Below are 57,671 nucleotides of genomic sequence, written 5' to 3' on the forward strand. Positions count from 1 at the left end.
ATCAAGGAATCCTATTAATGTTCTGATAGGGTTATTTATGATTGAAAGCGTTTTAAATTTGGTGTTCTTCAAGGTAGGAAGTCTGACCTATTTGGATTAAAAATTATGTATGTAGTTTTAAATAGGAAGAAAAATAATAAAGAATCACTTTATATTGTGGGGAGGTTAAAAGTGTGAAAGGGAAAGACTTTCACACGAATACATATGGGTTACGTAGGATTATTACTTTCGGGTGCAGCTTTATTTTTAAATAGTCTTGTTATATTAGGAAAAGCAGAGATGAAAAGTGCAGGTGTTTTTAATTTATTTGTGGGTGCACTACAAATTATTATCCCGTTCTATTTAATCATGATTTCTGATCAAAGTAATTGGACGGTATATTCATATGCAGCTACTTTCTTATTCGGATTAACCTATTTATATGTAGGTGTTACTTTTATAAAAGGAATGGATAGTAGCGGTTTAGGTTGGTTCTGCATTTGGGTAGCAATTATTGCTTTATTCTATATGGTTGTTTCATTTGTTCAATTCCACGATGTTGTGAATGCGTTAACGTGGTTTATGTGGGCATTACTTTGGTATTTATTCTTTGTATTAAATACACAAAAAAAGAACATCAATCAATATCTTGGAAGGATTGCCTTCGTACAATCATGGGTAACATTGACGTTACCTTCACTCTTTTATTTTATGGGAGTATGGGGAGAGGGATTCGTATATGAATTATGGGTTTATGTATCTGTAATTTCTATTTTATACTTCTGTTATTGTATTTATAAATATCGAGTACGTTAATATATTTTTTGTAGAAAAGCATGGAATCGTTAAACGAGTTCCATGCTTTTTATATGTTAGCATTTATAATAGAGAGGTAGTATTTTACAATTTATCGAAATGGGGATGATAAAGTTGAAAAAAGTATTAGTGCTAGGGGGAACTAGATTTTTTGGTAAACATTTAGTAAAAGCACTTTTGCAAGATGGGCACGATGTAACGATTGCGACGAGAGGAATTACGGGAGATTTTTTGGGGAGTAGAGTAAAAAGACTTATTGTAGATAGAGAAGATGAAAAACAACTAACAGAGCGTCTAGCAGATAAAAGTTATGATATTGTATACGATAATTTATGCTATAGCTCGAATGCAGCGAAGATAATATGTGAAGTGTTACGAGGGAAAACGAAGAAATACGTTATGACATCTTCAATGGCTGTCTATGAACCAACACTAAGTTTATCAGAAGAGAACTTCAATCCGTACGAGTATGCAATTGCGTATGGAGATAGGAATGACTTCAATTATGGTGAAGGAAAGAGATTAGCCGAAGCAGTTGTATTTCAACAAGCAACATTTCCAGTTGTTGCAGTTCGTTTTCCAGTTGTTATTGGAGAAAACGATTATACGAAAAGGTTACAATTTTACGTTGAACATATTGTGAGAGAAGAACCTGTCGCAGTGAATGATCTAGATGGAAAATTGTCGTTTATACATGAAGAAGAAGCCGGGGAATTTTTAGCTTGGTGTGGGATGAAAGACATAGAAGGGCCAATTAATGCTTGTAGCAACGGGGTAGTTTCTACTCGGGAAATTATTCATTTTATAGAAGAAAATACGGGAATAAAATCACTCATTCAAGAAGTAGGAGATCATGTAGCACCTTATAATGAATTGACTAATTGTACATTACATAATGGAAAAGCTAATGAATTAGGATTCCCGTTCCGAGGGTTGAAAATAGAAATAGAAAAAGTATTATGTTATTACATACATGCAATGAAATGATCATAAATCCCCCGGTGGCAATCCGGGGGATTCTGGAGGATTTCGACAATACTAATTTTACATTACCAAATTTACCTTATACGCACGACTAATGTTTTTGTGATTGAATTGCTTGTAAATATTTTTCATTTACCCGGTCCCAGTTCACTGTATGCCACCAGTTGGTAACAAATTCTGGGCGACGATTTTGGTACTTTAAATAATAGGCATGTTCCCATACATCAATGACAAGTAATGGAATTTTGCCTTCTTGCAAAGGTGTATCTTGATTAGGTGTACTCATTACAGTAAGTTCTTCACCATCAAGGACAAGCCATCCATAACCACTTCCAAAACGGCTAATTGCTGCTTTAGACAGTTGATCTTTTAAGTTGTCAAAGGTATTGAAATAATAGTCAATTACTTTTGCAACGTCTCCATTAGGCTCGCCGCCACCCCGTGGGCTCATTACTTCCCAAAAAAGACTATGACAATAATGTCCACCACCGTTATTTCTGACAGCTGTAACAATTTCCTTTGGTAAAGCTTCTAAATTACATAGTAACTCTTCTAAAGATTTATTGTGTAATTCCGAATAGTTTTCTAATGCGGCATTCAAATTATTTACGTATGTCGCATGGTGCTTTCCATGATGAATAGAAAGTGTATTGCTATCGATATATGGCTCTAGTTCATCATAGTCATATGAAAGCTTTGGCAATTGAAATGAAGACATGACATTTCCTCCTTTCTCTCTAAAAGTTGGTCTGGGTAAAAATAATTTACCTGAGTAAAAAATACACCTATTTTTCATGAAAGTCAATAGTAATCTCTTAATTTTCTGAAAGATAGTACAATAAAAGTAACACTTCGACTTTCGTTTGTGACTCTTATTCTTTTTGCTTATACTGTAAAGTAGTAACGTTTTGTTGAAATAGAAGGAGATCGCTTATGAGTAAAACGAAGCAATTAATAGAGGAAGCGAGTCATTTTATTACGATTTGCTATAAAGAGCTTAATAAAGAACAATTCATAGAAGAACGCATGAAAGAAATTCGAGTTGAAATAGAGAAGACGGGGACGTATGAACATACATTTGAAGAACTTGTTCACGGATCGCGAATGGCATGGCGCAATAGTAATCGATGTATCGGAAGACTATTTTGGAGTAAGATGCACATATTAGATGCACGTGAAGTAAATGATGAGGAAGGTGTATATAATGCATTAATTCATCATATTCAATATGCAACGAACAACGGAAAAGTGAAACCGACCATTACAATTTTTAAGCAATATCAAGGTGAAGAAAATAATATACGAATTTATAATCACCAATTGATTCGGTATGCAGGATATAAAACAGAAATGGGAGTGATTGGTGACTCTCATTCCGCTGTGTTTACAGATTTTTGTCAAGAACTTGGCTGGCAAGGAGAAGGTACGAATTTCGATGTATTGCCACTTGTGTTTTCTATAGATGGAAAAGCGCCGATATATAAAGAAATTCCGAAAGAAGAAGTAAAAGAGGTGCCAATTGAACACCCAGAATACCCAATTTCGTCACTTGGAGTAAAATGGTACGGGGTTCCAATGATTTCAGATATGCGCTTAGAAATTGGCGGTATTTCCTATACAGCAGCTCCGTTTAATGGATGGTATATGGGAACAGAGATTGGGGCACGTAACTTAGCGGATCATGATCGCTATAATTTACTTCCAGCAGTTGCGGAAATGATGGATTTGGATACATCAAGAAACGGTACGTTATGGAAAGATAAGGCATTAGTTGAATTAAACGTGGCTGTTTTACATTCCTTTAAAAAACAAGGAGTCAGTATTGTTGATCATCATACTGCGGCGCAACAATTTCAGCAATTTGAGAAGCAAGAAGCTGCTTCCGGTCGTGTTGTAACGGGCAATTGGGTGTGGCTCATTCCGCCGTTATCTCCAGCTACCACTCATATTTATCATAAACCGTATCCGAATGAAATTTTGAAGCCGAATTTTTTTCATAAATAGTTTGTAGTATAGGGCATTTTCTGTAAAAATATAATTTTTTTAACTACTGTTACGTAGCAAATGGAAGCCTTTACCCTCGGTTATTTTTGGAAGGAGCTTTTTGAACCAAGGAGTTCCTTATGTTATAATCAAATTTCTGTTTCGAAGACCTTATAGAAATATAAGGTCTTTTATTTTGCTTTTTTATGTAAGAGGAATAGAAATTTTCTTTTAAATAAGGGATTTAGCATATTTTTAGGGACAACATAAGTGTGTAGGAAATAGATAAATTATTATGCTTATATAATCATTGTGTTTTGGGTGTAAACAATAAAACATAATAAAGTTGTTTTTTTAGATTGCTGAGGAAGGAGTGAATCGGCTACACTAAGTTGGACAGATACTATAAGGGCTAGTAGACTTAACATACTAACCTAAGGGAGCGTGCTACTATGTCACGTCAACGTCGAACTTTTACACCAGAATTTAAACTTCAATTAGTAAAGCTATATGGAAATGGAAAGTCCCGTGCAGATATCTGTCGAGAATATGAAATAACGCCTTCTGCGTTGGATCGCTGGATTAAGAATCATCAAGAAACTGGGACATTTACTGCTAAAGAAAATCGGACAGAAGAAGAAAATGAGTTAATCAGATTACGTAAAGAAAATCAACGTTTAATGATGGAGAATGACATTTTAAAGCAAGCAGCGCTGATCATGGGACGAAAATAGATGTGATCCGAAATAACACTCACAAATATTCAGTATCAGCAATGTGTAACGTCCTTAACATCGCCAAAAGTACCTACTACTATCACGCCAAGCCGCGTGAACAAGACGCACATGAAAAAGAAGACGTTGAGCTTTCCAACGAAATAGAACGACTCTTTAAAGAAAGCCGTAGTAACTATGGTACTCGTAAACTCAAAGTAGAATTAAAGAAACAGAAGATGGTCGTTTCTAGACGTCGAATCGGTCGAATTATGAAACAATTAGGACTTGTATCAAATTATACGGTGTCACAATACAAGCCGTATAAACAAACCTGTAATGAAGCACCAATCAAAAATGAGTTACAACGTCAGTTTAAACAAGAAGAGCAATTAGCTGTAGTTGTCAGTGATTTAACATACGTCCGTGTTGAAAAAAAATGGCACTATGTATGCTTATTTGTGGACCTTTTCAACCGAGAAATTATAGGTTACAGTGCTGGTCCAAATAAGACAGCAGACCTTGTGTATAAAGCATTAGCGAGTATTAAAGGAAATTTACATAACATCAAGATGTTTCATACAGACCGAGGAAAAGAGTTTGATAATAAACTGATTTCAGAGGCTTTAGAAACATTCAGAATTCAACGATCATTAAGTATGAAGGGCTGCCCCTACGATAACGCTGTGGCCGAAGCGATGTTCAAAGTGTTTAAAACAGAATTCGCAAACGGAGCACACTTCGCTTCTCTTGAACAGCTCGCTCTTGAACTTGATGATTATGTTCATTGGTTTAACAACATTCGAATTCACGGAACACTAGGCTATTTAACGCCAGTGGAATATAAGAAACAGACCTTATAAAAATTGTCCAGTCTAGTGTTGACATTCCATCTTAAATAAAAATTATGTAGAGGGAGTCATTAATAGCAGTTTTGCAACTTCAATTAAATATTTTGGTGCCTTCTGGCAAGTTTTATTAATTGGTACATTTATTGTTGCAATGTGTATGGCATTCTCGAAATATGGAAGAGTTAAACTTGGGGGATTAGAAAAACCTGAGATTAGTACGGCAAAGTGGCTTGCTATTATTATGTCGACATTACTTGCCGGAGGTGGCGTTTTTTGGGCAGCTGCAGAGCCAATGTACCACTTGATGACGGTGCCGCCGATACATGAAGGTATTTCTGCTGGAACGAAAGAAGCAGTAATGCCTGCTTTAGCACAAAGTTATATGCATTGGGGTTTCTTGGCTTGGACGATTTTAGGTACAATCAGTGCGGTAGTTATGATGTATGGGCATTATCATAAAGGTATGCCGTTAAAACCTCGAACGCTTTTATATCCTATTTTTGGTGAGAAATTGCGAAAGAGTTTGCTTGGAACAATGATTGATGCATTTGCCATTATTGCGGTAGCTGCAGGGACGATTGGACCAATCGGATTTTTAGGCTTACAAGCAAGTTATGGCCTACAAGCATTGTTTAATATTCCTGATGTTTTTACTACTCAATTAGCAATTATTATTTGTGTAGTTGCGGTTTCTACTATATCTGCAGTAACAGGAATTAATAAAGGGATTCAAATTATAAGCGATTTAAATGTTAAATTAGCGATTTTATTAATGGTATTTGTATTATTATGTGGACCAGGTGGATTTATTATTGATTCGTTTGTATCTTCGTTTGGATTTTATATAAATGAATTTATTCCAATGAGCACATACCGCGGTGATACAGGTTGGTTAGGATCGTGGACAATCTTTTTCTGGGGATGGTTTATTGGATATGGACCGATGATGGCAATTTTAGTGAGCCGCATTTCAAGAGGAAGAACAATTCGAGAAATCATCGTTGCAATTGGAATTATTGCACCTATTATTACAACGTTTTGGTTTACTATACTAGGGGGATCAGGTGTGTTTTATGAGTTAATGAATCCTGGTTCTATATCGACCGCATTAAGTGCATCTGGTATGCCAGCTGCTATGATTGCAATTACAGACCAACTGCCACTCTCTCATATTATTGGACCGGCATTTCTTTTATTAACAATTTTATTTGTAGTGACAACAGGAGATTCAATGGCCTATTCGATTTCGATGGCAGTGACTGGAGACGGAGATCCTAGAATTAGCTTACGAATTTTTTGGTCGCTTATTATGGGAGCAGTTGCGGCAATTCTTTTATACATGGGTGAGGGAAGTATTAATGCATTGCAATCATTCATCGTAGTAACAGCTGTCCCAGTATCCGTTCTGTTGTTCCCAATGCTATGGCTAGCGCCTAAAGTGGCAGGGGAACTAGCATTAAAACAAGGTATTGTAAAAGAAGAAGAGCAAACTTCTTTCTTGTTCCAAAAAGCTAGTAGATCAAAATAAATAATTGTATATTTTATATTAAAAGAGGAAGCATTTCATTAGAGATGCTTCCTCTTTGCTATTTATATAACTATCTTTCTTGAAGGAAGATCGTACACTGTGTAGTTTCAATCTATTCTAATACTTTATCCTTCGTCTCTGGGACAAATAATAGCATTGTAACTAAACCGATTGGATAGATAATGAAGATAAGAGATAATGCTCCCATTACATTACCACCTGCAGCAAGTAATCCGATAATAACAGGTCCAAAGCCAGCTAAACCACGTCCAGTACCGAAAATAAAGTTTTCTGCTGTAGAACGAGCCTCAGCGGGATAGTTTTCAGCTAAAATTGCTCCGAATCCTCCCATCATGCCATTTGCAAAGAATCCAAGCAATGCACTTCCCCATAGCAATAATGTTGAATCTGTGAATAAGAAGAAGTAAATGAGACAGTATATAGTACCACCAACATAATAGATTGTAAAAGTTTTACGGCGACCAATTTTATCGGCTAGAATACCAAAAGTTGCAATTCCAATGAGCATGCCAATCGTAGAGATGAACATCCAACCGCTCGCTTTTGCTAATGTGTAGTTATATTTATTCGCCAAAATAGTTGGCATCCATGTAAAGATTCCATAGTATCCGAAGTTCTGGATGAATGACATAATAATAAGACCAATTGTTGTTAGCGTTACTTTTTTATTTGCAAATAGCTTTCGAAGTGGGAACTTTTTCATTTGCTTTAATTGCTCTGCCTCAGTAGTTGTTAAATTACCTTCAGCTTCTTTTTGTAACAATTCTTTTTTGTATCGTTGTTTTTGTTCCCATATTTTCGGTTCACTTAAACTTTTTCGGACATAGACAGCTAGTAGTGCGGGAATGAGTCCAAATAAGAAAACGGCTCTCCATCCAAAGTGTGGAACGATAAATGCTGGTAGGAGTGAAGCGACTAGTACGCCGAATTGCCATCCAAGTGCCACAACGGATGTTGCCTTTGCGCGCATTTCTTTCGACCATGTTTCAGTTACGATGGCCATCCCAATTCCGAATTCACCACCAACTCCCATTCCTACTAAAAAGCGAAGAATTAATAATTGCCAATAATCTGTTGCGAAATAAATAAGTGCTGTCGCGAGTGAAAATAGTAAGATTGTGAAGGCCATCGTACGGATACGCCCAAATAAATCAGCAATAAATCCAAATAAATAAGACCCAATTAGCATTCCTATTGTAGTAGCTAAAGTTAAGTTCCCACCTTCAACAGGGCTTAAATGAAATTCTTTTAAAATGTAGACGAGTACGAAAGATAAGAGCAACATATCTAAGCCTTCTGCTGCATATCCTAGCGCAGCCCCAAATAGTGTTTTATATCTTTTCTCTTTCGTCTCCTCTGTTGTTGATTGTACATCAGTAGTGACGTTCATCATTATTCCTCCTTATTTTCTTCTACAGTCGCTATGGAAGAATAACAAAAGGCCTTCTCACCTGATATGATGAGAAGGCCAAAAAAGCATACGTATTCCTAGAAAAGAACATACGTATATTGTATTCCGACTTCCTTCTCAACCTCACGGGGTTGGGTTAAAGGACTGTATTATATTACTTTATTTTTAGCACTCTTCTATTAGATTGTCAAATAAAGAGGGAATTGTTATGTGTAAAATATTGCAAAAGATATTTCGTTCTTCTTGACGCCCACTTCACTATTTTCCGATAATAAAACTAACTACTATAAAAGGGAATGAATCACAGATGCTAAATTTAGTACTTATGATGATTGAACGCGTCGGACTTATTGTTATTTTAGGATTTTTACTTTCGCATATTAAAACATTCAGGCGTCTTCTTCATAAGCAAGATGGTTATGTAGATAAGCTTAAGCTTATTTGTATTTTTTCGGTGTTTACAATTGTAAGCAATTACACTGGGATTGAAATAGCGGGTAATACGATTATGAATGAAAATTGGCTACAGGGTGTTTCTTCATCGAGCACAATCGCGAATACACGTATTATGGGTGTTGGAATTAGTGGATTGCTTGGCGGACCTATCGTTGGAATTGGAGTAGGATCGATTGCTGGTATTCACCGTTATATGCTTGGCGGGACGACTGCACTAAGTTGTGCAATCTCTTCAATTTTAGCGGGGGTTATAACAGGTTATATTGGATACATTTTCAAAAAGTATAATCGTACAATTACGCCTAAATTTTCAGCGGTTTTAAGTGTGTTTATCGTTTCTTTAGAAATGATTATGATCTTATTAATTGTAGAGGATGGAATGAGTATTGTGAAAACAATTGCGATACCAATGATCCTTGTAAATAGCTTTGGAAGTTTTATTTTACTTTCTATGATACAAGCTATTTTGCGCCAGGAAGAGAATGCAAAGGCACTTCAGACTCATAAGGTATTACGTATTGCAGATAAAACGTTACCGTATTTTCGCCAAGGCTTAACAGAAGAATCGTGTAAGCATGTGGCACAAATTATTCACCGTTTTACAGGAACTGATGCGGTATCCTTAACAGATACAGAGAAAATATTAGCTCATGTTGGATTAGCATCAGATCACCATATTCCTTCACATAGTTTAATAACTGGTTTGTCGAAAGAAGTGTTACACACAGGAAAAATAATGAAAGCAAAATCACGTGAGGTCATTAATTGTCAACATGAAGGATGCCCTTTGCAAGCGGCGATTGTTATTCCACTCACTTCACATGGAAATACGATAGGGACATTAAAACTGTATTTCAAAAATCCTAACCAGTTAAGTCGTGTGGAAGAGGAATTAGCAGAAGGGTTAGCAAAAATATTCTCTACACAACTTGAATTAGGGGAAGCTGAGTTGCAAAGTAAATTATTGCAAGATGCGGAAATAAAGGCATTACAAGCACAAATTAACCCACACTTTTTATTTAATGCGATTAATACAGTATCAGCTTTATGCCGAACAGATGTAGAAAAAGCAAGGAAGTTATTATTACAGCTTAGTGTGTATTTCCGTTGTAATTTACAAGGGGCACGTCAGTTATTGATTCCACTAGAACAAGAATTAAACCATGTACAGGCATACTTATCGCTAGAACAAGCAAGGTTTCCAAATAAGTATGAAGTAAAGGTGTATATTGAGGATGAGCTAAAGACAACTTTAGTACCACCATTTGTTCTTCAACTATTGGTTGAAAATGCGTTGCGACACGCTTTCCCGAAGAAGCAACCAGTATGCGAAGTGGAAGTGCATGTTTTTGAAAAAGAGGGTATGGTTCATTTTGAAGTAAAAGATAATGGGCAAGGAATTGAGGAAGAACGTTTAGAACAATTAGGAAAGATGGTAGTTTCGTCCAAGAAAGGGACTGGAACAGCTTTATATAATATTAATGAACGTCTTATTGGGCTATTTGGAAAAGAAACGATGCTTCATATCGAAAGTAAATTAAACGAGGGGACAGAGATTACTTTTGTTATTCCAAAAAAAGTAGGGGAGGAAGAGCAGATTGTTAAAAGTACTAGTAGTTGATGATGAAATGTTAGCACGCGATGAACTAAAGTATTTATTAGAAAGAACGAAGGAAGTTGAGATAATTGGTGAGGCTGATTGTGTAGAGGACGCATTAGAAGAGCTAATGAAAAACAAACCAGATATTGTTTTCCTAGACATTCAGTTATCTGATGATAACGGATTTGAAATCGCGAATATATTAAAGAAGATGAAAAATCCACCTGCCATTGTATTTGCTACTGCATACGATCAGTATGCGCTGCAAGCATTTGAAGTAGATGCGTTAGACTATATTTTAAAGCCATTTGATGAAGAACGTATTGTACAAACATTAAAGAAGTATAAAAAACAAAAGCAGTCGCAAATAGAAACGAAGCAAGAAATAAAAGGGGCAGATGTAACGGCAGATATGCATAAATTAGCATTACCAATTGAAGAATCAATCGTACTTGTGAATATTGAAGATATTATATATGTAGGACTTGTGGATGGAAAAGTAACAGTAAAAACAATGAGGGACACATATATAACACACGATACACTTGTGATTTTGGAAAAGAAGTTGCCGCAAGCAAGTTTTATGCGTGTACATCGTAGCTTCATTGCAAATATTAATCATATTACTGAAATCCAGCCGTGGTTCAATTCTACTTATAATTTAATTATGAAAGAAGGATCAAAAGTACCTGTTAGTCGTACATATGCAAAAGAACTCAAGAAGCTGCTTCGTATTTAAGAAGCAGCTTTTGTATTTCATCCTTTTATATTTGTAACTGATTCTGTATATTTGACATTCTGTTATGTAAACGCTTACTAAGGCGATTATATCCTATACAATAAAGGTACCAAATCGAAAGAGGTGGCCAAAATGAGTACGAAAAAAGTATATAGTTTCTTATCACAAGCATTCATATTCTCAGCTATTATGTTAATTTCTAATATTATTGCAACACATTTACCAATTCCGATGCCTTCATCGGTAATCGGGTTAGTCATTTTATTTAGTCTATTATGTTTAAAGGTTATTAAATTGGAACAAGTTGAATCACTTGGAACAGCTTTAACAGGTATTATCGGATTCCTTTTCGTCCCATCAGGTATTTCGGTTATTAATTCTCTTGGTGTAATGGGACAATATTTTGTACAAATTTTAACTGTAATTGTTGTCGCAACAGTTATTTTACTCGCTGTAACAGGATTATTTGCACAATTTATTTTAGGAAAAGATAAAAAAGAAACAGAAGATACAAAAGAATTGAAAGTAGTAAATAAAGGACGCAAGCACGGAAAAGTTGCGTAACCATTTTAGTATATATTGTTAGGAGGGAATGAACATGGCAAGCACAATGACTCCATATTTCGGAATCGTCGTTTCATTAATCGCATACGGAATCGGAACATTATTATTCAAGCATTCAAAAGGGTTCTTCTTATTCACACCATTATTCGTAGCGATGGTATTAGGGATTGTCTTTTTAAAAGTAGGTAACTTTACATTCGAAGAATATAATACTGGTGGAAAAATGATTAGCTTTTTCTTAGAGCCAGCAACAATCGCGTTTGCAATTCCATTATATAAACAAGTGGATAAGTTGAAAAAATATTGGTGGCAAATTTTATCAGCTATCGTGGTTGGATCTATTTGTTCAGTAATTGTCGTGTTCATTGTTGCAAAAGCAATTGGCCTAGATACAGCAGTAATGAATTCAATGTTACCACAAGCGGCAACAACAGCAATTGCATTACCAATCTCTGAAAGTATTGGTGGTATACCAGCAATTACATCATTTGCAGTAATCTTTAACGCAGTCATCGTATACGCATTAGGAGCGTTATTCTTAAAAACATTTAGAGTGAAACATCCAATTGCAAAAGGTTTAGCACTTGGAACAGCAGGTCATGCATTAGGAGTGGCAGTAGGAATTGAAATGGGTGAAGTAGAGGCAGCTATGGCAAGTATTGCTGTAACAGTAGTTGGAGTTGTAACGGTAGTTGTCATACCGATGTTCATGCCATTCATTGGATAGTAAAACTTACTTAAAAAATGAGAAAAGCAAGCTATTTGTAGGACAGATTTCTACTGATAGCTTGCTTTTTATGTTACAGTAGTGGTAAGACCTATTGTGACAAAATGTAAGTTTCCTTAAATCTTCATTAATACTGTGTAGAATACGTTTTGAATTAGGTCATTGTATTGTAAAATAAGAAGTAAGCTACTATAGATCTGCTAAGGTAGGCGTATAATGAGCTTATAAAAATCTTAATATGAATGAATAATTAAAAGTAGAAAAGAGAGAAAAATCTACTTATTAACGTTTTACTTTATAGGACAGGAGAGAGTACTCGTCGATTATGCAAATAAAAAACCTGTTTCAAAGCAAAGGATTTCAGAGGTTACTCGTATTAGTAATACTTGCTCTCGTGTTATACGGGCTGCAAAGTATGTTGAATTTAATTTTAATTACGTTTATTCTTACGTATTTAATGGATCGATTCCAAAAGTTTATTTCCCGCAAATTAGATCATTTCATGCCCATTAATCGAAAACTCATTATAGCATTTCTATATGTCATGTTAATTGGTGGAATTGCTATTACGCTATTTAAATATTTACCAGTATTAACGATACAAATTTCACAATTGATTTATCAATTTAACGTATTTTTAAGAAACCCACCGGACAGTGAATTAATTAAGTATGCAGTTAATGCTGTTAATCATATGGAACTTTCGAAGTATGTAGGACAAGGCGTTGACATTTTGTATAAATCGATTACGAATGTTGGGAAATTTGGCCTTCAAGTGTTACTTTCTTTAATTTTAAGTTTATTTTTCTTATTGGAGAAAGCTCGTATCGTTGCTTTTACTGCAAAATTTAAAGAGAGCAGACTTGCAATTTTCTATACTGAAATCGAGTACTTCGGTAAGAAATTTGCACGTTCATTCGGAAAAGTAATTGAGGCACAATTTTTAATTGCAGTTGTTAACTGCGTTTTATCCGTTATTGCATTATGGATATTAGGATTCCCACAATTATTAGGTTTAGCGTTAATGATCTTCTTACTTGGTTTAATTCCAGTAGCTGGGGTTATCATTTCGTTATTCCCGCTTTGTATGATTGCTTACAATATCGGCGGTATTATGTACGTTGTTTATATTTTAGTTATCGTAACAGTCATTCATGCGCTTGAAAGTTACGTGTTAAATCCGAAGTTTATGTCGCAAAAAACAAACTTACCAATTTTCTATACGTTTATGGTATTAATCTTCTCGGAACACTTCTTAGGTGTATGGGGATTAATTATCGGTATTCCAATCTTCATTTTCTTATTAGATGTCTTAGATGTGACAAGTGATGAAATGGAGAAGGACGCTGGAAAAAAATAAAGTGAAGAGAAAAAAGCATCGATGTTCGATGCTTTTTCTTTTATAACATGATGTTTCTTATGCCATACTGTAAGGAGAAGATAGAATAGGGGTGAAAGAATGGCTGTAAATGAAAAGGTAGAATTAGCTACATTTGCTGGAGGGTGCTTCTGGTGTATGGTTTCGCCATTTGAAGAGATGGAAGGAATTATAAAGGTTGTTTCTGGCTATACAGGTGGTCATAAAGAGAATCCAACATATAAAGAAGTATGTTCAGAAACGACGGGACATTATGAGGCAGTACAAATTACATTTGATGCAAATAAAATGCCGTATGAGGAGTTATTAAATATATATTGGAGACAAATTGATCCGACTGATGTAGGTGGGCAATTCCACGATCGCGGACAGTCTTACGAAACAGTGATTTTTTATCATAATGAAGAACAACATAAAAAAGCAGAGGCTTCAAAAGAAGAGCTTGCAAGGAGTGGACGCTTTTCAAAGCCGATTGCGACAAAAATATTGCCAGCTGCTACGTTTTATCCCGCAGAGGAATATCACCAAGGATATCATAAGAAAAATGAATTCCGCTACGAGTTATACCGTAAGGGCTCAGGGCGAGATGCGTTTATTAAGCAACATTGGCCAAAAGATAATGCTCATTTAAAGGAAAAACTCAGTGAGATGCAATTTTATGTAACACAGGAAAATGGTACAGAACCACCATTTCGAAATGAGTATTGGAATCATAAAGAAGAAGGTCTTTATGTAGATATCGTTTCAGGTGAACCTTTGTTTACTTCTCTAGATAAATTTGATAGTGGATGTGGATGGCCTAGTTTTACGAAGCCAGTTATGTCAGCTAGTGTGAAGGAAAAAATGGATGTGAGTCATAATATGACGCGTACAGAAGTGAGAAGTAAGGAAGGAGATTCACATCTCGGCCACGTATTTCCAGATGGTCCAGGACCAAATGGACTTCGCTATTGTATAAATTCAGCAGCTCTTCGATTTATTCCAACAGAGGAATTAGAAAAAGAAGGCTATGGTGATTTCCTAATCTTGTTTGGAAATAAAAAATAACCTCGCAGTTAGCGAGGTTATTTTTTTGTTACTTTACTTTTTTCTTTTTAAACTTGCTTAATACTTCATAAACGATTGGAACAATAAGAAGTGTTAATAATGTTGAACTTGTTAATCCACCAATTACTGTTACACCAAGTCCTTTAGAAATTAAGCCGCTACCTTCAAATCCTAATGCGAGCGGGATAAGAGCACCGATTGTTGCAATTGCAGTCATTAAAATCGGGCGAAGGCGTGTTGCACCAGCTTCTAATAAAGCTTCACGTGTTGATAGACCTTCATTTTCTTTATGAATAACGCGGTCGATAAGCACGATTGCGTTTGTTACAACGATACCGATTAACATAAGGGCACCGATCATTGCAGAGACACTTAACGTTTCACCAGAGATTAATAAGGCAACAAGGGCTCCAATGATTGTAAATGGTAGCGAGAATAAAATTGCGAATGGTGCAAGAGCACCGCCAAATGTAACGACAAGAACGAAGTATACAATAGCAATCGCAGCTAACATCGCTAAGCCAAGTTGCTTGAATGATTCTTCAATATCTTTTGTAACGCCTCCCATAGAAACATCTACGCCAGAAGGAAGATCCATTTTATCTACTTCTTTTTGAACCGCGGCGGATGCTTTTGAAACGTCATCGGATGTTAGTTTTGCACTTACTTCCGCATAAACACGGCCATCGCGGTGTTTCACTGTATTCGAAGTTTCTCCTTCTTTTACAGTCATCACATCTTTTACAGCCACTTCATTACCAAGCGGCGTTGTAATTTTACGATTTGTTAAGTCATCGATTGTTTCATAATTTTGTTTTTCAGCTTCTACATATACATTGATATCTTTACCGTCTTTTTTAATTGTTGTCAGAACAGGGCGATCATGTTGATTAGAAAGTCCCATTCCAATTTGTGCAGCCGTTAGACCCATTTTACTTAGCTTTTCCTGATCTGCGACTAAAGTGTATTCTGCGTATGTTTTTGCAATACTAGAGTCTATATCTTTTAAGTCTTTGTTTTTCTTCATTATGTTTTGAATATCTTTTACGACAGGCTTAATGTCTTCTGAGCTATCTCCGTAAACGTATAACTTGATTTCGTTACTACCGCCACTTGCTCCGAAGTCTTGGTTTTTCCATTCGCCTTTTCCAGACATTTTCTGTAAATCTTTAACGACTTGTTCTTTCTCTTTTTCGAAGTTTTTCGTGTCGTTATCATATTGTACGAAGAACATTGCCTGATTTGATTGACCAGGACTCATTGGGTTTTCGCCACCTAATGAGAATTGAATTGTTTTGACGTCTTTATTATCTTGAAAGTGCTTCTCAGCTTTCGTTGCAATTTTTTCAACGTCTTCTAACGTTTGACCTGGTTCAGGGTTGTACGTTGCAATAATCATTTTTTCTTCTTCAGATGGTAAGAAACTTACACCGATAATTGGAACAAGTGCAAGACTACCAGCTAATAGAAGGACAGCAATACTTGATGTGATGATTTTATGATTTAAAGCCCATGCAAGTATACGTTTATAACCGTTTGCTAATTTACTTGGTTTTTCTTCATGATGTACTTCTTTTTCTCTCATGCTCTCTTTTTTAAATAAAGAATGAGCTAGCATCGGTACGATTGTAACTGCTACTAGTAACGATGCTAATAAAGCGAAGACGATAGTTAAGGCGAATGGTAAGAACATTTCACCAATCATACCTTTTACTAGTCCAAGCGGTAAAAATACAGCAATTGTTACAATGGTAGAAGACATAATCGGAATAAACATTTCTTTCGTAGCTTCACGAATTAAATCTTTCCCGCGTAGTTTCTCTCCTGATAACGACATACGTCGGTAAATATTTTCAATAACAACAATGGAGTCATCCACAACGCGCCCGATAGCGACTGTCATTGCTCCAAGCGTCATAATGTTAAGTGTAATATCCATTTGCTTTATGACTAATACAGCAATTAATAAAGAAAGTGGTATGGAAACGACAGAGATTAATGTTGTTCGGATATTTCGTAGGAACAGCATAATAATAACAATCGCAAAAATAGCACCAAAAATGGCTTTGCTCAGCATTGTTTCTACTGATTTCTCAATAGGTGCACCTTGGTCGAATGTTGAAATAATCTCTAAGTCTTTATATTTTTTCTCAAGTTCTTTTACTTTATCTTTCACTGCATTTACAACATCAACTGTGTTGGCGTCAGCAGCTTTGACAATTTGAATTCCAATTGCTTCTTTTCCATTTGTTCGAGAAATAGATTCTGCTTTTCCGACTTCCTTAATGTCAGCAATTTCGTCTAATGTAACTGTCGGAATCCCGTTCATAGCAGCTGGATTCATTTGTGGCATTTGTGCACCAGCTCCAGCAGTTTGACTACCTTGACCGCTTGCTGATGAAGGAACAGCAGGGATTTTTAATTCTTTTAATGCTTTCATTGTTGTAATATTTCCATCTACAACAACTGATTTTTCTGTGTCTTTAAATGTATATAGGCCAAGTGGTAAAGATACGTCCGATCCTTTAATTACATTTTTTACAGTATCTTCACTTAAACCTAATTCTTTCATCTTATCTTTTTTAAAGACAAGTTGTACTTCATCTACTTGTTGACCTGAAATTTGAACAGATGCGACTCCATCAAGTCCTTTTAATCCTGGCACAACATTTTTTTCTACATTTTCAGTTAAGGTAGCTAAAGATTCATTTTTACTTGCTACGCTTAATGAAATAACAGGAAAGGCATTGAAGTTTACACGTGAAACTTTCGGGTCCTTTACGCCTTCTGGCAGTTTCACATTTGCGAGAGCTTCTTTTATTTCTGTTTCAGCCTTTTCCATATTTTTATCAAAATCATATTCTACCTGAATAGAAGATGCATTTTGAAAAGATGATGAACTAACAACGTTTACACCACTTAAATTTTGCAGTTGCTCTTCCATCGGTTTTGAAACTTTATCAGCTACTTCTTCTGGTGTAGCACCAGGATAAACCGTGGTTACTGTTACAACAGGTGTTGTAATATCAGGGATTGTTTCCAGCTTCATATTCAGCCCAGAATAAATACCTGCAATGGTAACGATAATGGTTAGTAGCCAAACTGCGAACTTATTTTTTAACGAAAAATTAATAATTTTGTTCATGTTTGCGCTCCCTTTGTATTATATTGACCAACTGGTCAGTCTAATACATAATATAACTGACTGATTGGTCAGCTGTCAATGAAAAGGGATGGTATAATACATTCATAATAAGATGCGAGATTAAATTTAGGAGAGACATGATATGAAAGAAAAAGAGCGCTTAATTATAGAGATGGCTATGAAGTTATTTGCGACTAAGGGTGTAAATGCGACATCGGTGCAGGAAATTGTGACAGCTTGTGGCATATCTAAGGGAGCCTTTTATTTATACTTTAAATCAAAAGAGGAACTTTTATTAGCGACACTTCGATATTACTATGACAAGATTCAAAACAAAATGATGGATATTGAAAAAGAGTCGTTATTGCCACGTGAAAAATTTGCAAAACAATTGCATTGCCAGTTTAATGATATACAAAAGCATAAAGAATTTATTATTATGCATGCAAGGGAAAATGCGATTCCTTTTAATAAAGAAGTAGAAGAATTTATGATGCGGATGAAGTTAGAGTCTCACGCATTTTATCGGAATAGTTTACTGTCTATTTATGGTGATAAGGTTATGCCATATTTATTAGATTTAGTCATTATGGTAGAAGGTATATGCCGTGGATATTTAGAACTAATTATTTTACAAGCGCCAGAAATAGACTTATCTTACGTCTCTGCTTTTATTTTGAAAAGAGTGGATCATTTAGTAGATGGATTGGTAGAATCTTCAGAAGAACCTGTATTACATGAAGAAAAGCTTGGAGAATTTCTTTGTAAATCAGAGCTTATTAAAGAGCAGGTTAAGGAACATTTTTTAAAAGAAATTATTGTGTTTAAACGTACTTTAGCGGATCAATTAGAAGATGAGGAATTGCTTGTTACATTAGATGTTTTGGAGGCAGAAATGAGGATGAAAAATCCAAGAATTCCGGTTATCCAAGGGATGTTGTTTAATTTAGAGGCATATCCAACTTTAAAAGAATTTCGTTTGAGGCTTATGGGCTATTACAATATAAAAAGGTAACAATGATAGTTTTCATTGTTACCTTTTTATTATGCATTCACTTTTTCTTTTTGCAGTGCTGTCTCTTCTTCATCAATGTTAATTGTTTCTTTTACGATATAAATCGGACGGTTTTTACTTTCGTCATAAATACGAGCAATATACTGGCCAACGATTCCAAGACCAAGTAATTGAATACCACTAAAGAATGTAATAGCAACCATAATGGACGCCCAACCTGTTTGCGTGCCATGTCCAAAGACCTTCACAGTAATTGTATATAGTAAGACAATTATAGAAATAAGAACTGATAATAAACCTAAAGACATAACGATGCGTAATGGCTTTGTCGAAAATGCAATAATGCCGTCAGATGCAAATTTAATCATTTTCTTTAATGGATATTTTGTTTCACCAGCAAAGCGCTCATCACGTTCATATTCAACATATGTTTGGCGGAAGCCAACCCAAGACATCATACCGCGGATGAAGCGATTTCGCTCAGTCATTTGATTGAAAACATCAGCTATTTTACGGTCGATGATTCGGAAATCACCAGTATCTTTTGGGATATCGATATCAGACATATAGTTTAAGAATTTATAGAAATACTTAGCTGTTAAAAGTTTGAACCAAGTTTCACCTTTACGTTGCTTACGTTTTGCATAAACAACTTCATATCCTTCTTCCCATTTTGCAATAAGTTCAGGAATAACTTCAGGTGGATCTTGTAAGTCTGCATCTATAATTACAATAGCGTCACCTTTTGCGGCAGCAATACCAGCTGTAACAGCTACTTGGTGACCAAAGTTACGTGCGAAATTAACAATTTTTGTACGGTAATCATTTGCTGCAATTTCAGATAAGATTTCCATTGTGCGATCTGTACTACCGTCGTTTACAAAGACAAACTCGTAATTAATGTTATTTTGAAGCATAACGGACTTTAAACGGTTATAACATTCTTGTGCTACTTCTTCCTCGAAGTACATAGGAACTACAACCGAAATTAATTTTTGCATGTTGCATCCTCCGTATTTTTAATAAGTTGTTCAAATTTAATTAGTCACCTTTTCAGTTTGGTTGAATGTCCAAATTTTATTAAGGACAAAATTTATAACCATTCCGAAACCAATTGCGAAGATCTGTGCAATTAATGCATTAAAGGTAAGTTTATTTACTAATATAAATAAACATAATGTATTAAAAGCATATACAATTAAATTTACAGTTAGAAATTTAAAGAACATTGACGAGCCTTTATTATTAGGTTTAAATACCCAATTTTTATTCCAATAGTAGCTATTGGCAACACCAATTGAATAGGCAATGGTATTCGCAATAAGGTAGTTCATACCGAATTTTAATAATATCCAAAAGCTAATAATTGTAATGAGTGTATTAAAGATCCCTACTAAGCCAAACTTTAAGAGTTTTTCCATAATAATATCCTCATGTTTATAATAATATATAAGTAAAACAAAAAATATAGAAGTGTTATTCATATACAACAAATAAAAATTATACCATATTTTCAAGTTTCAAATGAAATTAATCATAAAAAATTGCCCTCAAAATGTAAATTATAAGTAAAATTGAGGGCAATTATAAATATTTTGAAAGGTAGTTTCTTATTTTCTTTTTATGACAATTTCTTTTTCGATATTAGACTATAAAAAATATATATTCCGTAGCCTTGAATTATTGTAAAGCTAGGGATAATGAAGTATCGGTACCTTGTTTGGTATTCGATTAAGAAATGAATAGCTACGTAACCAATTATTAGTAATAAAAATAGAGTGTAATGTGTTTTATTTTGTTTAGTTAGGATGAGATAAAGGAGTGATAATGTGCCAAATATCATAGCCGCAGTATACATATACTTTTCATATTTTGTAAGATCCTCTTTTAATGACACCATATCCTTATCTGTCTTTTCCAATGTTACTAGGCTCCATAATGGTGCGGAGTCATAATCTGCCCACATGAGTACAAATTTATCCCCAAATAAAGATAAAACTTTCTGTGGATCAGATAGTCGCTCTTGAATTAGCTTTTTTTGGGCCGCAGTTCGTTCTTCGCCAAGTTTAAGGGACATAATATATTCCGCATCTGCACCAGAATAGCTACCTTTTGTTTCATGATTAAATCCTAACGTGAATTTCCAAAGTGGATCACGATTAGAGAGAGGATATTGTGTAATTCCGGAATATATAAATGAGTAACTTACAATTTGATGTAAAAGAAAAAATACAATCAAAATGCCACTAAGTTTTTTTACAGAAGTAAAAATCTCTTTTCTTGATTTTCCTAATATACCTTGCAAAAAGACATATATAGTTATTGCAATTAAGATTATAGCACCAAGTGGACGCATGATGTCTCCTAAAGCTAGGATAGCCCCTATAAAAATCCACGTATATTTATTGCTTAGGCCTTTTGTAATTAATAAATAGAAGCCTAGATAAAATAAAAATACAGCAAGGTGTTGATTTGTTAGTACAGAACTCAATACAATACTTGGGATATAAAATGCATATAGTAATCCAGCTATTCGTCCAGACCATTCATTAAATATATAAGAAGTTATTTTATAAATTAGTAATGTTGTTCCTGTACAATAGATTATATTTAAAAATTTTAAGAGAAACGTTCCTTCGCCAAATAACTTAATAATAAAGGCTTGGTACATTGTAAAGCCAAGTTGGTAAACCCATGAAGTATAATAAGTATTTTGTGCGAAACTAAAGTCTCCTTTAGCAGCTTGTATAGCGCTATGGTACATCATTGAAAAGTCTGTTTCTACAGGAGTTTGAATATTGAGCATCCAAATTAATCGAATAGAAAAAGCCAAAATGATTAGTGAGATAGAAAATGTCAATTTTGACATATATTTATTAGAAATATAGCCAAAAAGTAAAAATACAAGACCTATTAGAATAAGGACTGGTATTAAAACTAAGAGGCTAGTCTCATCATGTTCTTTAATCACTGCTACCGAATGCCATGTGATAGCACCAGAAATGATTAGACATAGTAATAATAAAATTTTTACAAAAAACGTATTAAGTTTGAGAGAGAACGTACTTTCCATTATATTTCAAAACCCCTTATCAAAATTTATTACGGATGTAACTTAACTGCCCTTTGTACGTTAAGTTACAGTATAAAGGGCAGGTTAGGTAATTAAGAGTTTTGTTGTGCCCATTCTTCTATGTTCCAAACCTTTGTAACCCAATCTTCATAAAAGTCCGGTTCGTGACATACAAGAAGAATTGTTCCTTTATATGCTTTCATAGCCTTCTTAAGTTCCGCTTTTGCTGTAACATCAAGATGGTTTGTCGGCTCATCAAATAGTAGCCAGTTACTTTCTTCACCCATTAGCTTACATAAACGAACCTTTGCTTGTTCTCCACCACTTAATTGACTTAATGGGCGAGAAATATGTTCATTTTTTAATCCGCATTTTGCTAACATCGCACGAATTTGATGCTGGTCTAGGCCAGGGAATGTATTCCATACATCATCAATTGGTGTTATATTATCAGCTTTAACTTCTTGCTCAAAGTATGCTGGCTCTAAGAAGTCACCAAGACTTGTTTTACCACTTAAAGGTTTAATTTTACCTAAAATTGTTTTTAGTAACGTTGATTTACCAACACCATTACATCCAACGATAGCAATTTTTTCACCGCGTTCAATTGTCATTGATAGCTTTGGTAGTAGCGGATGTGTATATCCAATTTCTACATTTTCACCTTCAAAGACGAAGCGACTACTTGCACGACTTTCTTTAAATGAGAATTCAGGTTTAATTGCTGTTTCTGGGCGATCAATAAGTTCCATGCGATCAAGTTGTTTTTGACGACTCTTTGCACGACCTGTTGTTGAATAACGGGCTTTGTTTTTTGCAATGAAATCTTCTTGCTTTTTGATAAACTCGCGCTGCTTTTCATAAGCGTTTATATGTTGATTTTTATTGATTTCTGCTAGTTCTAGGAATTTTTCATATGTCGCTGTATAGCGTGTCATTTTTGTGAATTCTAGATGGAAAATAACATCAACACATTTGTTCATAAATTCCGTATCATGAGAAATTAATAAGAATGCATGTGGGTATTCTTTTAAATAATTTGTTAACCAATGAATATGTTCAACGTCTAAATAGTTAGTAGGTTCATCAAGTAATAACACTTCTGGTTGTTCAAGTAATAGCTTTGCAAGCAATACTTTTGTACGTTGTCCACCGCTTAGTGCTGAAACATCACGATCTAAACCAATTGCATCAATTCCAAGACCACGTGCAGCCTCTTCAATTTTCATATCTAGTAAATAGAAACCACCTGCTTCAAGTGCATCTTGTATTTCTGCCATTTGCTCAAGAAGTTCTTCTAGCTCTTCTGGTGTAGCAGTTCCCATTTTTTCTGTAACTTCATTTAAAGCTTTTTCCTTTTCGAATAACGGTAAAAATGCATCCGCTAGTACGTCACGAATTGTACGTCCAGGCGTTAAAACAGTATGCTGATCTAAGTAGCCATAATGTGTGCCCGGTGTCCATTCTACACGACCTTGGTCATGAATAAGTTGACCAGTAATGATATTCATAAATGTTGATTTACCAACTCCGTTTGCACCAACTAATCCAACGTGTTCACCTGCTAGTAATCGCATAGATACATCTTTAAATAATGTACGATCGCCAAATGTATGTCCTAATTTTTCAACTGTTAATAAGCTCATAGTATCCTCCGTCCAACTTGAAATAGTACCTTGAATCATGATACTAAATTCTTTCATATAATGCCATCATTTCAAAATGTATATATTTTCAAAATAAGCTAATGTACGAATGTTTATTGCTCATTTCCCAAACTTTTATGGTCCAAATGCAGAAAACACACTTGTCCATCATACATTAAAAGGAATACTTGCAAATAAAATGTCTAGCTTTATTGGAGATAAAAAGATTGCCCGTGAATATAGTTTTACACCAGATGGTGCAAAAGCAATAGTTGAATTAGCTTCACATGGCGAGGCCTATGGACAAAATTGGAACATATCAGGTTGTGGTGCCATTACAGGTGAGGAATTGATTTAACACATACGAGAATTAACGGGACATACCAAACGAATAATAACTGTAAAAAGAGGAATAATCCAGTTCATTGGTCTGTTTGATAAGTAGATGAAAGAATTTGTGGAAATACTATATTTGACGGAAAAGCCAGTTGTATTAAGTGGAGAGAAGTACGAGAAATATATTGGGGTTGTACCTAGAACCTTTTATTATGAAGGGGAATTGTATATAAGTAAAAAAACAAGCTTCTATTTACAATTTAGAAGCTTGCCTTGTTATTGTTTATCTACCTAGCTTTTTATTTACAAATCCTAAAATTAATCTGCGTATTTGTGGATCAATTGCAAGGCCAATAATGCCATACAATATACCAGTAAGTACTAAAGCTACTAGTGGTGGTAAGCTAATTAATACTGTGCGGTATATTGCATAACTAATTATAAATGCTAGTGTATTGAATATTATTCCTTTGAATAGCAATGAAAATCCTTTACGAACGAATAATGAAAATCCGATTAATAATGTAATCTCAGTAAGGATAGCAGCTACAGCAGCTCCCATCATTCCGAATTGGCTACCTAATATGATGTAACTTATGATAGCGACAGCTAATCCAATTGCCATAGTTGTCGCACGTTTCCATTGTTGACCAGCTGTTGTTAAATTATCAGCAAGCGGATAGTTGATAGATTGTAAAATGACCATAAAGGCTAAAATTGCAAGTGCATTACCAGCTGGCGCATATTTTTCACCTAATAGAGTTACAATCCAAAAACTTGGATCGGCAATAAACGGGATAGAAATTCCCATCCCTAAGAAAGACATAAGCTTTAATTCGAATTGAGATAGCTTTCTATGTTCATCAATATTATTTTCGTTTCCAAAAGCAAACAATTTTGGATAAAAGGCTGCTGCAATTACACCAGGTATTTGGTAAAGTACAGCAGGTATTTTATAGGCGGCCCCAAAGAATCCAACTTGTGCTTTCGTTGAAACTTTTTCTAAGATAATAGGACCTAACTGCGGTAAAAGCATAATGATAACGCCATTGACTGTGAAAATAAGTAATTGATCTAAAATGCCTTTATTCCAACCCTTATGAATTGTTGTATAGCGGATTGTCATTATAAAGGCAATGACTCCTGTTATAAGGCTAGATATTCCATACATAGCAGCAACCATCATAAGTGACCATTTAAATGACATCCCTAGCAGAAGAGCGGCTGCGGCCGTCACACCTTGTAGTACAGAAATAATCGCTGTGAATTGCATACGCTCTGTTACTTGGAAATAGGCCATCCCAACCCCTTGTAAAGTAGCTCCAAACATGGTTGGTAGTACGACCCAATATACCATGGCACGTAAGTAAGCATCAGTGTAGAAGAACTGAGCGAAAATGGCGAAGAGCACAGAAATTACGATAGCTAATACTAAACGAATTCGTAAATAACTGCTTATTAATACGCTAATGTTAGCGTTGCTTCTTGTTCCTTCACGCATAAACGTATGTGTCAAACCTGCATCCGTAAAATAGCAAATGACAGCGGAAACTGCTAATGCAACTGTAAACATCCCGTACTCATCTGGTGAAACATATCTTGCAAAGAGAATTGTTGCAATAGCCAGTACAAAACGAACAGTAATGTTTCCTACAAAGAGGTAGGATGCATTTTTTAGAATTTTATTTGTTTTCATGAGAAAAGACCTTTCTATTCTTTAGGACCCGGTTAGCTTGTCCTATTTGTAATTTTGATTTGTTCACAGAAAGAGAGTATCGTTATATTTTCAGTTTAAGAAAACAGAAATTTAATTCGTACAAACCAAAGCATTGCATATAGTTTTTTACTACGCTTTCCATTCTTTGAATAGATTTTACGGCAATATTTCTTTATATCTTTTTTGATTAATTGAACTTGTGATTTATCTAATTGAGAGTTTTCTTTAATATATATACAAGAGTTATTGATGACTGTATAAGGAAATAAATAAGTCTCAAGAATCTCAATAAGTGACTGAGGGTCTTTTGTAATGAAATCTTGAGATTTATTATGTACCCAGTCTTTCATACGATTGAATACTTCCAGCTCTTTTGCCGTTTTTAATTCATAATCTTTATATTTAGAAGAAAGATTTCCTTCTGATAAGATTCTGTAATATGTTAAATATTCATCGACATAACATACATTTGTCACACTCATAAGTTTAAATAAAAACTCCAAGTCTTCGCCCCAACTACATCCTGGTGTAAAACGAATGTTATGATCTATTACGATAGATTTTTTGAAAATCCAAGTACTTGTTTGAGCAACAACTTGATGTGTTAGGAATGCTTTTGTCATATCACCTTTAATAAAGTTTGTTGTATGTTCAACCTTCTCGCCTGTTTCTTCGTAGAAATTCATATAACCACAATAGCACGCGTCCATTTCGTTTTTATGCATACTTTCGACTTGCTTCTCAATTTTAGTTGGATGCCATAAGTCATCGCTATCAAGGAAAGCGACATATTCTCCGCTAGCATTTTCCATACCTGTATTACGGGCTACTGAAACGCCTTGGTTTTTTTGATGAACGTATTTTACTTGCCCTGGGTATTTTTCAGCAAGATTTTTTACGATAGAAGGTGACTGATCTTTACTCCCATCATCTACAATTACAATTTCGATGTTTTTATATGTTTGATCTAATATTGACTGCATCGTTTCTTCAATATATTTTTCCGTGTTATACAGAGGTATGACAACAGAAACAAGTTGTTTTTGTTCCATCATAGAATTTTTATCTCCTCAAGTTTTTTATGTCTTGCACCATATATACAAGCCTTTTGAAAGGAAGAAGATTACAAGAACATCTGTATAATTTTAACGCATATAAACTTTGTAAATCAACTTTCTATTAAAAAGGTGGTGACTTATGGTTAATTCTCGTATTTCAAACGGCTTTAATATGTTTATTGCATATAAATTCTTATTTATACTATTTTTACTTAGTTAGTAAGTAGGATATATTTATCGTAACGATTGTGAAGGGGAATAAATTATTATTGAGAATAAAAAACCTCTTAATTTTTGAAATAAATTAAGAGGTTTTTTATATTGGTTTTGAACTATTAGGTTAATCTTTGTCTGGCTCAGTTGCATGTAGTTTTTGCTTTAGTAACGCATAATCTTGCGTTAATGTTACAAGTTGATGATGTTGTTTAGAAATTTTTCTTGTTAGATCAAAAATTAAGATGAAACAGAATAATAATCCAAATAAAAATAAAATGGAAGGGGGATATTCTACTTTTAATAGTTTTCCAATCCAGTTTATAATTTTATCGGTAGAACTTAAAATAGCCATTGCAATACAAACAAAAATCCACAAAACAGCATATTTCGTTTCTAAAGTTCCGCGACGAATAGAATTAATAATTAATAATAATAATAATAAAATAAAGATGAATGAAAAGGTAATTATAGGCATTTATTATCAACCTTTCACGATTTTTTGCATCAATATAGCAAGACTTACCTTAATCATGTAATATGCAGATTTAAAAGGTGTGATAGAAGATTGTCCACCTTGTCGCTCTTGCATATTTACAGATATTTCATTAATGCGAAGTTTTTTCTTTTTTAAATGAATAAGAACTTCTGGTTCTGGATAATCTTTTGGATAATTGTGTGCAAAAATTGTAATTACTTCTCGATTGATAGCACGATATCCAGAAGTTGGATCCATAAATGTTTGTTTTGTTAGTACTTTCAATAGGGCAGTAAAATAAAAAATACCGATTCTTCTGGAAATACTACCTTTATATGCTGTTTTTTCTGTAAAACGTGACCCTAGTACCATATCGCATTCATCTTCAGCGATAGGCTTTATAATTTTATATAAATCATCTGGGTTATGTTGTCCATCAGCATCGAACTGAATCGCAATATCATATCCATTCTCATATGCGTATTTATATCCAGTTTGTACAGCTGAGCCAATACCTAGATTATACGGTAAATTCACAAGGTGAACAGGAAATTCTTTTACGATTTGAGCTGTTTTATCGTGTGATCCATCATTAATAACGCAAATGCTTAATCCAGTAAAATGCTGTTTTAGTTTTAATAATCTTGTTAATGTATCTGCAATTGCCTCTTCCTCGTTATACGCTGGAATAATAATTAACGTTTTTGGTATTGAAATTGGTACTTCAATAGTCATTACCGCACCATCCCTTATATACTTAATCATATTATGGTTATTTTTAAACGAACTTTCTTTAATATACCATTAACAGTATAACAAAATAAAGGAAAAGCTGGTGCATGATTTAAGAGGACAGATTGAGAATAAAAGGATAAGAGGGAATATTTTGCATAAAAAATACATGCAAGGAAGAAAGAACCTATGCATGTATATGGAAGAGTATCGTATTAAATATTCCAAGGTTTATTTAAAGTTAAAACCTCAGCCATTTCTTTACTTTTTAAACGTCCTTTTTTTCTATTTTCCGCGCGTTCTGAACCGGTTGTGTGTAACCAATGTTCTTCTTCAGTTTCAGGAAGTACTTGTGGTACGGACGAAGGTTTTCCATCTTTTATTGCCACAAATGTAATGAAGCAAGTGGCGGCAATTCTACGCTCGCCTGCTAATAAATTTTCTGCGATTACTTTTACGAAAACTTCCATTGAAGATTTCCCTGTATAACATACAAATGCTTCATAACAAACAGAATCAGCTTGGTGAATTGGAGTTAAAAAATCAACTGAATCAATAGATGCTGTTACGCAATGTTTACGACTATGTCTTGCAGCCGCAATTGAAGCAATACTATCAATTTCTGCTAATAATTTCCCTCCAAACAGTGTTTGGTGATTATTTAAATCGTTAGGAAAAACACGTGTTGTTTTAATTGCTTTTGATTCTCGCATGAATTTCTTTTCCATATATTCAGCCCCTATAGTCTGTTTTCAATCAGAATATTATGTGTAAGTGGATTACTCATATTAGATATTTAATAAAGTAAAGCGTATTCCAAAAGAGGATTATTTAAATGTCTGTATTTGTATTCATGTAACTGAAAGAAAATTTATTTTATCTAAAATGTAGTGTAAAAGAGGATTCGCTTACATTGCAAGTAAAAAGTAATGACTATGTATTTGTCATAGAAATTCCCTATCAGCCGTGTACCCATTCATGATAGAATCGTTTTGTTATGAATGGAAATAGAGGTGCAATGGACATATGAATCATATACAAACAAATTTTTCATCTTTCTTCAATAAAATTATGATTGGTGCGATGCTCGCATTTTTTGTTTATAGTTGTTGGACAGCATTTGAGACAAGTAAGCAATTTTTTGGAGGAAGTACAACAAGTGTAACAATCATATTGGCAATTTTCGTCATACTCATTTTGTTAGTGGCATCAATTTTACAATATCGTTTTACAGACAAACAATTTCTTATTTTTCTTATAAGTATATCTATAGTTGTGAGGCTTAGTATGCTGTTATTTGTAGATGCTCCAATAATTGGTGATATGAAAATGATGTATGAGTCTGCAAAGGAGATTGCAATTGGTAATAATATAGGGACTATAACTCATTTGCCGTTTATTATATATGAGTCAGTAATTATTCGTATATTTGGTGATACATTATTTGCTTTACAACTATTTAATGTGTTATTTTGCGCAGGAACTGCACTTTTTATTTATCGTATTGCGGCAATGGTTTTTGGAGAAGAATGCGGTCGTATTGCTTCCACATTTTATGCTCTGTATATTCCAAATATATTCATGAGTTCCGTATTAACTCCTGAGTCACTTGCAATATTTTTATTTTATTTTGCTTGTTACATACTTTTATATAAAGGATTAGATCATCCTTATATGTGGGTGTTTTCAGCGATTTTATTTGCATGTAGTAATATGATTTTCCCAATGGGATTATTTCTTCCTATTTTTATCACGATATATGTATTATTAATTGAAGTGTTTCAATCAGCAACGAAACAAAAAGTGTTACTAAAGACGATAGGGATACTTATTCTGTTTTATAGTGCTCATTTTAGTGTGAATTATGGAATTAAGACAATGGGACTGTCACAATATACGATTTCGAATGAGACGTATGTCCAATCTGTCTTAATTGGAAAAGCGCAACGTGAGGAAAAAGTATCGAAAAATCAAAGTGTAACAGAGCATATTGATCAGAAGTTAAAAGAGATTGAGGGAGAAAGATTTAAACTTTTAGAACCGGTGATAAATCAGTTTTCAGATGAGGGGATAAATTCTACTCTTTTCAAATGTGAAAAACTGATATATATAGCGGTAACATTGTTTATGACTATAGCTCTATTACACTTTCTTATTAAGAAACAACAAAATGAGGGATATATGTTGTTCTTATTGTTAATTAGCGGATACGTATTATTAAAGCTCTTCCAAGTCGATATGGCATATTATAATCTTATTGTGCCAGCATTGTTTATTTTGCAAAGCTTTGGTGTTTATATGAGTTATGTGTATTGTCAAAAAATATTCTTTAGAAAATAAAAAGAATCCAATTTGGATTCTTTTTTTGATGGAAGATGAATACTAAGAGCTAGTAGAGATAAAGAATCTCTACTGACATAATCGCTCTATCGGTTCAGTTCTAGTTGTAAACTATCAGCTGTTAGAGCCATTTTTGAGGAATCATCTTGAATTCCTTTCATTACTTGTGAAATGGTTTCTAACTCATTTTCAATTTTTTTATTCTGTTCTTTTGAGTTAGACATGTCTTTTACGATTTCTTGGAAGTATTGATCCGTTGCAGACATACTATCAGTTCCTTCAGATACGAGAGAGCTAATTTGTTTCACGGAAGAAGAGACACGAACAATCTGTTCATTTGTTTTTTCAACGAGCTTTGTAACGTTAAATATAGATTCTTTCGTTTGCTCTGATAACTTTCTAATTTCTCCAGCTACAACAGAAAAGCCTTTGCCAAATTCCCCAGCACGCGCAGATTCAATTGCAGCGTTTAGTGCGAGTAAATTTGTTTGCTCGGCAATTGATTTTACAATATCTATAATTTCGTTAATTTTGTTAGAAATATCGAGAAGTTCATGTGTATCTGTAATAATCGTTTCCATGTTCGTTTGAATGTATTCCATTCGTTTATTTTGCTCATTTAATTGTTCTTTACCTTTATTTGCTTTTTCTTCTGATGTTGTAGCTAATGACGTACCTGTTTTAGCAATTTCTACAATCGTTTCAGATTTAGCGGTTAACTGCTGAATAGAAGCGCTTGTTTTTTCAGATACAGATGCTAGTTCTGTTGCAATGTGCGTAATGGTCATAGCTGTTATTTCTTTTTCTTTTTCAAGTTCTTTTTGCATTCTTTCATATTCAGATTCATAAGACGCAATAACGAGTTCTTGTTCAAGAGTAAGTAATTTGTTTATTACGTTTATAGAATAAGAAAAATCGTCAATTGTTGTAATTTTCGTTTTTAAAATCTTCATGATAGAGCGGAATAATTCTTGATAAGCGGCAGTATACCATTTTCTATGTAACCCAATTTGTACATGTCTTTTTGCAATTCTAACACGTTGTTCAATAAAGTCTTCATGCATATCTCCGCTAAATAATTCTTTTATATGTGTTTTTAAAGTTTGCTTTAGTTTTGGAATAGAGCTATAACGTTCGATAATCGTAATTAAATTAGGCTGTTTTGTAATATTGGAATAGAATTTTTCAGTAATCCAATCAATTTCTTCATAAATAAAAGGCTGTAGTACCTTTACGATTTGTAAATCTTCTTTTGAAATATGTAGCATATCCATTTGAATTTTCAGTTCAGAATTAGTAGGAACGTTAAAAGTGATTTGTTGATTCTTACTTAATTCAAGTATACTTACGTTTGTTTTATTGTTATGTTTTTTAAAAACCCCAAGCATCGTTCTTCCCCCTGTTTGTAAAGCGTTTTCATTTTTTGGTTCTAATATAATTATATATTTTTATATGCAATTACTCTATGTTAGTGTGTAGAATAGTATATAAATTAAGAGAATTCCATATAGAATTCTCTTAATGACCTTTATTAATTTTAGCATGTGTTTTAAAGAAAACTGGGAAATGTACATTATATATGACAGTGACAACACGAATAATGAATGTTACTAATAAACAAACATAGAAAGCCAATACGTGTGCCCCCATTGCATATGTGATTAGGAAACTAATTGCCCCTAAAATAGAAGCGATGGCGTAAATTTCTTTTCGGAAGACGTAGGGGATATCTTGAGCGCAAATGTCACGCAAAATACCGCCTCCAATACCTGTAATAACTCCCATTGAAACAACTAAAAATGAGGCGTCAACATGATGTGACATTGCCGCATTTGCACCAATAGCTGTAAAAACGCCTAAGCCAACAGCGTCAGAAAGCATAATAACAACTTGAAGTTTATTGATACGCTCAAAAAACATACAAGTAAATAATGCTGATAATACGCTTACGAAAAAGTAAATGGGTTTAACAAATGCGACGGGAGGCAGATTACCGATCATAATATCACGAATAATACCGCCGCCGAGCGCAGTAGCTACAGCTAAACAAAGGACACCGAATAAATCTAAATCTTTTTTTAAACCAACTAATGTACCAGAAATGGCAGCGGCGATAATGCCAAGAAACGTAAATATATCGATTAATAACATGGCCTTAATCCCTTCCTCTTAAAGATGTTCCAGAGAAAAAATATACACTAAAGTATTGGAAATAACAATTACTTTTCGCTACATGTAGAAAAACGGATAAAATACATAAAGAAAGCGTTTGAAAATGTTTGGAAAATAGCTATAAAGTAATTTGAAAAAGATATGAAAAGATTAATTTTACATTTTTTTGTGTTACCTAGTTGGTAAAATGTTACAATGGTAGGTATGTTGTTTACATCTGTATAAAATGATAAAAAAATATGTATATACTGACAAAAATAAGGGGATGGTTGTTAGATAGCTTTTGTAAAAATAAGGAGTATAGCGAAAGAACAGTAATTTCTATTACTGATTAATACTTGTCCTGGCTAGTTTTAGCTGGAAAAATAGTTCTCGATTTGAATATGAGTTATGTTATAATTGCTAGGTGTGTTTGAATGATAAAAAATTATGATTAAAAGATAATGTTAAGATTTTGTATGGAGGTCTTGGAATGTTAGCAAATCAAGCTAGGGTTAGATTTGAGCGTTTTTTGCTCTTTTTTATTATTTTACAGCCTGTTTTAGATTTATTAACGTCTCTTAGCATCACTTTATTAAAGTCAAGTGCTACCGTTGGAATTTTAGTAAGATTCCTTATTATGGCTGTTGGTGGCATTTATATTTTAATTCAGGCAAAAGAGAAGGGAAATAGAAAGTTTTTAATTTATCTTATATTATTAGCCGGAGTTTTAGGGGTAGGATTTATTAATAACAAACTAGTTAAGGATCCTATTGTACTTAGTGAAGAAGTTAAATTCGTTGCGAAAGCATTATATATATATATCATGCTGGGGTCATACATTTTAGCTTTAAAATCATTGAAAAAGAAAGTTAATATTAGTGATAAGGTTCGAAATAGTATTGTATATTCTACATTAATCATTAACGCAATTATGGTTATTTCTATTTCAACATCTACTGACTTTGGTAGTTATGAATGGATGAAGGTAGGTTCTCGAGGTTGGTTCTATGCAGGGAATGAACTAGGTTCAATCTTAGCTATTATTTTCCCTATTGTGGTACTATATTCTATTCAAAAAACAAAGAGCTGGAAACACGTTTTATATTGGATTCCATCGCTTTTAATGATTTACTCATTAATTCAGGTCGGTACGAAAGTAGGAATGGGCTCAATTGGTGCTACGTTAGCGGCAGCAATCGGGATTATTGTACTACAATTATTATTTGATAGAAAAAATCCGAACAAAAAATCCCTTGCGCTTAATGCAGTAATTGCTATTGTCCTATTAGCTGGTGTAGTTGGAACGTTTAAACAAACGCCATTAGCACAAAATATGGGCATTCACAATAACTATTTATCAGAGCAAAATGTGGCACAGCAAGGTCAAAAAGAAAAAGAAATTAAAGAGAAGCTGAAAAAAGAGCAAGAACTTAAAGCAAAAGAAGAAAATCATCATAAAGTTGAAAAGCCAGAAGAAAAGGCAAAGATAGAAGAGGAAGTTAAGAAAGAGCTTGAGAAAGAGCAAAAGAAAGAAAATCAAGAAAATCTTATTTTCAGCGGACGTCAAGTATATGAAGAAAGACATAAGCAGTTCTTTAAAGAAGCGCCAACGTCACAAAAGTTATTAGGAATGGGTTATGCAGGTAATTTTAAATATAATGAACAAAAGCAGCCAGATCCAAAGCTAATTGAAATGGACTTCCATGATTGGTTTTATGACTTTGGGATTATTGGTTTTGCATTACTAATGATTCCATTTATTTATTACGGCTTAAGAATCCTACTAGTATTTATTACAAGGTTTAAAGAGATATTTAATATAAAATATGGAATGATTGCAGCAAGCTTATTGTTAGCATTAGGTATTGCTTATATTGCAGGACATATTTTAACAGCACCAGGAGTTGGGATCTACTTTGTAGTGGTGTTAGCTTATCTAATTGTAGACTTAGAAATTGAATGATTAAAATAAAAGCTAACTTTTGTTAGCTTTTATTTTTTAGTACAGTAAAATAAAGATAGATGGAAATGTGGCGAGGATTTAAAGGAGGAAAAAATATGAGGATATTGCATATGAATGCAGGAGCAGAAGATGGGGGAGGGAAAACACATATTATTTCACTTCTCGATCAGTTTCCAACTGGTGAAGTAGAATTAGCGGTATTTGAAGATGGAATTGTTGCGAAAGAAGCAAGAGAGTTAGGGATAAAAGTCCATGTGTTTTTACAAAAATCCCGCTATGATTTATCTATTTTAAAGAATATAAGCGAATTCATTAATAATGAAAAATTTGATATAGTTCATACGCATGGTCCTAGGGCTAATTTCTATGTTTCTTTAATGAAAAAGAGAATAACGGCAAAATGGGTAACGACTATTCATAGTGATCCATTTGAAGACTTTACTAAACAAGGCTTAAAAGGTTGGATTTTTACGAAATTGAATTTGAAAGCCTTAAAAAATATAGATTTATTTTTTGTTGTAACAAATAGATTAAAGAAAAGTTTAGCTGCTTTAGGTATTTCTAATGAAAAGATGCATGTTATTTATAATGGAATTGAATACGATAAGGAAAAAGCAGAAGGTTATAATAAAAAAGAAATGTTCAATATTGATGAAGATGTATTTACGGCAATCCAAGTAGCACGATTGCATCCTGTGAAAGGACATGAAGTTCTATTTGATGCGTTACAACGAACAAAATTAGAGAAAATTAAAGTATTGTTAGTTGGCGATGGCCCGTTAGAAGAAAATCTAAAGTCATTGGCTACTGAAAAAGGGATTAATAATAAAGTCGAGTTTTTAGGGCATCGTCAAGATGTAAAACAATTATTTGCGTCGTCACATGTGAATTTATTAACCTCCCATAGTGAAGGGTTCCCACTAGTTTTATTAGAAGCGGCAAATCAACGCGTACCATCAATTGTGACTAGGGCTGGAGAGATTGAACCATTAATTGTAGATGAAACGTATGGATGGATTGTGCCAACAGATGATGGAAGGGCATTAGCATTAGCTTTAGAAGAAGCGTATGATAAGTGGAAAACTGGAGAATTAGCAGCAATGGGGAAACATATTTATGAGCATGCTATTATGAACTTCTCACTTCAAAAACTATATGAAGATACAAAGGAAACATATAAGCAATTAATAGCGAAAAACTTGTAATGATAGAGAGGATAGTTAACTATGGCAGTACAAACAGTTGATATTCTAGGCGTTCCTTTTTCTACAATGACAATGGATGAAACGGTCCAATATTTAAAAGAACAACTAGAAGTGGAGCGAACACATACTTTTCAGGTAGTAACAGCAAATCCTGAAATTGTTATGTGTGCAAAAAAGGATGAAGCATTCCATCAAACATTATTAAATGCAGATTTAATTACACCTGATGGTATTGGAGTCGTAAAAGCAAGTGGTATGTTAGGTACACCTGTAAAGGAACGTGTAGCAGGTTTTGATTTAATGTGTAATTTACTTGCGGCGTTATCAGAAGACAATAAACCAGTATCAGTTTTCTTATTAGGTGCAAAACCGCATGTTGTACAAGCTGCAGCAGATCATTTAACGAAGACGTATTCAGCTGTATCTATTGTGGGTATACAAGATGGGTATTTTAAACAAGAAGAAGAAGAGAATATTGTTTCTCGTATTCAAAAGGCAAAACCAGACTTATTGCTTGTTGCACTTGGTTTCCCGAGACAAGAGAACTTTATCCAAACGAATAAGCATCGTTTAGAAACGAAAATGGCCGTTGGAGTAGGCGGAAGTTTAGATGTATGGGCTGGAGAGGTAAAACGTGCACCAAAATGGATTCAAGCGATCCATTTAGAGTGGTTTTATAGATTGTGTAGCAATCCAACGCGTTGGCGTCGTCAGTTAGTATTAGCGGAATTTTTAAAAGAAGTCATGCGTTCAAAAAAGTAGCGTTCTATCGCTACTTTTTTATTTGTCCATTTTTAATAAAGTGCGTTTTTATTCATCTACTACCGATTGCGGACACTCACTAATCGGGTGTTTAATGGCCATGGTTTTTTTATCTATCTCGCTTTGCTTCAGCTGAATTTTGAGGTGAGGGGTTTTACTGCCCTCAAATAGTCGGATAAGTATTTTACTTTTTGGGAATGATGAAGGAGAATTTTTTACACGAAAGTATTTTACTTATACAATTCACACATGTAAAATGATGTGTAAAGACAGCTGTGTAAGGAGGACTTCTTGTGGGCAAGGTGAAAGAAATTTCGAAGCGAAAGCTACTTGGTATAGCGGGGCTTGGATGGTTATTTGATGCAATGGATGTTGGAATGCTTTCATTTGTAATGGTAGCGCTGCAAAAAGATTGGGGATTAAGTACCCAAGAAATGGGCTGGATAGGCAGCATTAATTCAATTGGTATGGCGGTCGGGGCGCTCGTTTTTGGAATACTATCAGATAAAATAGGACGGAAATCAGTCTTTATTATTACATTATTATTATTTTCTATCGGTAGTGGTTTAACGGCTTTAACGACGACACTTGCTATGTTCCTTGTTTTACGATTTTTAATTGGTATGGGGCTTGGTGGAGAACTTCCAGTTGCTTCTACATTAGTATCGGAGAGTGTTGAAGCACATGAACGTGGCAAAATAGTTGTGCTATTAGAAAGTTTTTGGGCAGGTGGATGGCTAATCGCAGCTCTTATCTCGTATTTTGTTATACCGAAATATGGTTGGGAAGTTGCGATGATATTGAGTGCGGTTCCGGCACTATATGCTTTATATTTAAGATGGAATTTACCGGATTCTCCAAGATTCCAAAAGGTTGAAAAAAGGCCATCCGTTATTGAAAATATAAAGTCAGTTTGGTCTGGGGAATATCGTAAGGCAACAATTATGTTATGGATTTTATGGTTTTCTGTTGTCTTCTCCTATTATGGCATGTTCCTTTGGTTACCTAGTGTAATGGTATTAAAAGGATTTAGTTTAATAAAAAGTTTCCAATACGTACTTATTATGACGTTAGCTCAATTACCAGGTTATTTCACAGCTGCTTGGTTTATTGAACGTCTTGGTCGTAAGTTTGTTTTAGTTACGTATTTAATTGGTACAGCTTGCAGTGCTTACTTATTTGGAGTGGCAGAGTCATTAACGGTATTAATCGTAGCAGGCATGTTACTATCATTCTTTAATTTAGGTGCTTGGGGTGCATTATATGCTTATACACCTGAACAATACCCAACAGTTATTCGTGGTACAGGTGCAGGGATGGCGGCAGCATTCGGTCGTATTGGTGGTATTCTTGGACCGCTATTAGTAGGATATTTAGTTGCTTTACAGGCCTCACTATCACTAATATTTACGATTTTCTGTGGATCAATTTTAATAGGCGTATTTGCTGTGATTATACTTGGGCAAGAAACGAAACAACGAGAATTAGTATAAGGTAAAACTTTAATCGGTAAGTGATCTCAATTATTGGTCCGTACCAATTATGTTTTAGAGTAGTAAAACTAAGAGCCCATGTTTTCTCATTCAGTGGGTTTTACTGCCTACAAATAACGGAAAAAAGGGCAGGGGGAACCATGATGGTTCCCTTTTTTCTGTTTTTTTAGATAAATAATGGTATAGTAAGAAAAAGGGAATGTTCCTTATAAAAGCGAATGTATACAACAGGACATACGGACAAAAGAATTAGGTGGTTGAAGAAATGAAAATTTTACTGATCATGGAAGATGCAGAAGAGCGAAGAAGTTTAGTTGAAAAATTTACTGTAAATATAAGGAATGTAGAATGTTTTGAAGCAAATACAGGAACAGAATCATTATTTATGATGAAGAAGCATACACCAGATTTTGTTTTTTTAAATTCAAAATTACTAGATGGAACGGGTTTTGAATATGCGAGTTTATTACGGGAAGTAAATTGTTATACGAAATTTATTTTTATGGGTGAAGATATAGAAGAGTCCATTACAGCATTTCGTTTTCAAGCAGTTTATTATTTACTACGCCCATTTCGCGAGGAAGATTTGCAATTCCTTTTATATAGAATGGCTAAAGAGCAAGGTGAGAAAGCAAAGAGCTATTTGCGTAAACTACCGATAGAAGGTCAAGAGGGGATTCGGTATATTTTCCCTGAAGATATTGTATATGTAAGCAAAAATAAGGAAAACAAAACAGTTTCAATTTATACAACAAATAATCAGTATATTTCAACATATACACTCCAGGAGCTAGAAAATAAGCTAAATGCATATGATTTTTTACGTGTGCATAAAAGTTATTTAATTAATATGTCATATGTACAAGAGTTAAAGCCTTACTATAATGGCACATATAATCTGTATTTAGATAAATATGATGAGCAACCGATTCCAGTAAGTCGTAATTATGTGAAACGACTTCGAAATAAAATTGAATTATAGCAGATAATGCGAATTTTTTAACATGATAAACTAAAAATCCTTCATGATAGGGAGGATTCAAGTTAAATATTCAGAAAATTTAGTACAATCCCACTAAGAAATAGTATTGGGGGGATTGTATGTGAGAACATTGAAGTCGATTTTACTTTGGGGAGTTATTGCAGCAGTAGGAGCCGGGGCTTTTGGTGTAATAGCTTTATCACAAGGTGAAACTATTAATGCTGTATGGCTCTTAGTAGCTGCGGTATGTGTGTATGCAGTTGCTTATCGCTTTTATAGTAGATTTATAGCGAGAAAGGTATTCGGTTTAGATAATAATCGACAAACGCCAGCTCATACATTAAATGATGGAAAAGATTATGTTCCGACAAACAAATGGGTATTATTTGGGCATCATTTTGCAGCAATCGCTGGGGCTGGTCCTTTAGTAGGACCGATTTTGGCGGCACAAATGGGATATTTGCCAGGGACAATATGGATTATTGTAGGGGTAGTTGTCGCCGGAGCTGTGCAAGATTTTGTCATTTTATTTGCTTCGATGAGACGTAATGGTAAATCTCTCGGTGAAATGATTAAAGATGAGATTGGTCCTGTTACAGGACTTATTGCAATGATTGGTATTTTAGGCATTATGATTATTTTATTAGCAGTATTAGCATTAGTAGTAGTAAAGGCGCTTGTCGGAAGCCCTTGGGGAATGTTTACGATAGCAGCAACGATTCCTATTGCTATTTTAATGGGAGTATATATGCGCTACATTAGGCCTGGACGGGTTGGTGAAGGGTCAGTAATTGGAATTATCCTACTTATACTGTCTCTTATTGGAGGGCAGTATGTAGCGGAAAATCCAGCGCTTGCAAGCATATTCACGTTTAGCGGAGAAACAATTGCTATAATGCTTATTGTATATGGATTTATCGCATCGGCATTACCAGTTTGGATGCTTTTAGCACCACGTGATTATTTAAGTACATTTTTAAAAGTCGGAACAATTGTAGGATTAGCAATCGGTATTTTAATTGTAGCACCAGATTTACAAATGCCAGCAGTTTCAAAATTTATTGATGGAACTGGTCCTGTGTTCTCTGGAAACTTATTCCCGTTCTTATTTATTACTATTGCTTGTGGTGCAGTATCTGGATTCCATGCTCTTGTTTCATCAGGTACGACGCCGAAGATGATTGAGCAAGAGGGACACGCACAGCCAATCGGTTATGGAGCAATGTTAATGGAGTCGTTTGTAGCAGCCATGGCGATGATTGCAGCTTGTGTATTAACACCGGGAACGTATTTTGCAATTAATAGTCCTGCAGCACTTATCGGTACAGATGTCTCGTAGGCAGCTCAAGTTATTTCCTCATGGGGATTTGCTATTACACCAAATGAACTAAAAGATCTCGCTGTAAACGTTGGAGAGCAAACGATTTTATCACGTACAGGTGGTGCACCAACGTTAGCGATAGGTATGGCATATATTTTCTCACAAGTAATAGGTGGAACGGCCATGATGGCATTTTGGTATCATTTTGCGATTCTCTTTGAAGCACTATTCATTTTAACAACAATTGATGCTGGAACGCGTGTCGGCCGATTTATGATTCAAGATATTTTAGGGCATGTATATAAGCCATTTGGGAAAACGGATTCTACATTAGCGAATGTAATAGCTACAACGTTATGTGTATTAGGATGGGGTTATTTCTTATATCAAGGGGTAGTTGATCCGCTTGGTGGAATTAATACATTATGGCCACTTTTCGGTATTGCAAATCAAATGTTAGCAGGTATTGCATTATTACTTGGAACGACAATTTTATTCAAAATGGGAAAAAAGGCATATGTTTGGGTGACGCTTATTCCAACTGTCGGATTGCTTATTGTAACGATGACAGCGGGGTATCAAAAGCTATTTCATGAAAACCCTAAAATAGGATTTCTATCCCACGCAAAGGTGTTTCAAGGAGCGTTAGATGAAGGGAAAGTGTTAGCGCCAGCTAAAAATGTTGCCCAAATGAAGCAAATTATTTTCAATGATTATATTGATGCGGCACTTTGTGGGATTTTTATGATCGTTGTAATCGCTGTATTAATTTCTGCAATTCGAATTTGGATTCAAGTGTTAAGAAATAAGCCGATGCCGCTAAAAGAGGCACCATATATCCCTAAAGATGAAAGTGAGTCGAGGAACTATGCTTAAAAGACTACGGCAAGTATGGGGACAAAGGAAACACTTTATTAGCTTACTTGTTGGGGTACCAAGCTATGAAACATATGTAGAGCATATGAAAAAGCATCATCCAGAAGAAGAAGTTGTATGTCAAAAACAATTTTTTGCAGAAGCGCAAGAAGCTAGATTTAATGCAAAGGGTGGAAAAATATCACGCTGTTGTTAATGAGAAGGACGAATTTGCGTCCTTTTTATTTTTTTGCTGTTTCACGTGGAACAGCAAAAAATATATAAAAAACTTTGGGAATTATAGGCATTTCGTATACAATAAAATAAGGAAAGGGATAGATAGAAAAGTAGGGAGATTATTTTATGTTAAGGGACTTATTTGTAAATACAACAATTATTCTTTCCTTTATTTTTATTGGAGGTCAGCTTTTAAGAGATAAACCGTTAAAAGAAGAGTTCTCTTTTTGGCAGAAATGTGTAGTTGGTATTTTTACTGGAATATTAAGTGTACTGTTGATGTATTTTGGTGTACATATTGAAAATATTATGTTGGATCTACGTTATTTAGCAGTTATTTTGGCAATTATAATCGGAGGGCCGATAGCTAGTAGTATAACAGTTACGATTATTTTAATTACCCGATTATTTTTAACCGAGTACTCTTTAGCCTCTGAATTGGCTTGTTATACTATTGTATTGATAGGTATTGGGGTTACTTTCATTTGGCGGATGAAAGTTTCTATGTTTACAAGATGGACCTGGTTTAATGTATATAGTTTATTTATTTTAGCGGTGCCACTTTCTATGCTGTTTAAGGATATGTCTATAGTAGCATTATATTTAGTTTGTAGTAGTGTTGCAGCATATATCACATTTATAAGCGCGAATTATGTATTGCAATCCAATGAGTTATTTCAAAAGATGAAGCAATATGCAACGATAGATGCATTGACAGGGTTAGGAAACGTAAGGCAGTTTGATTTAGAAATGAATCATCATATTGGTAATAAGCGCATGAAAAATGATTCACTTTGTTTACTACTTATAGATATTGATCATTTTAAGTCTGTAAACGATACGTACGGGCATCCTGCAGGAGATGAAGTATTAAAACAAATAGGGCGTATTTTACGAGAAGTTTCAATGTTTCCAGATTTGGCTTTTCGAAAGGGTGGAGAGGAGTTCGCGCTTCTTATACCGCAGAAGGGATTAGCTTACGGAATGCGTATGGGGGAACAAGTTCGCGCAGCTGTTGAAAAACATTCATTCCAATTGTTAGATGGAACAAAAATAAAAATTACAGTTTCAGTAGGGATTTCAGTATATGAACAATCACCAGAGCAATTTATTCAAGCTGCTGATGATGCATTATATTACTCCAAAAGAAATGGTAGAAATCAGGTTAGTTCTGCATCTTAAAGATAAGATGACCAGAAGAGCTTATAAATAAAAACACCCACAGAGAGGGAAAATACACACTCTGTGGGTGTTTTTATTTATAGGTTAGACAAGCTCTTTTGATACAACGAATTTACGATATGCACCGTGATGTGTTGGGCCTACGTATTCGTTGATCTTGAATGAATAACGGATAGCAGCCGTGATAAATTCTTTAGCAGTTTTTACTGCTTCTTTCACAGGTTTTCCTTTTGCAAGTTCTGCTGTAATTGCAGCAGAATATGTGCAACCTGCGCCGTGTGTATTTGTCGTATCAATTTTTTCTGATTCTAGAATGTCGAATGTCTCTCCATCATATAGGACGTCGATTGCAGTTTCGGTACCAAGCTTGCTACCGCCTTTAATTAGGACATACTTCGCACCTAAAGCATGGATTTTTTTCGCTGCTTCTTTCATGTCTTCAAGAGAATTAATCTTTACGCCACTTAATTGGTAAGCTTCAAATAAGTTTGGTGTGACAACTAATGCCTTTGGAACAAGAACGTCACGTAAGCAATCATTCGTTTCAGGATGTAATGCTTCATCAGCACCTTTACATACCATAACAGGGTCAACTACTACATTTTTGAAATTATGTTTTTCGATTGTTTCAGCAACCATTTCAATAATTTCTACTGATCCAAGCATACCTGTTTTTAAAGCATCTACGCCAACGCCCTCAATTGTCGTTTCTAATTGTGGTTTTAATGTAGAAGCTGGGATGGGGAATACGTTATGTGCCCAACCGTTATGTGGATCCATCGTTACGATTGTCGTAAGAGATGTCATTCCGTACACACCAAGTTCTTGGAATGTTTTTAAATCTGCTTGTATACCAGCACCGCCACTTGTGTCAGAACCAGCGATAGTAAGTGCTTTATTTAATGTCATTATGAAAAGCCCCCTCAGGTGATATAATGAAAACTATGTTTTCACCATTATATCAATGTTACGAATAAGTACAAAGTGAAAAGTAGATGATTTATGTTAGGAACTATGTAAAATCTTGTATGTAGGAGACGAATTATGTTTCAAGAGAATCGTACAAATGAATTAGTTATATTAAAAGAGATTGCAGAAACACTAAATACATCAAATGATACATATCATGTATTGCAAGCAGTACTAGAAAAATTACTTAGTGTAACAGGTTTAACGACAGGATGGATATTTCTTGCGGATGAAAATGGTAGGTATACAAAATTAATTGATTATCAATTACCAGAGGCACTTACATATGAAAACAAACGTCCGATGTGTGAAGGGGAATGTTGGTGTTTACGTGGCTTTGTGGATGGAAAATTAGAACGAGCTGTTAATATTATTGAATGTAAAAGAATTAATAATGCAATTGAATATAATTGGGGAGATACAGAAGGAGTTCTTCATCATGCTACTGTTCCTTTAAAGGCTGGAGGAGAAAAATTTGGTTTGTTAAATGTGGCAAGCCCAGGTAAAACACATTTTTCAGAAGAAGAATTAGTATTGCTTCAATCAGTTGCCTTCCAAATTGGAACGGCTTTAAAACGAGCAAAGTTATATGAAAATGAAAAGCGAAGAGCACATTATTATGTGAAATTAGAACGGTTCATTCAAGTTTTAAGAACGATTCATCAATTTAATATATTGCCTGAAAAAGTTGTAGATCAATTAGGTGAAGTGTTTCAGTGGAATCAAGTCGCATTCTTTATTAGGGAAGAGAAAGAATTATCCTTGCGGGCATCTTATTGCCAGGAAGAATGGCAGGAGGATATAAAAGAAGCGGCGAAAGAAGCGTTAGAAAAAGGTGAACCTATTTTATTAAACGATCAAATCAGTCATAAAATTTCCTCTAATAGGACGGTTATCGCCACCCCAATACAGATTCAAACTCACATATTTGGTGTTTTATGTGTTAGTTCAAATAATGGTGAATTTGATGTAAATACGTTAGATGTACTTCAAGCAATAACAAATCATATTTCTTTCGTGATAGAAAATTTAAGGTTAAATGAGCAACGACGTGAACTCGTACGAATGGAAGAAAGAAATCGATTAGCAAGGGACTTACATGACTCTGTTTCACAAAAGCTATTTTCGTTAACCTTTATGACAAAAGGCGCTGAGGCGGTTTTAAAAGGTCAAAACGAAAAAGTGGATCGATCTTTGCATGACATGCGTGAACTAGCGCAAGGAGCTTTAAAAGAAATGAGGACATTAATTTGGCAATTACGTCCAGCGGGTTTGGAGAAAGGATTATTACCAGCTTTAAAGCAATATGGTGAAAGTTTGGGATTGAAAATTCGAGAACAAGTTACAGGTGTCCGTGATTTGCCACGCGTAGTAGAGGAAGCGCTATGGAGAATTGGACAAGAAGCTTTAAATAATGTAAGTAAGCATGCAAATGTTAGAGAAGCGACGATTTATTTCAAAGTGACGGAGAAGAATGTATCATTAGAAATAGTCGATCAAGGAACCGGCTTCGTAGAAAAGGATATAAAAGAGAAGAAATCACTTGGCATGACTACGATGCGAGAAAGAGTAGAATTAGTCGGTGGAACAATTAAAATTGTAAGTAATAAGAAAAGGACAAGTGTAAAAGTAAACGTACCATTATGATGTGAAAATGAGGGAAGTTTGTGAAAATAAAAGTATTGTTAGTTGATGATCATACAGTCGTTTTAAAAGGATTAGCATTTTTCTTAAGTACACAGGAAGATATAGAGTTAGTTGGAGAAGCAAGTAATGGGAAAGAGGCACTAATGAAAGTAGGGGAGACGAATCCTGATGTTGTACTAATGGATTTATATATGCCCGAAATGGATGGTGTTGAGGCGACAGCGTGTATTAAAAAAGAATATCCGGATGTGAAAGTAATTGTATTAACTAGCTTTTCTGATCAGGCGCATGTGTTACCAGCATTAAGGGCTGGAGCAAGCGGGTATATTTTAAAAGATGTAGAACCGGATCAGCTTGTTGAGGCTATTCGAAGTGCATATAAAGGTAATATTCAATTACATCCTGATATAGCAAATGCTCTTCTCTCTCAAACATTACCTGTAGAAGAAAAGGAAGAAGAGCCTTCTATTCAAGTGGATGTGTTAACAGCGAGAGAAAATGAAGTATTGCAGCTATTAGCGAAAGGGATGAGTAATAAAGAAATCGCTTCTGTTTTAGTTATTACGGAAAAAACGGTAAAAGCTCATGTAAGTAGTATTTTGAGTAAGTTGAATTTATCTGATCGTACGCAAGCTGCATTATATGCAGTAAAAAATGGAATTGTATAAGACGAAAGTCGTAAGACCTAGTTCGCCTTTAGAAGGTGGACTTTTTTTATGGAAAAATACGTCTATGTGAGGACGAAATTGTCTTGATATAAAGATAAAATATGTTTGTAAGCAACAAAACAACAATTACAAGGGATACCTTTTTTGAAAGCATATAACAACAGAAGAGTTAGTACTAGGAGGAAAACATAATGACAAAAGTTTTATTCGTAAAAGCAAACAACCGTCCAGCGGAACAAGCAGTTAGTGTAAAATTATATGAAGCGTTTTTAGCAAGTTACAAAGAAGCGCATCCAAACGATACAGTAGTAGAACTTGATTTATATAAAGAAGAATTACCATATGTAGGCGTAGATATGATTAATGGTACATTCAAAGCTGGTAAAGGGTTTGATTTAACTGAAGAGGAAGCAAAAGCAGTAGCAGTTGCTGATAAGTATTTAAATCAATTTCTAGAAGCTGATAAAGTCGTTTTCGGTTTCCCATTATGGAACTTAACGATTCCAGCGGTACTACACACATATATTGATTATTTAAACCGTGCTGGTAAAACGTTTAAATATACGCCAGAAGGTCCAGTTGGTCTAATTGGAGATAAGAAGATTGCATTATTAAACGCACGCGGTGGCGTATATTCTGAAGGTCCAGCAGCAGAAGTAGAAATGGCTGTTAAATATGTAGCAAGCATGATGGGCTTCTTCGGCGCAACAAACATGGAAACAGTAGTTATTGAAGGACATAACCAATTCCCAGATAAAGCAGAAGAAATCATTACAGCTGGTCTTGAAGAAGCAGCTAAAGTAGCAAGTAAATTTTAATTGAAAATAGAATCGTCACTCAAAAAAGTAGCATTAACAGATAAACGTTAATGCTACTTTTTTATATTTTAAGTTCGTCAGCTAGTTTTTCTAACTGAATTCGATCTTGTATGTAATAGGTTCTTCCATCTTTCTTTAAGTAATTTTGTTGGCAAAATTGGTTTAATACATATAAAAGGTGACGGTAGCTAACATTTAAGTATTCCGAAACCTCAGTATGTTTTTCTATATAACTGTTATTTTGTTCTGTTAATAGAATAAACGCCGCTAATCGATTTTCGAACGGATAACTATTATTTTTAGCATAACTTTCTGTTCGGGTAATGGTTTTCTCACCGATAAATTTGCATAGTTTCTGTAGAAAGGTAGCATCTTGTAACAAAAGATGCTGACAATCTTTAAGAGGAAGCGCTAAGCATATACACTCTTCAATTACTTCCACCGTTTTCGTAACAGATTCTACGCCAATTAATCCTAATTCCCCAATGAACGAAGGTGCCTGAATAAAGTTAATCAAGGAGACCTTTCCGTTTTTGTGACTCATATATATTTTTGCTTTCCCAGAAATTAAGTAATAAAGATAAGGAACATCGACCCCTTCATTACATATCTTTTCTCTCTTCTGAAAGGAATGTAGTTCAGCATACGGTAAGATATCAAAAGAAAAAAGAGTATGGAAATTGTAAGTTTGTATGTAATGAGAGATTTCTTCGCTATTTCTGCTGACTTTCATGTTTCACCTCATGTTTAGTATGAGATATCTCCTATTATTTTTACAAGAAAGAATGATACGATTTACGTAAATTTGTTTTTGTAGAAAAGAGAGTGTGAAGGGCTTATGAAAAAATATAAAACATTATTATTCGATGTAGATGATACATTGTTGGATTTTCAAAAGGCAGAAAAATCGGCATTACGTATGCTTTTTGAAGAGAAAGGGATGTCTCTAACTAGCGAGATTGAAGCGCAATATAAAAAAATTAATAAAAGTCTTTGGACTGCTTTTGAAGAAGGTGAAATAAATCGTGATGAAGTTGTAAATACACGATTTTCAATTTTGTTTAAAGAATACGGGGAAGAAGTAGATGGGATATTATTCGAAAATAATTATCGCAGTTACTTAGAAGAAGGAAATCAGCTCATGGAAGGTGCTTTACAATTTATAAATCAAATTCAAAGTGAGTACGATTTATATATAGTGACAAACGGTATTTCTAAGACGCAAGATAAACGATTACGTAATGCAGGGTTACATGCCTTGTTTCAAGATATTTTCGTTTCTGAAGATACAGGTTATCAAAAGCCGATGAAAGAGTATTTTGATTATGTTTTTGAAAGGATTCCTAACTTTGTTCCTGAAGAAGGGCTCATTATTGGGGATTCGTTAAGCGCTGATATGAAAGGTGGATATGTAGCGGGAATTGATACTTGTTGGTTTAATCCAGAAAGGAAATTAAATGATAGTGGGATTATACCGACATATGAAGTGCATAATTTTGAGGAGTTATATGCATTATTGAAGCAACATGTGTAATGAGAATAGGCAGTGGAACTTTTGTCCACACTGCCTATTTTTTTAATTTGTAGTTTCGTTATGTTTTGGAAGTGGAAATGCATTTCCGATAGTAGCTGCCCCAAGCATTGGTAATAGTAAATTAAGCGGAGGTTTTAAAAGGTCTTTTTCAAATGGATATAGAATATATTTCTTTTGTTATGTACATTAAGTTCTTTGTATTTAATTTAGAACATTCAGAAAAACCAATTGACATTAGGAAATTATTGCTATAAAATCAACGGTAATTGCATAGTCTTATCAAGAAAAGGTGGAGGGACAGGCCCGATGAAACCTTGGCAACAGCCGTATAACGGAATTGTGCCAAATCCTGCAGGTATAATAACCCTGAGAGATAAGAAAGAGCCTTTAGAGCGTGTTTTCAAACTGCTCCTTTCTTGTTTTCAGGAAAGGGGCAGTTTTTTATTTTGTATAAAAGAAAGGAGAATAAGAGATGGGAGAATCATGGGGGAAAGGAACAATTTGTGTGCAAGGTGGCTATACGCCAAAGAATGGTGAACCGCGTGTTTTACCGCTTTATCAAAGTACAACGTATAAATACGATACTTCAGATGATTTAGCAGCGCTATTTAATTTAGAGGCAGAAGGATATATCTACACGCGTATTGGAAATCCTACTTTAGCTGCATTTGAGCAAAAGCTGGCGGATTTAGAAGGTGGTGTAGGTGCTGTTGCAACGGCTTCTGGGCAAGCTGCTATTATGCTTGCTGTTTTAAATATTTGTAGTAGCGGAGACCACTTGCTTTGTTCTTCCACAGTTTATGGCGGGACGTTTAATTTATTTGGAGTGAGTTTGCGTAAACTTGGTATCGATGTTACATTCTTTAATCCGAATTTAACTGCTGATGAAATTGTGGCCCTTGCTAATGATAAGACGAAACTCGTTTATGCAGAATCGCTAGGAAATCCGGCGATGAACGTTTTGAATTTCAAAGAACTTTCAGATGCAGCGAAAGAGTTGGAAGTACCTTTTATCGTGGATAATACATTAGCAACTCCTTATTTATGCCAAGCATTTGAACATGGAGCAAATATTATCGTTCATTCTACGACGAAATATATTGATGGTCATGCAAGTTCGTTAGGTGGCATTGTAATTGACGGAGGGAACTTCGATTGGACAAACGGGAAATATCCTGAACTAGTTGAACCGGATCCAAGTTATCACGGCGTAAGTTACGTTCAAAATTTTGGCGCAGCAGCTTATATTGTGAAGGCACGTGTTCAATTATTAAGAGACTACGGAAACTGTATGAGCCCATTTAATGCGTATATTAGCAATATCGGCTTAGAAACATTGCATTTACGAATGGAGCGTCATAGTGAAAATGCTCTTGCAGTTGCTAAGTGGCTCGCTGATCATGAACGTATTGAATGGGTGAACTATCCGGGATTAAATAGTAATGAAAATTACTCGTTAGCACAAAAGTATTTGAAAAAAGGTGCTAGTGGTGTTTTAACATTCGGCATTAAGGGAGGATTAGAAGCAGCAAAAGAATTTATTTCAAATGTAAAACTAGCAACTCTCGTAACGCATGTGGCTGATGCGCGAACTTGCGTTATACATCCTGCTAGTACAACGCATAGACAATTAAGTGCCGAAGATCAGCGCTTAGCTGGCGTCACATCAGATTTAATTCGTTTATCAGTTGGTATAGAAGATGTTTCGGATATTATTGCAGATTTAGAAGCAGCGCTAGTCGGAGGCAAACAACATGCCGATCATAATTGATAAAGATTTGCCAGCTCGCAAAGTGTTGCAGGAGGAAAATATTTTTGTAATGACAAAAGAGCGAGCAGAAACACAAGATATCCGGGCATTGAAAATTGCTATATTAAATTTAATGCCTACAAAGCAAGAAACAGAAGCGCAATTACTTCGTTTAATTGGAAATACACCGTTGCAATTAGATGTTCATTTACTTCATATGGAATCGCATTTGTCTCGTAATGTTGCACAGGAACATTTAACGAGTTTCTATAAAACATTCCGTGATATTGAGAATGAGAAATTTGATGGACTCATTATTACAGGAGCACCAGTTGAAACCCTTTCTTTTGAAGAGGTAGATTATTGGGAAGAGCTTAAACGTATTATGGAGTATTCAAAAACGAATGTAACATCTACGCTTCATATTTGCTGGGGGGCACAGGCTGGTTTGTATCATCATTATGGCGTTCAAAAGTATCCTCTTAAGGAAAAAATGTTTGGTGTATTTGAACATGAAGTTCGTGAGCAACATGTGAAATTGTTACAAGGGTTTGATGAGTTATTTTTTGCCCCGCATTCTCGTCATACGGAAGTACGAGAGAGTGACATTAGAGAAGTGAAGGAGTTAACGTTATTAGCCAACTCTGAGGAAGCGGGCGTTCATCTTGTTATTGGGCAAGAAGGAAGACAAGTGTTTGCGCTCGGTCATAGTGAATATAGTTGTGATACGTTAAAGCAAGAATACGAACGAGATCGTGACAAAGGGTTAAATATTGATGTGCCGAAAAACTATTTTAAGCATGATAATCCAAATGAGAAGCCGCTTGTAAGGTGGAGAAGCCATGGAAATCTATTATTCTCTAATTGGCTAAATTATTACGTGTATCAAGAAACCCCTTATGTATTATAAAAAAAGATTGTGTCGCACGTGGCAACGTTTTCTTTGTAAAGATTAACTTTTATTTTTCCGAATGTTCTAAAAACATTGTTTTTCAGATTTTTTACTCATATAATTTCATCTAAACACAATTTTTGAGGGGTGGACAGTATTATGAAAGAAATTCAAGTTGGCTTATTAGGTCTTGGGACAGTTGGTAGCGGTGTAGTTCGTATCATTACAGATCACCAAGAGCGACTTATACACCAAGTAGGTTGTCCTGTAAAAGTAACGAAAGTGCTAGTACAAAATATTGAAAAAGAGAGAGAAGTAGAGGTACCTTCTACTCTATTAACGCAAAATGCAAATGAAATTTTAGACAATCCAAACATCGACGTTGTCATCGAAGTAATGGGTGGCATTGATGATGCAAAAGCATATATTTTGCAAGCTTTACAAAGCGGGAAGCATGTTGTGACTGCTAATAAAGATTTAATGGCGTTACATGGAGCGGAACTATTAGCGGTAGCAAAAGATAATAAAGCAGATTTGTTTTATGAAGCAAGTGTAGCCGGAGGGATTCCGATTTTACGAAGTATTGTAGAGGGACTTTCTTCAGATCTTATTACGAAAGTAATGGGAATTGTAAATGGAACGACAAATTTTATTTTGACGAAAATGTCAGATGAAGGGAGAGCATATAACGACGTGTTAAAAGAAGCCCAGCAACTTGGATTTGCAGAAGCGGATCCAACATCAGATGTAGAAGGTTTAGATGCAGCAAGAAAAATGACAATTTTGGCTACCCTCGGTTTCTCTACAAATGTAGAGCTTGGAGATGTGAAGGTAAAAGGCATTACTTCTATTACAGAAGAAGATATTGAATACAGTAAGAGTTTAGGATACACGATTAAATTAATCGGTCTTGCGAAGCGAGATGGTGAGAAATTAGAGGTTACAGTTGAACCGACATTACTACCAAATACACATCCTCTTGCGGCCGTGCAAAATGAATATAACGCTGTATATGTGTATGGTGAAGCAGTTGGAGAAACGATGTTTTATGGACCAGGTGCAGGAAGTTTACCGACAGCAACAGCTGTTGTTTCCGATTTAGTAGCCGTAATGCAAAATATTAGATTAGGGGTAACAGGAAATAGTGCTGTAGTCCCGCAATATCAAAAAGTATTAAAAGAGCCAGACGAAATTGTTGTGAAGAAATTTTTAAGACTTCATGTGAAAGATGAAATTGGTGTATTTGCAAAAATTACTTCGTTATTCTCTGAGCGTGGCGTTAGCTTTGAAAAAATTATTCAAATGCCACTTGAAGAGAAAGGAAAAGCTGAAATTGTAATTGTAACGCATCGTGCTTCTCTTGCTGATTATGATTATATTCTACATACGTTGCAAGGGTATGAAGAAATAGATTGTTTGAAAGCAAACTATCGAATTGAAGGAGATGCGAAGTAGCATCTCGTATCATAAAACAGAAAGAGCCTATTAAGCAGCTTGCTTAATAGGCTCTTTTCTATTTAAAATCTTCGTACCAACTTGAATAAATGCTTGTATAATCCAGCCTGTTGTAAAGGATAAAATGATTGTCCCAAAATAGATAGGTCCATCTAATAAGAAGCTTAATGTTAAAAATAAGAATGCTAACGAAATTTCCGTTCTTCTAAATGTCCATTTCTTTTTCTCAGCAACTGTTAAAACGAAGGCTTCTTGAGGTGCTGCGCAAAGATTTGTAGAGACGTAAAGACCAATTCCAGCTCCAACGAATAGATTTCCGCAAATAAGTGTTATATATTTTGGAAGAGAACGGATAGCGTCCATAATAGTTGTAATGGAACCGATCCAATCAACAAAAAGAGAAATAAGAACCATTGTTACAATTGTACCAATCGTAATTTGTTTTTTATTCCAAAAGAGTACGATAAGGGTAAAAGCAAAGTTAATCATGAAAATCCAAAAACCGATACTTATCCCGAAATTTTGATATAGTGCAATAAAGAAGGAATCATAAGGGCTAAGTCCAAAGGAAGTAATTGTCGTCATCATATTAATGCCGATGGCGAGAATAAGTAGACCGCTAATGAAAAATATATGTTCTAATTTGAGTCGAAACATAGTTGTATATCCTTTCAAAAAGTATTTGCTAGGAAAGGATATATTGTGGAAAGCTTACCAGGTCAAGGGAGAATTTTTGTGAGAAGGGGAAAATGAGATGACGAATATAAGAAAGATTGCTGAACTTGCTAGGGTATCTGTTTCAACTGTTTCACGTGTACTAAATAATCATCCATATGTGAATGAACAGAAGCGAAAAGAAATTTTAGCAATTATAGAAGAATTAAACTATACGCAAAATGTGAATGCAATTCATTTAGTGAAAGGAAAAACGAATGTAATTGGCGTTTTATTACCGCACGTTAATGATCAATATTATAGTGCCATTATTGAGGGAATATCAAAGGAAACAGCAAAGAATAATTATAATATGATGCTTTGTCAGACGAATTATAGCGAGGAAAGAGAATTAGAAATTTTGAATATGTTAAAAATGAAAAAGCTTGATGGGGTTATTATATGTTCTCGGGCAAATAGTAAGGAGAAGCTTGAAGAATATACGAAATTCGGCCCGATTGTTATGTGTGAAGAAATAGATTCAAAATGCATTTCAAGTGTACATGTTGATTACTATAAAGTGTTTTCACAAGGGATGAAAAACTTAATAGATGCTGGTCATACACGTATTGGGTATTGCATTGGAAGAAGTAATAGCATTAATAGCCAGAGAAGAAAACAAGCATATGCGGATTCACTTCAACAGATTGCTGAAAAACCGATAGGAACTTGGAAGTTTGAAGGCTGTTTTACGGTGGAAGATGGGCGTAATGTAATTAGGGAGTGGGCCTCTATGTCAGTAAAGCCAACTGCGTTTCTTGTATCTTGTAACCATATTGCAGCGGGAATGGTAACGGAGGCGAAAAAACAAAGAATTCGTATTCCAGAAGATGTTACGATTATCGGTTGTGATGATCAAGATGTAGCAGACATTTTAGGCATTACGACGATTTCATATTCTAGTAAAAATGTTGGCGTGAAGGCATTTGAATTATTATATGAAAAGATTAATGATGAGCAAATAGATGTAAAGCACGTAGAGTTATTGCCAGAATTCGTACAAAGGGAAACAACATAATAGATAAGGTATGAAAATCGCTTTTCAAAATTGCGTTTGGTATAATTATGGACAATCTATGAGGGCTAAAAGGGGTTTTGATATGAGATCAAAAGTAGTAAAAGTAATTCTACTCATTACAATTGCATCTTTCTGTTTATTTGCATATGGCTTTGTTTCAGGTGTAAATGATGTATTAAATCCGAAAGCTTCAAATTTAATTAAAAAGACCGATGTAGTGGCAAAAGAGAAAAAGAAAACGGGAACGTTACAAATCGTCAGTTTAGGTGATTCATTGACGCGTGGCGTTGGTGATAAAGAAGGAATTGGCTATGTTGGGCGAGTGAAAGAGGATTTACAAAAAGATTATAAGCAAAAAATTGCATTAACGAATTTAGCAGTTAGTGGTGCAAAAATGCCCGATTTATTAAAACAAATTGAAAGTAGTGGCGCTCAATATTCAATTAAACAAGCAGATGTAATCGTTTTAACGATTGGAGGAAATGATTTATTTCCAGGCTGGGAATCGCTTGGAAAGATAGATTTAGAAACATATCGTCCTGATACAGAAACATTCCAAAATGAAGCGAAGAAAATTATAGAAGAAATTCGTAAATTAAATGCAGATAGCCCTATTTTTTGGCTAGGTTTATATAATCCTTTTGAAGATGTAGAAGATTTAAAGGGGGCTTCAAACATTGTTGTAGACTGGAATGCATCTTTAGAAAAATTAGCGGTAAATAATAAAAATGTGTATATTACGCCGACATTTGATTTATTCCAAAACCGTGGGAAAGATTTATTATACTCCGATCATTTTCATCCGAATGAAGTAGGGTATACATATATGGCGGACCGATTAGTTCAAAATGTAGCAAGTAAATTAAAACTAGAACAAGGAGGGATAAAATGACGACGATACTTTCCGTACGAGACTTGAAGAAGGTAATTGGAAAGAAGACTCTTGTAGAGAATATTTCCTTTGATGTAAAGCAAGGAGAAGTGTTCGGGTTCTTAGGACCAAATGGTGCTGGAAAGACGACTACCATTCGAATGTTAGTCGGATTGATTAAGGCGACAGAAGGTACGATTTCTATCGGTGGTTATTCGATTAAGGAAAATTTTAGAGAAGCGATGCGTCAAATTGGGAGTATCGTTGAAAACCCAGAGTTGTATACATATTTAACGGGATGGGAAAATTTAAAGCAATTTGCTCGTATGTTAGGTGATATATCAGATGAACGTATTATTGAAATTGCTGAAATGGTTCATTTAGATGAAAGAATTCATGACAAGGTAAAAACGTACTCACTTGGTATGAAACAACGACTTGGAATTGCGCAGGCGCTCCTTGGGAATCCAAAATTGCTCATATTAGATGAGCCAACGAATGGTTTAGATCCAGCAGGGATTAGAGAACTTAGGGAATTTATACATAAGCTTGTAAAAGAAGAAAATATGAGCGTGTTTATTTCAAGTCATTTGCTAAGTGAAGTGCAAATGATATGCGATCGCGTTGCTATTATTCATAAAGGAAAGATGATAACAGTTGCCAAGGTTGAAGAATTAATTAAAACAGCAAGTGACCGCGTAGAATGGATTGTTACGCCGATTGGGAAGGCAAAAGATATGCTAGAAGATGCTGAGGAAGTAAGAGAAGTGAGTATAGAAGGTGATCGATTACTATGCCGCATGAATATCGCATCTATAAGTAATTGGAATAAACATTTTGTAGAAAACGGGATAGATGTACATAGTGTTAAGGAACTTGTATTTACGCTAGAAGATTTATTTATTGAACTCACAAGGGGTGAGCAGCATGCGTGAATTTGCGAATCTAGTTTTAAACGAATCGGAGAAGATTTATCGTAAGAAGCGTATTTTTGTTGTTATGCTTATTTTAGCAATCTTAATCCCGCTCTTCGTGTATGCGCAGTATCGTGAAATAGAAACAACACAAAAAAGGCTAGGTACAACGGATTGGAAAGTTTCGCTGCAGCAACAAATCGTTGATTCTCAAAACCGTTTGAACAATTCTAGGTTGCCAGAAGAATGGCGTGATTGGTTAAAGGTAAGAGTTGAGCAGCAACAATATTATTTAGATCATGATATTAACCCGATGGCACCGGGCGCACCAACTTTTGTAAGGGCGTTTATTGAGCAAGGAATTACATTATTTATTCCACTTCTCGTAATGATTGTCGCCATTGATATTGTTTCAGGAGAACGAAGTGATGGAACGATGAAGATGTTACTTACGCGGCCGATTCGGCGCTGGAAAATACTCCTTAGTAAATACGTAACGATGTTATTTTTCATTTCGCTCATACTGCTCCTTGTAGGTGTGTTTGCTTACGTATTATCAGGGCTTGTATTTGGATACTCGGGATGGAATTTACCTGTTTTAACTGGATTTGTTATTGATAAGGAAACGTTAAATACGAATTTTGTACATCTTATTCCGCAGTGGCAATACATCCTAATGGCGTATGGACTAGCCTGGTTTGTTGCTATCGTTGTCGGAACTATATCATTTATGGTCTCTGTTTTAATTCGTAATACACCAGCTGGTATGGGCGTTATGCTAGCTGCATTAATTGCAGGCGGTATTTTAAGCTCGTTCGCAACATCTTGGGAAGGTGCGAAATATATTTTTAGTGTGAATTTATCATTAACAGATTATCTATCAGGAAAACTACCTGCATTACAAGGTTTATCGATGGAGTTTTCTTTAATGAATTTAACGGTTTGGGCAGTTGTTTCCCTTATCATTTCATTTGTAGTATTTACAAAACAGGATATGGTGAATTAATTAGACGGGAAGTGAAAGCATGGAAAATGTTTTAAAAAATGATTGGGGGCCATTATTGGCACCAGAATTTGAGAAAGAATATTATCGTAAGCTAGCTGATTTTTTGAAAGAAGAGTACAGTACACATGTTGTTTACCCAAAGAAAGAAGATATTTTTAACGCTCTAGAGTATACAAGTTATGAAAATACAAAGGTCGTTATTTTAGGACAAGATCCATATCATGGACCGAATCAAGCGCATGGTTTAAGCTTTTCTGTGCAACCCGGTATTAAAACGCCACCGTCGTTGTTAAATATGTATAAAGAACTTCGAGATGAATATGGGTATGATATTCCAAATAACGGTTATTTAGTAAAGTGGGCAGAGCAAGGCGTTTTATTATTAAATACTGTATTAACAGTTCGACAAGGTGAAGCAAATTCTCATAAGGGAAAAGGATGGGAGCATTTCACAGATCGCGTAATTGAGCTATTAAATGAACGTGAAAAGCCAGTTATTTTCATATTGTGGGGACGCCATGCACAGGCGAAGAAAAAATTAATTACAAATACGAAGCACCACATTATCGAATCTGTACATCCAAGCCCACTATCAGCAAGACGTGGTTTCTTCGGAAGTAAGCCATACTCTAAAGTAAATACGATTTTAGCTAATATGGGCGAGAGGGAAATTGATTGGGAAATTCCAAATTTGTAAATAAAAAAGGTAGT

General features: G+C 34.8%; 48 protein-coding genes, 4 pseudogenes and 1 riboswitch. Of the genes and pseudogenes, 34 read left to right on the top strand and 18 right to left on the bottom strand.

All coding sequences use genetic code 11. From position 1 onward, the window contains the following. Nucleotides 1-204: 204 nt before the first annotated feature. Together QCI73_RS00305 and QCI73_RS00310 are read left to right on the top strand one after the other, a co-directional pair. Complete coding sequence (locus QCI73_RS00305) at nt 205-795, top strand: AmiS/UreI family transporter (protein ID WP_000542569.1); 591 nt, start codon at nt 205-207, stop codon at nt 793-795. Between the two features lie 105 nt (nt 796-900). After that, the gene (locus QCI73_RS00310) at nt 901-1,782 is read left to right on the top strand and encodes an NAD-dependent epimerase/dehydratase family protein (RefSeq protein ID WP_353822331.1); all 882 of its coding nucleotides are present in this window, start codon (nt 901-903) and stop codon (nt 1,780-1,782) included. An 88-nt stretch (nt 1,783-1,870) separates the two neighbouring features. On the opposite strand, the gene sodA is transcribed toward QCI73_RS00310, so the two are convergent. After that, entirely contained in the window at nt 1,871-2,497 is a 627-nt protein-coding gene (gene sodA, locus QCI73_RS00315; protein WP_000094046.1) for a superoxide dismutase [Mn], read from the bottom strand. A gap of 215 nt (nt 2,498-2,712) precedes the next feature. Between sodA and QCI73_RS00320 the strand changes: the two genes are divergently transcribed. The 3 genes and pseudogenes from QCI73_RS00320 to QCI73_RS00330 all read left to right on the top strand — a co-directional run. Beyond that, complete coding sequence (locus tag QCI73_RS00320; RefSeq protein ID WP_262724332.1) at nt 2,713-3,783, top strand: nitric oxide synthase oxygenase; 1,071 nt, start codon at nt 2,713-2,715, stop codon at nt 3,781-3,783. Between the two features lie 431 nt (nt 3,784-4,214). Further along, nucleotides 4,215-5,338, top strand: a protein-coding gene (locus QCI73_RS00325; RefSeq protein WP_085964333.1) for an IS3 family transposase whose coding sequence is annotated in 2 segments (ribosomal slippage) — nt 4,215-4,461 and nt 4,461-5,338 — 1,125 coding nt in all. Because the reading frame shifts where the segments join, the coding sequence is not laid out codon by codon here. A 31-nt stretch (nt 5,339-5,369) separates the two neighbouring features. After that, nucleotides 5,370-6,854 (top strand): annotated as a pseudogene (locus tag QCI73_RS00330) (BCCT family transporter); the annotation flags it as partial. Between the two features lie 112 nt (nt 6,855-6,966). On the opposite strand, the gene QCI73_RS00335 reads toward QCI73_RS00330, so the two are convergent. Next, on the bottom strand, nt 6,967-8,265 hold the full coding sequence (locus tag QCI73_RS00335; protein ID WP_353822332.1) for an MFS transporter: 1,299 nt from the start codon (nt 8,263-8,265) through the stop codon (nt 6,967-6,969). A 328-nt stretch (nt 8,266-8,593) separates the two neighbouring features. On the opposite strand from QCI73_RS00335, the gene lytS reads away from it, so the two are divergent. The 6 genes from lytS to msrB all read left to right on the top strand — a co-directional run bounded on the left by lytS (nt 8,594) and on the right by msrB (nt 14,797). After that, the gene (lytS, locus tag QCI73_RS00340) at nt 8,594-10,363 is read left to right on the top strand and encodes a two-component system sensor histidine kinase LytS (RefSeq protein ID WP_000933577.1); all 1,770 of its coding nucleotides are present in this window, start codon (nt 8,594-8,596) and stop codon (nt 10,361-10,363) included. Next, nucleotides 10,341-11,081 carry a LytR/AlgR family response regulator transcription factor gene (locus QCI73_RS00345; protein ID WP_000921833.1) on the top strand — a complete coding sequence of 247 codons (741 nt, stop codon included), beginning with the start codon at nt 10,341-10,343 and terminating at the stop codon, nt 11,079-11,081. Before lytS ends, QCI73_RS00345 begins: the two co-directional genes overlap by 23 nt. A gap of 132 nt (nt 11,082-11,213) precedes the next feature. Next, nucleotides 11,214-11,645, top strand: coding sequence for an antiholin-like murein hydrolase modulator LrgA (gene lrgA, locus QCI73_RS00350; RefSeq protein WP_000104902.1), 432 nt, complete (start codon nt 11,214-11,216; stop codon nt 11,643-11,645). 34 nt (nt 11,646-11,679) lie between these two features. Then, a complete protein-coding gene (lrgB, locus tag QCI73_RS00355) occupies nt 11,680-12,372 on the top strand; it encodes an antiholin-like protein LrgB (protein ID WP_000168869.1) in 693 nt (230 codons plus the stop codon). 325 nt (nt 12,373-12,697) lie between these two features. Continuing rightward, nucleotides 12,698-13,732 carry an AI-2E family transporter gene (locus QCI73_RS00360; RefSeq protein ID WP_001166015.1) on the top strand — a complete coding sequence of 345 codons (1,035 nt, stop codon included), beginning with the start codon at nt 12,698-12,700 and terminating at the stop codon, nt 13,730-13,732. A 99-nt stretch (nt 13,733-13,831) separates the two neighbouring features. Next, nucleotides 13,832-14,797: a peptide-methionine (R)-S-oxide reductase MsrB gene (msrB, locus tag QCI73_RS00365; RefSeq protein ID WP_000290164.1), complete on the top strand. Its 966-nt coding sequence runs from the start codon at nt 13,832-13,834 to the stop codon at nt 14,795-14,797. Nucleotides 14,798-14,825: 28 nt separating this feature from the next. Here the strand turns inward: msrB and QCI73_RS00370 are convergent, their stop codons facing one another. Next, on the bottom strand, nt 14,826-17,942 hold the full coding sequence (locus QCI73_RS00370; protein ID WP_353822333.1) for an efflux RND transporter permease subunit: 3,117 nt from the start codon (nt 17,940-17,942) through the stop codon (nt 14,826-14,828). A gap of 142 nt (nt 17,943-18,084) precedes the next feature. On the opposite strand from QCI73_RS00370, the gene QCI73_RS00375 reads away from it, so the two are divergent. Next, the gene (locus tag QCI73_RS00375) at nt 18,085-18,957 is read left to right on the top strand and encodes a TetR/AcrR family transcriptional regulator (protein ID WP_061529236.1); all 873 of its coding nucleotides are present in this window, start codon (nt 18,085-18,087) and stop codon (nt 18,955-18,957) included. A gap of 29 nt (nt 18,958-18,986) precedes the next feature. Here QCI73_RS00375 and QCI73_RS00380 read toward each other — a convergent pair whose 3' ends face one another. From QCI73_RS00380 to QCI73_RS00395, 4 genes are all read right to left on the bottom strand, one after another. Beyond that, nucleotides 18,987-19,958, bottom strand: a complete 972-nt coding sequence (locus QCI73_RS00380; RefSeq protein WP_001170717.1) for a glycosyltransferase family 2 protein — start codon at nt 19,956-19,958, stop codon at nt 18,987-18,989. A 36-nt stretch (nt 19,959-19,994) separates the two neighbouring features. Beyond that, entirely contained in the window at nt 19,995-20,378 is a 384-nt protein-coding gene (locus QCI73_RS00385) for a GtrA family protein (protein ID WP_061529235.1), read from the bottom strand. 200 nt (nt 20,379-20,578) lie between these two features. Then, entirely contained in the window at nt 20,579-22,030 is a 1,452-nt protein-coding gene (locus tag QCI73_RS00390; RefSeq protein WP_061131916.1) for an ArnT family glycosyltransferase, read from the bottom strand. 92 nt (nt 22,031-22,122) lie between these two features. Continuing rightward, nucleotides 22,123-23,676, bottom strand: coding sequence for an ABC-F family ATP-binding cassette domain-containing protein (locus QCI73_RS00395; protein ID WP_061131963.1), 1,554 nt, complete (start codon nt 23,674-23,676; stop codon nt 22,123-22,125). 97 nt (nt 23,677-23,773) lie between these two features. Between QCI73_RS00395 and QCI73_RS00400 the strand changes: the two are divergent. Beyond that, nucleotides 23,774-24,307, top strand: a pseudogene (locus tag QCI73_RS00400) (Rossmann-fold NAD(P)-binding domain-containing protein); the annotation flags it as partial. Here the strand turns inward: QCI73_RS00400 and QCI73_RS00405 are convergent. From QCI73_RS00405 to QCI73_RS00425, 5 genes are all read right to left on the bottom strand, one after another. Then, the gene (locus QCI73_RS00405; RefSeq protein WP_353822334.1) at nt 24,296-25,708 is read right to left on the bottom strand and encodes an oligosaccharide flippase family protein; all 1,413 of its coding nucleotides are present in this window, start codon (nt 25,706-25,708) and stop codon (nt 24,296-24,298) included. The pseudogene QCI73_RS00400 and the gene QCI73_RS00405 sit on opposite strands and share 12 nt — an antisense overlap. A 95-nt stretch (nt 25,709-25,803) precedes the next feature. After that, nucleotides 25,804-26,784 carry a glycosyltransferase family 2 protein gene (locus QCI73_RS00410; RefSeq protein WP_061529232.1) on the bottom strand — a complete coding sequence of 327 codons (981 nt, stop codon included), beginning with the start codon at nt 26,782-26,784 and terminating at the stop codon, nt 25,804-25,806. 343 nt (nt 26,785-27,127) lie between these two features. After that, the gene (locus QCI73_RS00415; protein ID WP_001121772.1) at nt 27,128-27,478 is read right to left on the bottom strand and encodes a DUF2304 domain-containing protein; all 351 of its coding nucleotides are present in this window, start codon (nt 27,476-27,478) and stop codon (nt 27,128-27,130) included. 6 nt (nt 27,479-27,484) lie between these two features. Then, on the bottom strand, nt 27,485-28,213 hold the full coding sequence (locus tag QCI73_RS00420; protein ID WP_000151538.1) for a glycosyltransferase family 2 protein: 729 nt from the start codon (nt 28,211-28,213) through the stop codon (nt 27,485-27,487). A 212-nt stretch (nt 28,214-28,425) separates the two neighbouring features. Beyond that, nucleotides 28,426-28,938 carry an acyl-CoA thioesterase gene (locus tag QCI73_RS00425; protein WP_000412121.1) on the bottom strand — a complete coding sequence of 171 codons (513 nt, stop codon included), beginning with the start codon at nt 28,936-28,938 and terminating at the stop codon, nt 28,426-28,428. A 298-nt stretch (nt 28,939-29,236) separates the two neighbouring features. Between QCI73_RS00425 and QCI73_RS00430 the strand changes: the two genes are divergently transcribed. After that, nucleotides 29,237-30,550: an ArnT family glycosyltransferase gene (locus QCI73_RS00430; RefSeq protein WP_353822335.1), complete on the top strand. Its 1,314-nt coding sequence runs from the start codon at nt 29,237-29,239 to the stop codon at nt 30,548-30,550. Between the two features lie 86 nt (nt 30,551-30,636). On the opposite strand, the gene QCI73_RS30815 is transcribed toward QCI73_RS00430, so the two are convergent. From QCI73_RS30815 to QCI73_RS00440, 3 genes and pseudogenes are all read right to left on the bottom strand, one after another. After that, nucleotides 30,637-31,377 (bottom strand): methyl-accepting chemotaxis protein, encoded by a 741-nt coding sequence (locus tag QCI73_RS30815; RefSeq protein WP_370530095.1) that lies wholly within the window; start codon nt 31,375-31,377, stop codon nt 30,637-30,639. A gap of 63 nt (nt 31,378-31,440) precedes the next feature. Next, nucleotides 31,441-31,938, bottom strand: a pseudogene (locus QCI73_RS30820) (protoglobin family protein); the annotation flags it as partial. Between the two features lie 130 nt (nt 31,939-32,068). Next, nucleotides 32,069-32,701, bottom strand: coding sequence for a trimeric intracellular cation channel family protein (locus QCI73_RS00440; RefSeq protein ID WP_000924376.1), 633 nt, complete (start codon nt 32,699-32,701; stop codon nt 32,069-32,071). Nucleotides 32,702-33,194: 493 nt separating this feature from the next. Between QCI73_RS00440 and QCI73_RS00445 the strand changes: the two genes are divergently transcribed. The 8 genes and pseudogenes from QCI73_RS00445 (at nt 33,195) to QCI73_RS00480 (ending at nt 42,704) form a co-directional block, all read left to right on the top strand. Then, entirely contained in the window at nt 33,195-34,667 is a 1,473-nt protein-coding gene (locus QCI73_RS00445) for an O-antigen ligase family protein (protein WP_262724327.1), read from the top strand. 95 nt (nt 34,668-34,762) lie between these two features. After that, nucleotides 34,763-35,872 (top strand): glycosyltransferase family 4 protein, encoded by a 1,110-nt coding sequence (locus QCI73_RS00450; RefSeq protein WP_262724326.1) that lies wholly within the window; start codon nt 34,763-34,765, stop codon nt 35,870-35,872. Nucleotides 35,873-35,893: 21 nt separating this feature from the next. After that, nucleotides 35,894-36,634: a WecB/TagA/CpsF family glycosyltransferase gene (locus tag QCI73_RS00455; protein ID WP_000290759.1), complete on the top strand. Its 741-nt coding sequence runs from the start codon at nt 35,894-35,896 to the stop codon at nt 36,632-36,634. 293 nt (nt 36,635-36,927) lie between these two features. After that, nucleotides 36,928-38,127: an MFS transporter gene (locus QCI73_RS00460; protein ID WP_000521096.1), complete on the top strand. Its 1,200-nt coding sequence runs from the start codon at nt 36,928-36,930 to the stop codon at nt 38,125-38,127. A gap of 265 nt (nt 38,128-38,392) precedes the next feature. After that, the gene (locus QCI73_RS00465; RefSeq protein WP_353822336.1) at nt 38,393-39,109 is read left to right on the top strand and encodes a LytR/AlgR family response regulator transcription factor; all 717 of its coding nucleotides are present in this window, start codon (nt 38,393-38,395) and stop codon (nt 39,107-39,109) included. 121 nt (nt 39,110-39,230) lie between these two features. Further along, nucleotides 39,231-41,306, top strand: a pseudogene (gene cstA / locus QCI73_RS00470) (carbon starvation protein CstA). Next, nucleotides 41,299-41,502 (top strand): YbdD/YjiX family protein, encoded by a 204-nt coding sequence (locus tag QCI73_RS00475; protein WP_000919824.1) that lies wholly within the window; start codon nt 41,299-41,301, stop codon nt 41,500-41,502. Before cstA ends, QCI73_RS00475 begins: the two are co-directional and overlap by 8 nt. Nucleotides 41,503-41,648: 146 nt before the next feature. Next, nucleotides 41,649-42,704 (top strand): GGDEF domain-containing protein, encoded by a 1,056-nt coding sequence (locus QCI73_RS00480; RefSeq protein WP_262724323.1) that lies wholly within the window; start codon nt 41,649-41,651, stop codon nt 42,702-42,704. Nucleotides 42,705-42,788: 84 nt separating this feature from the next. Here QCI73_RS00480 and pdxK read toward each other — a convergent pair whose 3' ends face one another. Continuing rightward, complete coding sequence (gene pdxK, locus QCI73_RS00485) at nt 42,789-43,613, bottom strand: pyridoxine/pyridoxal/pyridoxamine kinase (RefSeq protein WP_000174249.1); 825 nt, start codon at nt 43,611-43,613, stop codon at nt 42,789-42,791. A 135-nt stretch (nt 43,614-43,748) separates the two neighbouring features. Between pdxK and QCI73_RS00490 the strand changes: the two genes are divergently transcribed. The 3 genes from QCI73_RS00490 (at nt 43,749) to QCI73_RS00500 (ending at nt 46,806) form a co-directional block, all read left to right on the top strand. Then, on the top strand, nt 43,749-45,320 hold the full coding sequence (locus QCI73_RS00490; protein WP_262724322.1) for a GAF domain-containing sensor histidine kinase: 1,572 nt from the start codon (nt 43,749-43,751) through the stop codon (nt 45,318-45,320). Nucleotides 45,321-45,340: 20 nt separating this feature from the next. Further along, entirely contained in the window at nt 45,341-45,988 is a 648-nt protein-coding gene (locus tag QCI73_RS00495) for a response regulator (RefSeq protein WP_000695784.1), read from the top strand. Between the two features lie 191 nt (nt 45,989-46,179). Then, nucleotides 46,180-46,806: an FMN-dependent NADH-azoreductase gene (locus tag QCI73_RS00500; protein ID WP_000170050.1), complete on the top strand. Its 627-nt coding sequence runs from the start codon at nt 46,180-46,182 to the stop codon at nt 46,804-46,806. Between the two features lie 61 nt (nt 46,807-46,867). Here the strand turns inward: QCI73_RS00500 and QCI73_RS00505 are convergent, their stop codons facing one another. After that, nucleotides 46,868-47,539, bottom strand: coding sequence for a transcriptional regulator YeiL (locus QCI73_RS00505; RefSeq protein WP_327923319.1), 672 nt, complete (start codon nt 47,537-47,539; stop codon nt 46,868-46,870). Nucleotides 47,540-47,644: 105 nt separating this feature from the next. Between QCI73_RS00505 and QCI73_RS00510 the strand changes: the two genes are divergently transcribed. From QCI73_RS00510 to QCI73_RS00525, 4 genes are all read left to right on the top strand, one after another. Further along, nucleotides 47,645-48,340 carry a YjjG family noncanonical pyrimidine nucleotidase gene (locus QCI73_RS00510; protein WP_000760172.1) on the top strand — a complete coding sequence of 232 codons (696 nt, stop codon included), beginning with the start codon at nt 47,645-47,647 and terminating at the stop codon, nt 48,338-48,340. A 273-nt stretch (nt 48,341-48,613) separates the two neighbouring features. Continuing rightward, a riboswitch (SAM riboswitch) is annotated at nt 48,614-48,720 on the top strand. A 92-nt stretch (nt 48,721-48,812) separates the two neighbouring features. Then, nucleotides 48,813-50,111, top strand: coding sequence for a bifunctional O-acetylhomoserine aminocarboxypropyltransferase/cysteine synthase (locus QCI73_RS00515; protein WP_000504757.1), 1,299 nt, complete (start codon nt 48,813-48,815; stop codon nt 50,109-50,111). After that, nucleotides 50,095-51,000 carry a homoserine O-acetyltransferase MetA gene (gene metA, locus QCI73_RS00520; protein WP_001121522.1) on the top strand — a complete coding sequence of 302 codons (906 nt, stop codon included), beginning with the start codon at nt 50,095-50,097 and terminating at the stop codon, nt 50,998-51,000. Before QCI73_RS00515 ends, metA begins: the two co-directional genes overlap by 17 nt. 141 nt (nt 51,001-51,141) lie before the next feature. Next, entirely contained in the window at nt 51,142-52,437 is a 1,296-nt protein-coding gene (locus QCI73_RS00525) for a homoserine dehydrogenase (RefSeq protein WP_000659112.1), read from the top strand. Between the two features lie 30 nt (nt 52,438-52,467). On the opposite strand, the gene QCI73_RS00530 is transcribed toward QCI73_RS00525, so the two are convergent. Then, nucleotides 52,468-53,094, bottom strand: a complete 627-nt coding sequence (locus QCI73_RS00530) for a YczE/YyaS/YitT family protein (RefSeq protein WP_074608035.1) — start codon at nt 53,092-53,094, stop codon at nt 52,468-52,470. A 97-nt stretch (nt 53,095-53,191) separates the two neighbouring features. Between QCI73_RS00530 and QCI73_RS00535 the strand changes: the two genes are divergently transcribed. The 5 genes from QCI73_RS00535 to QCI73_RS00555 are packed head-to-tail and all read left to right on the top strand — an operon-like array spanning nt 53,192 to nt 57,657. Further along, complete coding sequence (locus QCI73_RS00535) at nt 53,192-54,169, top strand: LacI family DNA-binding transcriptional regulator (protein ID WP_262724319.1); 978 nt, start codon at nt 53,192-53,194, stop codon at nt 54,167-54,169. Between the two features lie 10 nt (nt 54,170-54,179). Beyond that, nucleotides 54,180-55,061, top strand: a complete 882-nt coding sequence (locus tag QCI73_RS00540) for an SGNH/GDSL hydrolase family protein (protein WP_353822337.1) — start codon at nt 54,180-54,182, stop codon at nt 55,059-55,061. Further along, nucleotides 55,058-55,975 (top strand): ABC transporter ATP-binding protein, encoded by a 918-nt coding sequence (locus tag QCI73_RS00545; protein ID WP_000207715.1) that lies wholly within the window; start codon nt 55,058-55,060, stop codon nt 55,973-55,975. Before QCI73_RS00540 ends, QCI73_RS00545 begins: the two co-directional genes overlap by 4 nt. Next, nucleotides 55,968-56,960 (top strand): ABC transporter permease subunit, encoded by a 993-nt coding sequence (locus tag QCI73_RS00550; RefSeq protein ID WP_001206495.1) that lies wholly within the window; start codon nt 55,968-55,970, stop codon nt 56,958-56,960. Before QCI73_RS00545 ends, QCI73_RS00550 begins: the two co-directional genes overlap by 8 nt. A 19-nt stretch (nt 56,961-56,979) precedes the next feature. Further along, a complete protein-coding gene (locus QCI73_RS00555; RefSeq protein WP_000432535.1) occupies nt 56,980-57,657 on the top strand; it encodes a uracil-DNA glycosylase in 678 nt (225 codons plus the stop codon). The last annotated feature ends 14 nt before the right edge of the window (nt 57,658-57,671 follow it).

Origin of the sequence: Bacillus cereus group sp. MG16 (assembly GCF_040459875.1) — a bacterium.
In the GTDB taxonomy this organism is placed as follows: domain Bacteria; phylum Bacillota; class Bacilli; order Bacillales; family Bacillaceae_G; genus Bacillus_A; species Bacillus_A paranthracis.

Coding starts and splice junctions, on each gene's coding strand:
- QCI73_RS00305 (WP_000542569.1), top strand. CDS start 205: ATGGGTTACGTAGGATTATTACTTTCGGGTGCAGCTTTATTTTTAAAT.
- QCI73_RS00310 (WP_353822331.1), top strand. CDS start 901: ATGATAAAGTTGAAAAAAGTATTAGTGCTAGGGGGAACTAGATTTTTT.
- sodA (WP_000094046.1), bottom strand. CDS start 2,497: ATGTCTTCATTTCAATTGCCAAAGCTTTCATATGACTATGATGAACTA.
- QCI73_RS00320 (WP_262724332.1), top strand. CDS start 2,713: ATGAGTAAAACGAAGCAATTAATAGAGGAAGCGAGTCATTTTATTACG.
- QCI73_RS00335 (WP_353822332.1), bottom strand. CDS start 8,265: ATGAACGTCACTACTGATGTACAATCAACAACAGAGGAGACGAAAGAG.
- lytS (WP_000933577.1), top strand. CDS start 8,594: ATGCTAAATTTAGTACTTATGATGATTGAACGCGTCGGACTTATTGTT.
- lrgA (WP_000104902.1), top strand. CDS start 11,214: ATGAGTACGAAAAAAGTATATAGTTTCTTATCACAAGCATTCATATTC.
- lrgB (WP_000168869.1), top strand. CDS start 11,680: ATGGCAAGCACAATGACTCCATATTTCGGAATCGTCGTTTCATTAATC.
- QCI73_RS00360 (WP_001166015.1), top strand. CDS start 12,698: ATGCAAATAAAAAACCTGTTTCAAAGCAAAGGATTTCAGAGGTTACTC.
- msrB (WP_000290164.1), top strand. CDS start 13,832: ATGGCTGTAAATGAAAAGGTAGAATTAGCTACATTTGCTGGAGGGTGC.
- QCI73_RS00370 (WP_353822333.1), bottom strand. CDS start 17,942: ATGAACAAAATTATTAATTTTTCGTTAAAAAATAAGTTCGCAGTTTGG.
- QCI73_RS00375 (WP_061529236.1), top strand. CDS start 18,085: ATGAAAGAAAAAGAGCGCTTAATTATAGAGATGGCTATGAAGTTATTT.
- QCI73_RS00380 (WP_001170717.1), bottom strand. CDS start 19,958: ATGCAAAAATTAATTTCGGTTGTAGTTCCTATGTACTTCGAGGAAGAA.
- QCI73_RS00385 (WP_061529235.1), bottom strand. CDS start 20,378: ATGGAAAAACTCTTAAAGTTTGGCTTAGTAGGGATCTTTAATACACTC.
- QCI73_RS00390 (WP_061131916.1), bottom strand. CDS start 22,030: ATGGAAAGTACGTTCTCTCTCAAACTTAATACGTTTTTTGTAAAAATT.
- QCI73_RS00395 (WP_061131963.1), bottom strand. CDS start 23,676: ATGAGCTTATTAACAGTTGAAAAATTAGGACATACATTTGGCGATCGT.
- QCI73_RS00405 (WP_353822334.1), bottom strand. CDS start 25,708: ATGAAAACAAATAAAATTCTAAAAAATGCATCCTACCTCTTTGTAGGA.
- QCI73_RS00410 (WP_061529232.1), bottom strand. CDS start 26,784: ATGATGGAACAAAAACAACTTGTTTCTGTTGTCATACCTCTGTATAAC.
- QCI73_RS00415 (WP_001121772.1), bottom strand. CDS start 27,478: ATGCCTATAATTACCTTTTCATTCATCTTTATTTTATTATTATTATTA.
- QCI73_RS00420 (WP_000151538.1), bottom strand. CDS start 28,213: ATGACTATTGAAGTACCAATTTCAATACCAAAAACGTTAATTATTATT.
- QCI73_RS00425 (WP_000412121.1), bottom strand. CDS start 28,938: ATGGAAAAGAAATTCATGCGAGAATCAAAAGCAATTAAAACAACACGT.
- QCI73_RS00430 (WP_353822335.1), top strand. CDS start 29,237: ATGAATCATATACAAACAAATTTTTCATCTTTCTTCAATAAAATTATG.
- QCI73_RS30815 (WP_370530095.1), bottom strand. CDS start 31,377: ATGCAAAAAGAACTTGAAAAAGAAAAAGAAATAACAGCTATGACCATT.
- QCI73_RS00440 (WP_000924376.1), bottom strand. CDS start 32,701: ATGTTATTAATCGATATATTTACGTTTCTTGGCATTATCGCCGCTGCC.
- QCI73_RS00445 (WP_262724327.1), top strand. CDS start 33,195: ATGTTAGCAAATCAAGCTAGGGTTAGATTTGAGCGTTTTTTGCTCTTT.
- QCI73_RS00450 (WP_262724326.1), top strand. CDS start 34,763: ATGAGGATATTGCATATGAATGCAGGAGCAGAAGATGGGGGAGGGAAA.
- QCI73_RS00455 (WP_000290759.1), top strand. CDS start 35,894: ATGGCAGTACAAACAGTTGATATTCTAGGCGTTCCTTTTTCTACAATG.
- QCI73_RS00465 (WP_353822336.1), top strand. CDS start 38,393: ATGAAAATTTTACTGATCATGGAAGATGCAGAAGAGCGAAGAAGTTTA.
- QCI73_RS00475 (WP_000919824.1), top strand. CDS start 41,299: ATGCTTAAAAGACTACGGCAAGTATGGGGACAAAGGAAACACTTTATT.
- QCI73_RS00480 (WP_262724323.1), top strand. CDS start 41,649: ATGTTAAGGGACTTATTTGTAAATACAACAATTATTCTTTCCTTTATT.
- pdxK (WP_000174249.1), bottom strand. CDS start 43,613: ATGACATTAAATAAAGCACTTACTATCGCTGGTTCTGACACAAGTGGC.
- QCI73_RS00490 (WP_262724322.1), top strand. CDS start 43,749: ATGTTTCAAGAGAATCGTACAAATGAATTAGTTATATTAAAAGAGATT.
- QCI73_RS00500 (WP_000170050.1), top strand. CDS start 46,180: ATGACAAAAGTTTTATTCGTAAAAGCAAACAACCGTCCAGCGGAACAA.
- QCI73_RS00505 (WP_327923319.1), bottom strand. CDS start 47,539: ATGAAAGTCAGCAGAAATAGCGAAGAAATCTCTCATTACATACAAACT.
- QCI73_RS00510 (WP_000760172.1), top strand. CDS start 47,645: ATGAAAAAATATAAAACATTATTATTCGATGTAGATGATACATTGTTG.
- QCI73_RS00515 (WP_000504757.1), top strand. CDS start 48,813: ATGGGAGAATCATGGGGGAAAGGAACAATTTGTGTGCAAGGTGGCTAT.
- metA (WP_001121522.1), top strand. CDS start 50,095: ATGCCGATCATAATTGATAAAGATTTGCCAGCTCGCAAAGTGTTGCAG.
- QCI73_RS00525 (WP_000659112.1), top strand. CDS start 51,142: ATGAAAGAAATTCAAGTTGGCTTATTAGGTCTTGGGACAGTTGGTAGC.
- QCI73_RS00530 (WP_074608035.1), bottom strand. CDS start 53,094: ATGTTTCGACTCAAATTAGAACATATATTTTTCATTAGCGGTCTACTT.
- QCI73_RS00535 (WP_262724319.1), top strand. CDS start 53,192: ATGACGAATATAAGAAAGATTGCTGAACTTGCTAGGGTATCTGTTTCA.
- QCI73_RS00540 (WP_353822337.1), top strand. CDS start 54,180: ATGAAAATCGCTTTTCAAAATTGCGTTTGGTATAATTATGGACAATCT.
- QCI73_RS00545 (WP_000207715.1), top strand. CDS start 55,058: ATGACGACGATACTTTCCGTACGAGACTTGAAGAAGGTAATTGGAAAG.
- QCI73_RS00550 (WP_001206495.1), top strand. CDS start 55,968: ATGCGTGAATTTGCGAATCTAGTTTTAAACGAATCGGAGAAGATTTAT.
- QCI73_RS00555 (WP_000432535.1), top strand. CDS start 56,980: ATGGAAAATGTTTTAAAAAATGATTGGGGGCCATTATTGGCACCAGAA.